The following is a 47,986-nucleotide window of genomic DNA, read 5'->3' as shown; positions in this document are numbered from 1 at the left end:
TGGCTAGATTCTCTCGACCTTGCCCACTGCGTGCAGAGTCTTCAGGTTGGAAGCCTTGCGCAGCTGCAGATCCCACTCGCTGGGGCGCGGGTAGGCCTTGTCGCCCGCAGCCTCGGCGAAGAATGCCACGGTAGCCGGCAGAGTTACCGGCTTGGCGAACTCCACGCTGAATCGCGCGGCGGACGGCAGCACGCCTTCCAGGCCGCGCAACATCGTGGCAGCGGACCACATGCCGTGCGCGATGACAGCCGGGAAGCCGAACGCCTTCGCCCCAATGCCGGAGACGTGGATCGGATTCTTGTCGCCCGAAGCCTGCGCATACTCCTGAATATCCGCCGGGGTTACGCGGTATTTCGCGGTCGGGGTTGCGTTGTACTCATCGAACTCAACCGGCTCTAGAATGCGGCCATCGGTCGGCTGCTTGTCCTTGTAGGGCGAGGAGCTGGAAAGCTTCGCACCCTTAGATAGGAATCCGCTGGTCTGCTTCCACACGTCCTCGCCGTCGACGGAGACGACGGTGACGACATCCAACAGCACGCCCTTGGTGTGCGGGCGCAGGTTCTCCGCGTGCACGCGGATGTCCAGCACATCGTCCACAGTCAGGTCGCGGGTCTGTTCGATGCGGTTGGTCAGGTGTACCAGGCCCACGGCGTTCACGGGGGAGTCCGAGGCAGTCAGGATCTTCATGACGATCGGGAAGCTCAGCACGTACGGGTACGTGATCGGCAGCTCGTTGCGCAGCCGCAGGCCCGTTGCCGCGTTGTAGGCAGCTAGTTCTGGCACCTTGATCTTGACGCCCTCAACCTTGAACGCAGTTGTCGGATTCTCCTTGGCGCTGCGGGGGCTACCCACGCCCGGAACAACATCCTTCACAGCGTTGCGGTACTCGTCCATCAGCACTGGGATGGAATCCAGCTTCTTGTAGTCAACCACTGGTTGTGGCTCCTTTCTCTACAGCTCGCTCGAAGAGGTCCGTCTTAAGCGCCCAGCATGGCCTGGCCACAGACGCGGACAACGTTGCCGGTGACAGCCTGGGAAGCCGGGGAAGCGAAGTAAGCGATGGTCTCGGCGACGTCCACGGTCTCGCCACCCTGCTGCAGGGAGGAAAGCAGACGGCCACCGACGCGGGTGCCGAACGGGATGGCGGCGGTCATTTGGGTCTCGATGAAGCCCGGAGCCACAGCGTTGACGGTGATGCCACGGTCAGCCAGCTTCTCGGAGAAGGAATCCACAAAGCCGATCACGCCAGCCTTGGTGGCGCCGTAGTTGGTCTGGCCACGGTTACCGGCGATGCCGGCGATGGAGGCCACACCGATGACGCGACCGTTGTCGGCCAGGCCGCCGTTGTCCAGCAGCTTCTCGGTGATGCGAACCGGGGCGACCAGGTTCACAGCAATGACGGAATCCCAGCGGCCCTCGTCCATGTTGGCCAGCAGCTTATCGCGGGTGATGCCGGCGTTGTGGACGATGATGTCGATCGGGCCGCCGTGGCGAGCCTCAGCGTGCTCCTTCAGCTTCTCGGCAGCATCATCAGCGGTGACGTCCAGCGGCAGGGCGGTGCCGCCAACCTTGTTGGCGGTCTCGGTCAGGCCCTCGCCAGCCTGCGGGATGTCCACGCAGATGACCTTCGCGCCGTCGCGAGCCAGCACCTCTGCGATGGTGGCGCCGATGCCGCGGGCAGCACCGGTGACGACTGCGACCTTGCCCTCAGACGGCTTGTCCCAGTTTGCCGGGGCGGTCGCGGACTGGGCGTCAACACGAATAACCTGTGCATCCACGAAGGCCGACTTAGCAGACAGCACGAAGCGCAGGGTGGACTCCAGACCAGCCAGATCAGCGGACGCATCCGGGGCGGTGTAGACCAGCTGGACGGTAGCGCCGCGGAGCAGCTCCTTACCGACGGAGCGGGTGAAGCCCTCCAGGGCGCGCTGTGCGATGCGCTCGTCAGCGTCATCGATCAGCTCCGGGGTGGTGCCGATGACCAGCAGGCGGGCGCAGGGCTGCAGCTGACGCATGACCGGGTGGAAGAAGTCGTACAGCTGGCGGAGGTCTTCCGGCTTGGTGATGCCGGTGGCGTCGAATACCAGACCGGCGTACTTGTTATCGCCAGCGGAGGTAGAGACCTTGTAGTCGTCGGCGAGCAGCTCCTCGATGCGGCCGACCAGGCGACCGGAACCGCCCAGCAGGACACGGCCGTCCAGGGCGGGCTCGCCCTCCTTGTAGCGACGCAGCTTCGTCGGTACCGGCAGGCCAGCCTGCTTGGAGATCTTCTTGCCGAGGTCCGAGTTGATGAACTTCAGGTATGCATCCTGGTTTTCAGGCACTTGCTTTAACTCCTCAAATTGATAACTACTTACTCGCCCCTACTGTGCCTTATACCTGGCATGGTGCGGGGAAGTGAGCGGGAAATATACGAGTCTTGTTGGCAATACGTACACGTGCGTTGCCGAGACAATGTATGTTCTCATGTATAACCATACGGTGTGATCGAGCACACCGTGTAGGAAAACGTTCTTTCAATTCACATTCTTCGATGGAGTGACACAAAAACTATGACTAACGGAGCACCCCGCAAGGTCGCCATTCTGGGCGGCAACCGCATCCCGTTCGCCCGTTCCAACAAGGAATACGCGAATGCGTCGAACCAGGACATGCTGACCGCTGCCATCGATGGTCTGGTGGCTCGCTACGGCCTGCAGGGCGAAGAACTGGGCGAGGTCGTCGCCGGTGCCGTCCTGAAGCACTCCCGCGACTTCAACCTGACCCGCGAGACCGTTATCGGTTCCGCACTGTCCTCCACCACCCCGGCTTTTGACCTGCAGATGGCCTGCGGCACCGGCCTGGCTGCCCTGGTGCAGGTTGCAGACGCTATCGCCCTGGGGCGCATCGAGTCCGGCATCGGCGGCGGTGTAGACACCACCTCCGACGCACCGCTGGCCGTTAACGATCAGCTGCGCAAGACCCTGATCAAGCTGAACAATGCAAAGACCACCACCGACCGCCTGAAGCTGGTCGGCCAGATCCGCCCGTCCCAGTTGGCCCCGGAGCAGCCGAGCAACGGCGAGCCCCGCACCGGCCTGTCAATGGGCGACCACGCGGCCATCACCGCCCGCGAGTTCGGCCTGAGCCGCGAGGAGCAGGACCAGCTGGCAGCCGAGTCTCACCAGAAGCTGGCCAAGGCCTACGACGAGGGCTTCTTTGAGGATCTCATCACCCCGTTCCTGGGCGTGCAGCGCGATACCAACCTGCGCCCGGACTCCAACGTGGAGAAGCTGGCCAAGCTGAAGCCGGTCTTCGGCAAGAAGGATGCCGAGCAGCACGGCACCAAGGCCACCATGACCGCCGGTAACTCCACCCCGCTGACCGACGGTGCTTCCGCCGTCCTGATCTCCTCTGAGGAGTGGGCGGCAGAGCACAACATCCCGGTTAAGGCTTACCTGGTCGACTCTGAGGTCGCTTCCGTGGACTTCATCAACGGTCGCGACGGCATGACCCCGGACGGCCTGCTGATGTCCCCGACCTACGCGGTCGCCCGCCTGTTGAAGCGCAACAACCTCACCCTGCAGGACTTTGACTTCTACGAGATCCACGAGGCCTTCGCTTCCCAGACCTGCGCCACCCTGAAGGCTTGGGAGTCCGACGAGTACTGCCGCGAGCGCCTAGGCCTGGACGGCGCCCTGGGTGCCATCGATCGCGAGAAGCTGAACGTCAAGGGCTCCTCCCTGGCAGCTGGCCACCCGTTCGCCGCCACCGGCGGTCGCATCATCGCCACCGCTGCGAAGGTGCTGGAGGAAAACGGCGGCGGTCGCACCCTGGTTTCCATCTGCGCTGCAGGTGGTCAGGGTATCGTCGCCATCATCGAGCGCTAGTTCGCTCGCAGCGCTAGAAAACCTTCGCCAGATCAGTCTTGTACACCACAGCGTTGTAGCTGTGCCATGAGGTAGCCACCCAGTATAGGTTCCCATCGGTCTGGTGTGGGTACATAAAACCGCCGTAGATATCCGGCACCTGGGCCCTGGAGATCAGCGTTTTCGCGCTGCTCCAGGGTCCTTCTGGTTTATCCGCCTGGCGCAGCACCATGCCCTGCGTGGTTTCGTACAGAGCCAGCCACTTACCTAGGTGCTTGTTGTACTGCACCGATAGCTCGGAAACGCGCCCGTCCAACACCGGCTTGGCGGAGTCCATACGGGAGCTCCATCCACTGCCATCCCAGTACTCCGCGGAGCTAAAGTCCGGGAACGAAGCTTCGCTGATGCGCGCCAAGCGGGCCTGCCCGGAACGGCCGGACGGGGTGCCGTAGACATAGACGTAGCCATCCTCTGCACCTTCTGGTGCCTTAGCAAAGGCCGTCATCTGGAAGTTATCCGCGCCCGGTCGGTGGGCAGGGAAGTCCGGAAGACGCCCGTCACCGGAGGCCGCCGAGCTCGTGCGGTAGGAGCCCGGCACCACAGAGAACGTCTTTCCGCCGTCGGTGGACTTCGCCGTTGCGGCGTAGTTCGTACGCCACTGGCCGGGCTTGCCCCAATCGCGGACCGACATGAAGTCCACGTACTGTGCACCGCCGACCTCGATGCCGGCGGTGGGGATGACCGTCATTTCCACCCCGCTGATCTTCAAGGACGCGGGCAGGAACTCCTCCGAGCGCGCACCGGTTGCCGGCCCGCCCAGGTGGATACCGTTGGAGGGATCCATGTCATCGGTTTCGTACAAAGCGTTGGAGTGCCAGCCGTTGTCACCCGCACCGCAGCGGAAGGAATCACCAAACGCCGCCAGCACACGCCCGTCCCCGGAATCCCACATGATGCCCAGGTCGGTGGAGCTCAAGCCTGTCTTGTCGGTGCGATCTGGGGCGAATCGCCCGGTCAGCATGTGCACCGCCTCGGTGTTGCCGGTGACCTTCGGCATGCCCTCGGGCTTGCCGGTGAGCCACTGCGGCTGGCCGAGGCTGCCCGCCAGCGATCCGCTGCTGCTGGCTGCGAGCCCATCGCTCAGGGTGGGGCTGTAGGTCCAGCACGGGTCCGCGGCGGCCTGGCCTGTTGCCAGGGCGGACACTGCGGTGGCGGTCGCCAGTATGGTTCCGGCGGTCAAAGTGGAGGCGAGGGTACGGCGAGAGGCGGAAATCTTGTGCATGTCGACCATAGTCGCACACGCTGGCCTGCATTGCCCGCTATGCTTCGCTATATTTTCGACTATGGCTAACTTTTCTCGCATTGCTTCCATCGCTGCCGCTACATGCTTGAGCCTTTCGTGCGCGGTGGGCATCGCCAGTGCTGCGGATGCTGACTCTGCCCCCGAGACCCTGCAGCCTCTGCCGGAGGTCGAGGCTCCGGCCACGGGTAGCACGGGTAGCTCCTCGCGGGTGCCCAAGGCGTGCCAGAAGCTGGATCAGCAGATTGAGCAGATCCGTAAGCAGTGGGATGCCGCTGTCGCCGAGCAGGATATCCACAAGGCCAATGGCCTGCGCGTGGATTTCGGCAACCTCGCCGCCAGCTACTACCAGTGCCGTCTGGCCGGAAACACTCTGGCCGGCTCGCTGTAGGCACTAGCATGGCCTCATGATCACAATTGGACTGACTGGTGGCATCGGCTCCGGCAAGTCGACCGTATCTTCGCGGTTGTCGGAGCACGGTGCTTTTATTGTGGACGCCGACCTGGTGGCGCGCGAGATCGTCGAACCCGGCCAGCCAGCTTTGGCCGAGCTGGCAGATGCTTTTGATGGGGTGCTAAACCCCGACGGAACGTTGAACCGTGCAGAGCTGGCGCGCCAAGCCTTCGCCACCCCGGAGGCGACGGAAAAGCTGAACGCGATTACCCATCCGCGCATCCGCGCCCGCACCGAGGAGCTGTTTCGGCAGGGGAGGGAGTCCGGCGCGCAAGCGCTGGTCTACGACATGCCACTGCTCATCGAGAATGGCGAGGTGGACAAGGTCGACCACGTGCTGGTGGTGGATGCTCCCGACGAGCTGCGCATCGAGCGGCTCGTGCAGCACCGTGGTCTAGATGAGGATGATGCTCGCCGCCGCATTGCCGCCCAGATCGATCGGGAAACCCGCCTGGCCGCGGCCGACACGGTGCTGGATAACTCCGGAACCGTAGAACAGCTACTCGAGCAGGTCGACGGCTTCTGGGCCGGGCTCTAGAGGCTTACCAGAACCGGGGGATTCCCGCGCCGAAGATCGGCGGCAGACCGTCGGCCACGATCGTCTCCGGGAAGATGAATAGCCCCACCGCGTCGCGGTAGCGGGAGGTGCGCTCCTTTTTCAGGTTGCGCTGTTGCACGGGATCGGACTTGGAGGCCAGGCCGTAGACGGTGGTGCGCGGGCCGAAGGCAATGCGATAGTCGCTCACTCCACGGTGCAGGTGGCTATCAGTCGTGGCAATCACCAGCTCGCGCGGTAGCTTCCTGCCGCGGATGTTTTTGTTGATGCTGTTGAAAAGGCGGGCACTGTGCCACGCATTGCTAATAGTGGACCAGGAGTTGCCCTCCACGTGGATGCGCTTCGGGGAGATCCCGGCGCGGACGAGCCACCTCTTCATCGCCTCGGCCTCCACGTGGCCGTGCTCGGTCTTGCCACCGGAGGTGATGATGGGGCTAGCCGGGTGCTTGCGGGCGTAATCGCGGGCAACCTCCAGGCGACGCTGAAGGTTGGGGTGCACGGAACCATCCGGGTTCAGGCCATTGCCCAAGACGACCACGGTTGCGCGCGGATTGGTGGCCTTGCCAGGAGCCTTCACAGGAGCTTCCAAGACCTTGAGGATGTGGCTAACCTCGGCGCGCCGGGCAGGGGAGAGCCGATCCAGCGCCGGGCGCGGATCCTTGTGCAGATACTGGGCGGCAATGGCGGCTGCGGAGTAGGCGTCATCAACAGTGCGAGCAGTACGCGCACCGCTGGGACCGACCGGCAACAGTTCGCCCGGAATAACGACGGTGTTGGGGCCGATCGGCGCGGGACCGACAACGATCGGTGGAACGGCGGGCACAGCCGGCGCTGGCGCGGCAACGACAGAGGGAGTAACCAAGAGCGAAAGAGCGATGACAGGGGCAATAGCGGCACGACCGCGGGAGAAGAGCTTCATGTGATTAACCTTAAACCGGGAGCGTGGCCAGCGCTGGGCAGCGGGACGGCAGAGGCTGTCCGGGGCGACACGTAGACTTGGCCACATGGCCTTTGCAGCAGAACGTCCCGAATTGTCGTACTCCGAGTTCCGCCCCGTGGGGGAGGTCGAACGCTCGAATGCGAAGTTCGAGGTCATTAGCGATTACAAACCCGCCGGCGACCAACCGAAGGCGATCGAAGAACTGCACCAGCGCCTCAACCGAGGCGAGCGCGACGTGGTGCTGATGGGCGCCACCGGTACGGGTAAGTCCGCGACGGCCGCCTGGCTGATCGAAAAGGAGCAGCGCCCCACCCTGGTCATGGCGCCGAATAAAACCCTGGCCGCCCAGTTGGCCAACGAGCTGCGTAGCCTGCTGCCGAACAACGCGGTGGAATACTTCGTCTCCTATTACGACTACTACCAACCGGAGGCGTATATCGCGCAGACGGATACGTACATCGAGAAGGACTCGTCCATTAACGAGGACGTGGAGCGCCTGCGCCACTCTGCGACCTCCGCGCTGCTGTCGCGCCGGGACGTGGTGGTTGTGTCCTCGGTCTCCTGCATTTACGGCCTCGGCACCCCGCAGTCCTACCTGGACCGCTCGGTGGTCTTGAAGGTCGACGAGGAGGTCGAGCGCGACCAATTCCTGCGCCTGCTGGTGGATATCCAGTACTCCCGTAACGACGTCGCCTTCACTCGCGGCACGTTCCGCGTAAAGGGCGACACGGTGGACATCATCCCCGCCTACGAGGAGCTGGCGGTGCGCGTGGAGTTCTTCGGCGATGATATCGATGCGCTGTACTACATCCACCCGCTCACCGGAGACGTGATTCGCCAGGTCGACGAGCTGCGCATCTTCCCCGCGACCCACTACGTGGCAGGCCCGGAACGCATGGAAAAGGCCATGCAGGCCATCAAGGAGGAACTGGCGCAGCGCCTGGACGAGCTGGAAAACCGCGGCAAGCTGCTGGAGGCCCAGCGCCTGCGCATGCGCACCGAATACGACCTGGAGATGATCCAGCAAGTGGGCTTCACCAGCGGCATCGAGAACTACTCCCGCCACATCGACGGCCGCGCCGCCGGTTCCGCGCCCGCCACCCTGATCGACTACTTCCCCGAGGACTTCCTCACCATCATCGACGAGTCCCACGTGACCGTTCCACAGATCGGCGGCATGTTCGAAGGCGACATGTCCCGCAAACGCAACCTGGTGGAGCATGGTTTCCGTCTGCCCAGCGCGCTGGACAACCGCCCACTGACGTGGGAGGAGTTCGACGATCGAAAAGGCCAGTGCGTCTACATGTCCGCCACCCCCGGCGATTACGAGATCGCTGCCGCTCAGGGCGAGTACGTAGAGCAGGTCATTCGCCCGACTGGTCTGGTGGATCCGAAGGTGGAGGTGCGTCCGACCGAGGGCCAGATCGACGACCTGATCGAACAGATCCGCCAGCGGACAGAGAAGAACGAGCGCGTGCTGGTGACCACCCTGACCAAGCGCATGGCCGAGGATCTCACCGATTACCTGCTGGAACACGGCGTGAAGGTCCGCTACATGCACTCCGACATCGATACCCTCAAGCGCGTGGAGCTGCTCCGCCAGCTGCGCCTCGGTGAGTTTGATGTGCTGGTGGGCATCAACCTGCTGCGTGAGGGGCTCGACCTGCCGGAGGTCTCGCTGGTCGCGATCCTGGATGCGGACAAGGAAGGCTTCCTGCGGTCCGAACGCTCGCTGATCCAGACCATCGGTCGCGCTGCCCGTAACGTCTCGGGCGAGGTCATCATGTACGCCGACAAGGTCACAGACTCCATGCAGTACGCCATCGACGAGACCGAACGCCGCCGCGCCAAGCAGATCGCCTACAACGAGGAACACGGCATTGACCCGCAGCCGCTGCGCAAGAAGATCGCCGATATCTTGGACCAGGTTGCGGAGCTCGAAGCGGAGTCTGGTGGGGACGCCGCAGGCGGCACCGGCGCCGATTCCAGCGCCGGCGGGCGAGGCGAATCGCCGGAGGCCGACTGGGCGCTGGTGCGTGGCTCCAGTGACGAGCCGATGGCACGCCCGCAGCTGGAGAAGCTGATCCAGGAGATGACGGAACAGATGAAGTCGGCGGCGAAGGAGCTGAAGTTCGAACTCGCGGGTAGGCTGCGCGATGAAATTGCAGACCTAAAAAAGGAACTTCGGGGCATGATCGAGGCTGGGTTGTAAGATCAGAGTTATGTACAGCACAGTCGTCGTCGGAACCGATGGGTCAGAATCTTCCTTTTTAGCAGTGCGGCGTGCCGCGGGTGTGGCTGCGGCCATGGATGCCGATCTTGTGTTGGCCAGCGCCTACGTGGGGGAGCACGCGGACAACGCGGCCCAGAATTCCACTGCTGTGGAAGGTGAGATGTCGGCGGCGGAGGTGTTGGCGTCCGCAAGAAAAGAGGCCGAAGGGGAGGGCGCGAAGAAGGTTCGCGCGGTGCTGAAGGAAGGCGACCCGGTAGAGGCCCTGATGAGCATCGTGAAGAGCGAAGAGGCAGACCTGCTGGTGGTGGGTAACCGCGGCATTAACTCGCTGACGGGACGTCTGCTGGGCAGCGTTCCCGCCGACGCTGCGCGCCAGGCCGAGTGCGACGTGATGATCGTCCACACCGTCGGCACAAGGGACTAATTCCAGGGCAACTCGCGGGCGTGGACGACCGTTAGCCCCTGCGTGGCGCGGGTCATGGCCACGTAAAGATCGTTGAGCCCCTGCGGCGAGGCCTCCACGATGTCCGCGGGCTCGACCAGCACAACCTCGTCGAATTCCAGACCCTTCGCCGCGGCCGTGTCGACGAATACAACCTCCGCGCCGGAGGTATCCGTGGACTCGGACAACGCCGCCTGCAGCGGCTCCGGGCGGGTGGCGATCACGCCGATAAGGCCTTCTTCACCCGTGAGTTCCCGAGCCTGCTCAACCGCGGCCTGAACCTTCGAGCCGAGCTCGGCACCCTCAACCGGCATATAGCGCACTCCGGTGCCCGATTCGCGCAGGGCCAGCGGTACGGACTGGGTCGGGTCGATCTCTTGCAGCAGCGGCGCGGCCAAGTCCGCGATGTCTTTCGGCGTGCGGTAGTTCACCGTCAACTGGTGCAGCTGCCAGCGATCCGCAACAAAGGGGGATAGAGCCTCCGCCCAACTATCAACCCCGCCGGGATTGCCGGTCTGCGCGGGATCGCCTACCAACGTCATCCACCGGTTCGGCGAGCGCCGGAACACCATCCGCCAAGCCATGGGGCTGAGCTCCTGGGCTTCGTCGACAATCACGTGGCCGAACGCCCAGCGGCTATCCGCGGCGGCGCGTTCGGCGGTGGTGCGCTCGTCGCGCACTTGCTGGCGGGCGGCCAGCGTTTCCGCGTCGATAACGTCGTAGGCCATCAGCACTTCGGGCGCGAAGCCATCGTCCAGATCCTGGCTGGCCGAACCCGTCAAAATGTCCAGTGCCTCTTGCGCCTCCGTGATTTTCTCCAGCCACTGTTCGCGTTCTTCGGCGGCGGTTTCCTCGTCGGAGACATATCCCAACATGTCGATCAATTCATCGATAAGTGGCGCGTCGGCATCCGTCCATTCGCCGCTGGGGTGGGTGGCCAGGCCGCGCCACGTGTCCTCGTCGTAGTCCACGGCGATGGCAGCCGGATCCGCATAGAGCCGTTCCAAAACCTGGGTGGGGCGCAGCTCGGGCCAGAACTGCCCAAGGACATCCACGACCGTCGGGTCCGCTCCGAGTTCTTCGCGCAATGTGGCGATGTCGCCTTTGCTCAGCAGGTTCGCCCCACCCAGTGGGTCTGCGCCGATGTTCTTGCCTAGCGCGTCCGCCAGCGCGTTCAGCCCATGGTCCAGGAAGGCCGCCCGCGCGTGGTTGTGCGGTTTGCGGGATCGTCGCGCGCGTGCCCGGGCTGCCCGCACCATGGTCGGAGTGAGCTGCACGTTGAGCCCGGCGATGGTGATGTCGATGTTGTCTTCCGGCACGGTCTGATACGACTTGATCGCATCCGACAGGATCGTCAGCATTTCCTCGGATCCCTTGACTTCGCGCGCCAGCAGGTTCGTTTCGGGCACTGTGTGCAGGTTCGGCAGCAGCGTGCCGGGGGTCGCCAGCACCACGCCGGTCTCACCCAGCGAGGGCAGCACCTGGGAAATATAGGAAAGGAAGCGGTCGTTCGGCCCGATGATCAGAACGCCTGTGTTGTCTAGCTGTTCACGCCACGTGTATAGCAGGTAAGCAGCGCGGTGCAGCGCCACGGCTGTTTTGCCTGTTCCGGGTGCTCCCTGGACAACAGTTACGCCGCGGTGTTCGGCGCGGATGATTGTGTCCTGCTCCGCCGCGATGGTCTCGACGATGTCCTGCATATAGGCGGTGCGTGCCCTGTTGACGGCATCGAGTAGGGCTTCTTCTTTGGCGACGCCACCTCGCGCCCCAGCGCCCACAGACTCAGATGGGGCTGCCGCGGTGGACAGCTGTTCGTCTGCCACGCTGCGCACCGTGCGTCCACGGGTAGTGATGTGGCGCCGGGAATGAACTCCGTCGGGGTGCAGGGTGGTGGCCAGGTAGAAGGGGCGAGCTAGGGGAGCGCGCCAGTCCATCAGAAGGGTGCGCATCTGTTCATCGTCGTCGTGCAGTCCGATGCGCCCGATATAGCGGCGATCCAGTTTCTCGTTTCCCGCGACAGGATTTTCCGCTTCCTCGTCCTCGACGTCGATGCGGCCGAACATGAGGCCAACTTCCGCAGCGGAGTAGGAATCCAGGCGCTGAGCAATGTCGCGAGCCTCGCGGTCGCGCACCATCAGACCCTGCGGGTCGTCGATGTCGGCCTCCAGTCGGACAGCCTTTAGCCGCTGTTCCAGCTTCTCGCGGGCGTGGTCTACCCGGGATAGGAGGTCGTCGAGATAGCTTTGCTCGGCGGCGATGTCGTTGTTGGGCGCCAAGGTGGGTGCGGGGTCCCTTCTGTGTGGGGGTGTTAAGGATAGAGCACGCTATCCTACTCCCTTCGGTCGATACTTGTGGATGTCCAGGGTTTTCCGTTCGGGGGGGATAACGGTGGGAATATATAGGGCATATAAGTAAGAGCGTATAAAATCGTAAGTTGAATGCTTGTCAGCCCAAGCGGCTACTCATTCTCTTCTACCTACCCTGTTGATCCGCACGGATCCTTTGGCTTGGATGAAAGGAACTCCTATAGCCATGAAACCCGCAAAGAAGCTCACTGCAGCCGTTGCCGCTTTGGCGGTAAGCTCCTCCATCTTCACCGGAGTTGCCAACGCAGAACCGGATCCCGCCACCAGGGTGGAACTAAACGTTCCGCTGAGCCGAACTGTCACCCTTGACGTCATTTCCAACCAGGGAGCAGACGTACAGAAGGCGCTCTACGACATTCGTGGAGAAATGTGGGACAAGAATGTGCCCTTTGAAGGAACCACCCTCCGCGAAGCAGCCAATAAGGCTGGCTACGCCAACAAGGATGCTTACGTTAAGGCAGCCCGGGTCGACTCCAACATGTCCTTCATTGCGGTTCAGCGCGCAGCTGAAACGCTGGTCTGGCCAAGCCTTGCTCACAAGCGCCCGACAAATGATTCCTGCGAAATCTCAGATTGCGCTTCTGTGTGGAGTGCGAAGCGCAACGGTGAGCAGTCCTGGGGAGAGAACCTTTCGTCCAGCGCGAACCTGCGCCACTCGATCATGCAGCTGTGGGGGCGGGGAGAAGAATCGGCTTTGAGAGCGGCCAAGGGGCGCCCAAACGCTCAAAACGGCCACCTTTGGCTGATGATCAATCCCAAGTACACCGCTTACGGCGCTGCTAATGCGTACTCCCATGTGAACGGCGGGCTAAAAGAAGCATCTTCGATGCAGGCCTCCTATATGCGGAAGGGCGACGGCCAATACCTGGAAAATACCCGCACCCAACTCAAGGTCGCTGACAACGGAAGCATTCGCCCTGGCAAGTTCCCGGAAAATCAGGATCCTGGTCAGATGCAATCGAACGGTAATAGCGGCATCGACATCAACGGCCTGCTAGGCAGTCTCGGCAATGGAGAAGCAGGCAAGATCTTCGGCATCATCGCTGGAGTTCTGGGAGTGATCGGTGCACTGGGAGTTATCGCTAACTTCCTGATGCAGAACTTCGGCCCGCGCTAACCCAACCAACGCAAAAGAACCCCTGGTTCACCAGGGGTTCTTTTCTGTTCTACCAGCTCTTACTTGAAGCGCTTTTGTGCCTGCTTCTGAGCCTTCTTTGCTCGCTTCTGAGCCTGCTTCTGTGCCTTCTGGGCGCGCTTGCGGGACTTTTTGGTTGCCTTTTTGACGTCCTTCTTCAGTTCTTCGGCGTCGAAGTCCTCCCATGCACCCTGCGCTTTAGCCGCAGCGGACTGTGCGTAGTCGGAAGCCTGGTCGCCGAACTCTGCTGCGCGCTCGCGCAGGTTCTCGGCGGTTTCCTTCCACTCATCCTGGTGCTCGTCGACGTAATCAGCGACCTTCTCCTGAACCTGGCCAGCGACCTCCTTGGTCTTGGCAAAGAAACCCTGAGCCTGGTCGGAGGCGCTGGCGGCGAACGCCTTGGACTGCGTCTGCGCGTTCTCGATCATCTTCTGCTGCTCGGACTTACCCGGCAGTGCCTGCTGGGCGCGCCACTTCAGGCCCGGCTTGCCGGCCGTGTCAGCGGAGGTGATGACCAGGCCACCCAGCAGAGCCAGATCGGTAACCAGGCCGCGGATCTCCTCCTTGCGCTCAGCGCCGTTGGAGGCATTCCAGAAAGCGTGGCGGGACAGCGCAGTCGGGATCTGCACGGCGGCCAAGGTAGCGGCAGCCAGACGCGGAGCCTTGCCCGTAGCTAGCAGGGCAGAGGCAATGACCTTGGTGGTGCCTACGACGCGCACGGTGGTCTCCGCATCGTCGGGGATCAGCCCGGCCTTGTCCTGTGGCAGTACGGAACGTAGCGTGCCGTTGATGGCCTTAGCGTCCTCTGCGTATTCGTTGCTGTTCAGCAGCATCTGTGCACCGTCGACAGCGAAAGCGGAGGCCAGCAGCGGGCGAGCAAGGGTACGGAACATTTGGGTCTACACACTCCTCATTAGTTGGTGGCACGACCCTTGACTACATTTTAGTCGTGCTCGAACAATCTCCCAGGCTACCCGAATTAGTGATGCGCCGAGCGGATGCTAACACTCCGACTCTTGGTCTTTACCAGCCTCGAGCGGCCCACTCATCGACCTTGTCCTTTTCCTCCCCAACGGACGTGGAATCCCCGTGACCAGGGTGGATTCGGGTTTCGTCGGGCAGGGTGAAGATCCTATCGGTGACGTCGCCGAGGAGCTGTTGGAATTGCTCGGGGCTATTTGTTTTTCCGACGCCGCCGGGGAAAACGCTGTCGCCCACCCACGCTCGTGGCACGCGCCCGGCGGCCAGATCCAGCACTGCCAAGCCGCCCGGGGTGTGGCCCCGTAGCTCGATTACTTGCAGACCCAGCCCTGGCAGCTGTGCGCCGGCCAGATCCAACGCTTCCCGCGCCCCGTCGTCGTTTCCATATACCCGATCCGGCGCCACGGGCAGCGCCTCGGCATCCAGGCGCGGCCCGTGATGGCGGGCGCCTGTCGCCTCCAGCACGTCTGCCAGTGCGCGAGTGTGGTCTGCATGCTGGTGGGTGGTCAGCACATCGGTGATGCGCACACCCAGCTGTTCGGCCAACCCCAGCAGGTGTTCCGCGTCATCCGCGGCATCCACCAGCAGCGCTTCACCGCCCCGGCACAGCAACCAACAATTGTTGTCCATAGAACCCACGGTCGTCACTGCGTACGTGTGGGCGTCAGTACGAAGAACCTGCACGTCGCGCGGTGCGGAAAGATGGCTAAACTCAGTGACTTGCTGCATGGCACCACATTAACGTTGTTGCGGGTTTGGCGTAGACTGACAGGGTTGATAAATCAACTACAAGGAGTGAAAGTGGCCGATCAACTGATTGTCCGTGGAGCCAGCGAACACAACCTCAAGGGCGTGGATATCGACCTGCCCCGCGACAAGATGATTGTGTTCACAGGGCTATCCGGCTCGGGTAAATCCTCCCTGGCTTTCGATACGATTTTCGCGGAAGGCCAGCGCCGATACGTCGAATCTTTGAGCTCCTACGCGCGCATGTTCCTGGGGCGGATGGACAAGCCGGATGTGGAACTGATCGAAGGGCTGTCCCCGGCGGTGTCCATCGATCAGAAGTCCACGAACCGCAACCCGCGCTCGACCGTCGGCACGGTGACGGAGATCTTCGACTACCTGCGCCTGCTGTATGCGCGCACCGGCATTCCGCACTGTCCGGAATGCGGCGGCGTGATCCAACGGCAAACTCCGCAGGAGATCGTCGACCAGATTCTGGCGATGGAGCAGGGGCTGAAGTTTCAGGTGCTCGCGCCGGTGGTGCGCACCCGCAAGGGCGAGTTCGTGGATCTTTTCGAGGATCTGGCCGCCCAGGGCTACTCCCGTGTGCAGGTCGACGGGGCGGTGTACCAGCTGTCCGATCCGCCGACGCTGGAAAAGCAGGTCAAGCACGATATCGACGTGGTGGTCGACCGTCTGCAGGTGAAGGATTCGCAGAAGCAGCGCCTGACCGATTCCATCGAGACCGCCCTGCAGCTGGCCGATGGCATCGTGGTGCTGGACTTCGTGGGCTTGCCGGACGACGATCCGAACCGCACGCGGCGATTTTCTGAGAAGATGGCCTGCCCGAACGGTCACGCGATTCAGCTGGATGAGCTGGAGCCGCGCACGTTCTCCTTCAACTCTCCCTACGGCGCCTGCCCAGCCTGCGACGGCCTGGGCACGCGCCTGGAGGTCGACGAGAAGCTGGTGATCCCGGACGAGGACGCGCCCGTAGCCGACGCAATCGCCCCGTGGGTCTCCAGTCCGAACAGCAAGTACTTCACCAAGCTGGTCAACGCGCTCGGCGAGGCCATGGGCTTCGACCCGAAAGCCCCGTGGAAGGATCTGAAGGCGACCCACCGCAAGGCGATCCTGAACGGCCACAAGACCCAAATCAAGGTCAGCTACCGCAACCGCTACGGCCGTTCCCGCAACTACAACGCGCCTTTCGAGGGCGTGATGCCCTTCCTGAAGCGCAAGCTCGACCAGACCGATTCCGACTGGTCCAAGGATCGTTACCGCAGCTACATGCGCGAAGTCGCCTGCCCGACGTGTAACGGCACGCGCCTGAAGCCGGAGGTCCTCGCCGTAACCATCGCCTCGGGCGATCGGGAACTGTCTATCGCCGAGGTTTCTGATCTTTCTATTGCGGACGCCAGCAGCTTCCTCGACAACCTATCTCTAACCAAGCGGGAGGAGATGATTGCCGGGGCGGTTCTGCGGGAGATTCAGGCGCGCCTGAAATTCCTTCTGGACGTCGGGCTGAACTATTTGTCGATGTCCCGCTCCGCGGGCACACTCTCCGGCGGTGAGGCCCAGCGCATCCGCCTGGCCACGCAGATTGGTTCCGGCCTGGCGGGCGTGCTGTACGTGCTAGATGAGCCGTCGATCGGCCTGCACCAGCGCGACAACGAGCGCCTTATCCGCACCCTGCAGCACCTGCGGGATCTGGGCAACACCCTGATTGTGGTGGAGCACGACGAGGACACGATTCGTACCGCCGACTGGCTGGTGGATATCGGACCGCGCGCCGGCGAGTACGGTGGCGAGATCGTCTATCAAGGCGAGCCGGAAGGCATCTTCAAGGTCGAAGAATCGTTGACCGGCCAATACCTTTCCGGCCAGCGAGTACTGGCAGTGCCGGATAAGCGCCGCCCGATCGATAAGGACCGGGTGCTGACGGTACACGGAGCACAGGAAAACAACTTGAAGAACGTGGACGTCACGCTGCCGCTGGGCGTATTGACCTGTGTGACTGGCGTATCTGGATCGGGCAAGTCCTCCCTGATCAACGGCATCGTTGCGAAGTCCCTGGGCAATACCCTGAACAAGGCACGCCAGGTGCCGGGGCACCACAAGAAGATCACTGGAATGGAGCACCTGGACAAGCTGGTGCAGGTAGACCAGAGTCCGATCGGCCGCACTCCGCGGTCGAACCCCGCGACGTACACGGGTGTGTTTGACAAGATCCGCAAGCTCTTCGCCGAGACCACGGAGGCGAAGGTGCGTGGCTACACCGCGGGGCGCTTCTCGTTCAACGTTAAGGGCGGGCGCTGTGAGGCCTGCCATGGCGATGGCACCCTGAAGATCGAGATGAACTTCCTGCCCGACGTGTACGTGCCCTGCGAGGTCTGCAACGGCGCTCGCTACAACCGCGAGACCCTGGAGGTTCACTACAAGGGCAAGTCCATCGCCGAAGTGCTGGATATGCCGATCTCGGAGGCTGCGGAGTTCTTCGAGCCGGTGACCTCCATTTCTCGCTATCTGAACACTCTGGTCGACGTCGGCCTGGGGTATGTGCGCCTGGGCCAGGCGGCGACCACTCTATCGGGTGGCGAGGCTCAGCGCGTGAAGCTGGCTGCCGAGCTGCAGAAGCGTTCCAACGGCCGGACGGTGTACATCCTGGACGAGCCGACCACGGGTCTACACTTCGAGGACATCCGCAAACTCATGCTGGTGATCCAGGGACTGGTGGACAAGGGCAACAGCGTGTTCATTATTGAGCACAACCTGGATGTCATTAAGGCCGCCGACTGGATCGTGGACATGGGCCCGGAGGGCGGCTCCGGCGGTGGCACCGTCGTGGCTGAGGGCACCCCGGAGCAGGTTGCGGAGGTGGAGGCCTCCCACACTGGCCGTTACTTGCGGTCGATGCTCTGATTCTGCGGCGGCTGCGGCTGTACCGATTGCTGCTGTGGGTTCGGCGGACCGACAGCGGTGCTCTTGTTCGGCTTCTCACGTGTGACGGCGGCGACCAGCAGCACCATGCCACAGATCAGGAACGCCAGTGCTTGGACAAGGCCGCCCAGGACGGATAGGTCGTAGAAAACTAGCTTCGCAGTTGCAGTGATGGCCAGCAGCAATCCGGGCTTGGAGTTGTTGCGGTGCAGTAGGTACACCGCGCCCAGCATCCAGCTGACGGAGATCAGCACGTGCGCCACCATGAACGAAAGCTTCGTGGCGGATATCGCCATGGCTACGGCCGGGATTGCAGAGGAAGCGAGCACGAGAGTCACAATGCCGATAAGCAGCTTCGCAACCTCCGTATTGGCCTGGTTGCCGGGAACTTCGCGGCCGGCAATCCCCCTGATTTCAGTATCGAACAGGTGTTGGTGGCGGTATGCCAACGCCACGGAAAGCAGAAGGCTCATCACTAGCACGATCGCGGAATCAGGGATTTCCATAGCCCTCGAGTTAACCCAGCTGAACGGGGCATAGGTGAACACAGCAAGGAAAGAGCAGATGAGGGAAATCCAGGCAACGGACCGTGGCATTTTCGGCAGGCCCCACACAATGGCAGCAGTGAAGGCCAGCAACGCCACCGCGATGCCAATGCTCCAGTATCCGAAGTAGGGGAAGTTATCGAGGTGCTTTTGTACCTCTCCATCGAGGGCATGCCAGCGGAAGAACCGGATGATAAAGATGATGGGCAACGTTCCTGCGGAGATCGTGAACGTGAAGGCGCTGGCCACACGTGGAGGTAGCGGAGCATTCCCATCCACCTGGAAGTCCACCTTGTACATGCCACCGTTGGCCCGGGCGATAAAGTAGGAGCCGGCAGTCGCCAGGGCGATAAACGCCGGGCTCACCCAGGAATCGTGGACACACAGCAGCGCGGCAGGAACGACCACTACCGCTAGGACACTGCCGACGTGCAGCTGACGCGATGCCCATGGCGGGACGAAGCTGAGGATAGCCAGGATCGCGAAGCCCACCACGCCCATCAAGAAGGTGGATACCGCGAAGGGGGAGGCCATGAGCATTGCAATGATGTAGGTAACAGTGGCGGTGACCTGCAGTTTGAACCAGGGGCGACCCCAGCGGGCCGCGAAGCCACAGATCGCGGCTGCTAGCAGGCTGCCGGCGAAGTAGCCAGTGTGGATTTCCCTTTGCACCGGGTTGTCGGAGGGGAACATCGACAGGAAACTTGCTGCTACAGGAACGATGAACAGGGGTGCAAACGCAGTGACAATGGAAGCGAGGATCTCCTTCTTCCACGCGTAGGCCAAGCCCAACGATCCGGCACAAATGACCACCGTCAGTACACTGCCCACTGCCTCGCCGAACCAGCCCATCTTGAATACCGCGACCCACAGGTCCGCGAGCCCGCCTAACGTGGCAACTATCAGAAGTGCTGCGGCACTCACGCCATTCGGCTGGCGCTTGTTTACGACTGTGGCCGTGACTGCCAAACCACCACACAGCACTGCTGCGAGGATGACGGCGCCCGTCGGGCTCAGGAACCCAGACGCATAAGCCAGTAGCGCCAGGAAGGTCAGACCCACGACGGTAATGGAACCGCCAATGATCGCCAGCAGGCGCGTAACCAGGTCTTCCTTGTCCCACCATTGCTGGAGCTTGTTCGGAGTAGCTGGCTTCGACTGCGCTGTTTGTTGACGCTGCGCTGCGGGGAATCTAGGCAGCGGCGATTGTCGCTGCTGTGGCTGCTTCTGTGGTTCCTGATTCTGATGACGGGGCGGCTGAACGGGCGCCACGGGTGGACGTTGCACCGCAGCGGGTTGGCGCTGTGCCGCAGCGGGTTGTGACTGCTGCGTTTGCGGCACCTGAGGCCGCTGTGGCTGAGTAGGTTGCGCCTGTGGTCGCGCTGGCTGCTGGGGCTGGGCGGGCTGTGACGGGGGAGCCTTAACCTCCTGGCTGGAGCGTGGGGGAGGTGAGGCTGGGGGCGTCACTACCGAAGAAGCCCTGGGTTGCTGCGCCAAAGAGAGCTTTTGTTGATTAACAGCGACCTCGCGAAGAATACTAAACATCTGCGACTGGGCTTGCATCTGTGAACGAGCAAGATCATCAATGCGCTTGATCAGATCGTTAGTGGGCTCAGCGGATCCGTTAAGAGGCTTATTCATAAGGCAAAAGTTTATTCTTGTTCGGTCTTGGAGAAACGGCGTTAGCCATATTTGGATATCGCCTGGACACTTGTTATACTTCCAACCACTACCGTCTCGTTCCATCCAATAAGGTTTTGGCCTTATGAAATGGAAACGGGCTGCAAGTGGAGATTCCTTCTCCCACCTAGAGACCGCCAACACGGTTGGACTCGGGTCGTGGCCAAGACGCAGATGGGGTGCAAGAATCCGACAGTGCAATGCACAGTGATCGGTGAATGTTCCCGCCTGTGCGCTATGGCTGTGATTGTGGGGGAATAGGGGGATCTTCAGTACTGCAGGGTTCGGTAAGACATTAACCAAACTGCTACTGAGGAGTTCACATTAGCGCAGAAGCTCGCATCAACGACCGTATTCGAGTCCCTGAGGTCCGACTCGTCGGTCCAGGCGGCGAACAGGTCGGTATCGTCAAGACGGACGATGCGCGAAAGCTGGCCTATGAAGCTGACCTCGACCTTGTAGAGGTTGCACCGAACGCCAAGCCACCCGTGGCAAAGATCATGGACTTCGGCAAGTTCAAGTACGAGCAGGCCCAGAAGGCTCGCGAAGCTCGTAAGAACCAGCAGCAGACCGTGGTGAAGGAACAGAAGTTCCGTCCGAAGATCGACGACCACGACTACGAGACCAAGAAGGGCAACGTCATTCGTTTCCTGGAAAAGGGCTCCAAGGTCAAGGTCACGATCATGTTCCGCGGGCGTGAGCAGTCCCGACCGGAGCTCGGGTTCCGACTGCTTGAGCGACTGGCTAACGACGTTGAGGAGTACGGCGTAGTTGAGACCCGCGCCAAGCAGGACGGCCGCAACATGACCATGGTGCTGGGCCCGATCCGCAAGGGCAAGAAGTAGTAACAGAACTAGTTGTTAGAGGTTTTTCACCAATGAAGCAGAAGACTCACAAGGGTGCCGCAAAGCGCATCAAGATCACCGGTTCCGGCAAGCTGCGTCGCGAGCAGGCTAACCGCCGTCACCTGCTGGAGGGCAAGCCCTCCAAGCGCACCCGTCGCCTGAAGGGCACCGAGGACGTCGCTCCGGCCGATGTCAAGCGCATGAAGCGTCTGCTGGGCAAGGCATAACAAAAGCCCACCTTTCCACCCCTATTCACCTAACCGCGTCATCGAGTAATTCCAGCACCTACAGAAGGTGCCCATCTGAGGCGCGCACACTTAAAGAAAAGGAAGTATCACCGTGGCACGTGTCAAGCGCTCAGTGAACGCCAAGAAGAAGCGTCGCGAAGTACTGAAGTCCGCCAAGGGCTACCGTGGTCAGCGCTCCCGCCTGTACCGCAAGGCAAAGGAGCAGATGCTCCACTCCAAGACCTACGAGTTCCGCGACCGCAAGGCCCGCAAGAACGAGTTCCGCAAGCTGTGGATCCAGCGCATCAACGCTGGTGCACGCCAGAACGGCATGACCTACAACCGCCTGATCCAGGGCCTGCGTCTGGCTGAGATCGAGGTCGACCGTAAGAACCTGGCCGAGCTGGCCGTCAACGACTTCGACGCATTCACCGCTCTGTGCGAGGCTGCCAAGACTGCCCTGCCGGAGGACGTTAACGCACCGGCTGCTTCCTAAAGCTAGCTTTGTAGCGCGTAACGCAAACCCCATCCGGGGAACCTGAACTGAAAGGTTTCCCGGATGGGGTTCTTTGTGCTTTGAGGGCTGCTAGGTTGAATGAAAGCTAGCCAGCCTTTTCCGAGGAGAGACCGCAATGAAGGATTACACCCGCCGGGCAGTGACACTACTGTTGGCCTTTTCGCTCACCGGTACCTTGGCCGCCTGCAATATGAGCACAAACGAAGACGCCGAAAAGACTATGCAGGAAGCCTCGACTTCCGAAACGAAGGCCGACGAGGATTTTTCTTACGCCGATATGTCGGAGGAAGACTTCGCCGAAAAGGCGGCGAAAACCGTCGAGGATTTCTTTAATGCCGTCTTTGACACGTCCTTGGTAGATACCATCGATAAGCTGCCTGACGAAGAGAAGCGCCTGCTCAAGCGCGTCAATTCCGTCGACAGCTTCAATGACTTAAGTGACGAAGAAAAAGACACCGCCATCGAAGCGGCCGATAAGGCCTATGGCTTCCGGGATCGCGTCGCCGGTGCTGATGACATGTCTAAGGAAGATACCGGTGCCTTGATCGTTGGCATTAACACGACGCTCGACGTGCTGTGGCGTTTCACCGATGGGCAAGGTGCAATGACAGCCAAGCCAGACCCCAAGAAGGCCGAGGTCGATAGTGGACGCACGAAGGTCACGTTCCCGGTCGGGTCGGTTTCCATTCGCTTGGCGATGCTGCCCGGTAACCAGGAAGAACCGATCACTGTGCGGGTAGATGGCGGACAGCTCCGGGTAGATGGGCAGTTCCTCATTGAGGTTGGCAAGGAAGGCGGTGGCGGCACCATGACCCGTACCCGCACCGAGAACGGCGTGACCACGACGGAAGAGGAGCAAGTGAGTCTGTTCGAAAAGTAGGTCAATTATGCTGTGGGTTATGAGCCCGCAGGATGCACAAGACCTTTTCACCGAAAGAACCCCCCGCGTCGTCAACGCCGCCAAACTTCACCGGGCGGCTGCGCGCAAGAAGGCGGGGGTTTTCCTCGTGGAGGGGGAAAACAGCGTCGAGGCCGCTATCGCCACCGGCAGCGCCACGGACGTCTTCGTCACGCCGGCAGCCGCAGAACGCTTCGAGCCGATCATCCGCACAGCCGGCTACCTCAACGTCTTCGTCCACTACATCAACGACAGAGCCGCCAAACACCTTTCTGATACCGCCACGACCACAGGCTTGTTCGCCGTATGCAAGCCTGTCCTGTGGTCTGTCGGTAAGGCATTGACGCCGCAGCCCCAGCTAGTGAGCGTCCCAGTGGAAACCAACGACCCCGGCAATGCAGGCACCCTTATTCGTGTTGCCGATGCGATGGGCGCCGATGCCGTGGTATTCGCTGGCGAGACCGCGGATCCGCAATCGTGCAAGGCCGCACGTGCTTCTGCGGGGTCGCTGTTCCACGTGCCGGTGGCGCGTTCCACCAACGTGAAGGACGTGCTGGGGCAGCTACGCGCGCAGGGGCTGCAGATCGTCGCCACCGCAGCCGACGGTGAGGTCAGCTTGGATGACGCGGGGGAGATCCTTACGAAGCCGACCGCATGGCTGTTCGGCAACGAGGCCCACGGACTGGGGGAGGAGCTGCTCGCCGAGGCAGATCTGCGGGTTTCCATCCCCATCCGCGGGCGCGCGGAATCACTCAACCTTGCGACCGCCGCATCCATCTGTATGTATGAATCGGCGCGTGCCCAGGCAGCGGCGCGCGGCGCTACCGAAGACGGGTCAGCCGGGGACTGATATCCCCCGACTCGGCGCACCATGATCCCCGCCGGGTATTATTGACCAGGTTAAGCCGTGCACGTAGATAGAGGAGCGCACACAAGTGACGGATTCCGCGGATACTCCCCAGGTAGAGCTTTCGGAGCAGGGGCTGAGCGCAGCCGCTGACGCAGCTGAGAAAGCCTTCGCCGAAGCTGCAAATCTGGAGGAACTGGCAGTCGCCCGCCGCGAACACCTCGGCGACGATGCCCCCATCCCGGCCGCCCGCCGCAGCCTGGGCAGCCTGCCCAAGGAGCAGCGCAAGGACGCTGGTCGCCTGGTGAACATGGCACGGGGCCGCGTCGAGAAGCGCTTCGCCCAGGTCAAGGCCGAACTCGAGCGTAAGCGCAATGAGGAGGTCCTGCGCGCAGAGCGCATCGACGTCACCGAGCCGACCACCCGCGGGCAGCGTGGCGCCCAGCACCCGATCACCATTCTGTCCGAGCAGATCGCTGACATTTTCGTCGGCATGGGCTGGGAGATTGCGGACGGCCCGGAGGTCGAGGCCGAATACTTCAACTTCGACTCCCTGAACTTCATCCCGGACCACCCCGCGCGCACGCTGCAGGATACCTTCCACATCGCTCCGGAGGGGTCCGGCCAGGTGCTGCGCACCCACACTTCCCCGGTGCAGATGCGCACGATGCTTTCCCGCGACCTGCCGATCTATATTGCTTGCCCTGGCCGTGTGTTCCGCACCGATGAGCTGGACGCCACCCACACTCCGGTGTTCCACCAGGTCGAAGGCCTGGCTGTGGATAAGGGTCTGACGATGGCTCACCTGAAGGGCACGCTGGATCACCTGGCCAAGACCCTGTTTGGCGAGGAAGCCAAGACCCGCATCCGCCCGAACTACTTCCCATTCACCGAGCCCTCCGCCGAGGTCGATGTTTGGTTCGCAGACAAGAAGGGCGGCGCAGGCTGGATCGAGTGGGGCGGCTGCGGCATGGTCAACCCCAACGTCCTGATCGCCGCGGGCGTGGATCCGGAGGTTTACTCCGGTTTTGCCTTCGGCATGGGCATCGAACGCACCCTGCAGTTCCGCAATGGCCTGCCCGACATGCGCGACATGGTGGAGGGCGACGTTCGCTTCACCCTGCCGTTCGGCGTACGCGGTTAGAACTTAGACAACCCCAAAGGATCTTTCGAAAAACATGCTTATTTCCCAGTCGTGGCTGACCCGAATCCTGCAGACCTCTAACCCGCAGTGGAGCGTGAGCGCCGAGGAGTTCGACGCTGGCTTCGTCCGCGTCGGTTTCGAGACCGAGGGCTACGAGGCGATCCCCGAGACCACCGGCCCACTGGTGATCGGTCGTGTCGAAAAGATCGAGGAACTCACCGAGTTTAAGAAGCCGATCCGTTACTGCGACGTCAACGTCGGCCAGGCCAACGGCACCGGCGAGCTGCAGCACATCATCTGCGGCGCGCGGAACTTCTCCGAGGGCGACAACGTGGTCATCGCCCTGCCCGGCACAGTGCTGCCCGGCCCGTTCGAGATCTCTGCGCGGAAGACTTACGGCAAGATCTCCGAAGGCATGATCTGTTCTGCGATGGAGGTGGGCCTTGCCTCCCAGCAGAATGCGGGGATCATGACTATTTCTGACGCCGATTTGGCCAGCGCTAACCTTCAGCCAGGTGACGACGCGCGCGGGCTGTTGGGTTTGCAGGACACGATCTTCGAGGTAAACATCACCCCGGATCGCGGCTACGCGCTGTCTGCCAGGGGGCTCGCCCGCGAGTTGGCGTCCAGCTTTAACCTGCAGTACCGCGACCCAGCGCAGGATCCGGCGGCAGCGGCGATGCGCAACGACCTGTTCGCCGGCCTGCCCGGCACGGACGGCGAGGTACAGGCGCTGAAAGTCGATGAGGACACGAAGTGCTCGAAGTTCGGCATGCGGAAGGTCAACGGAATCGACCCGAAGGCGGAGTCTCCGCTGTGGCTGCAGCGCGAGCTGATGCTATGTGGCCAGCGCCCCGTGAACCCCGCGACGGACGTGACGAACTATGTGATGTTCCTGTTGGGCCAGCCGATGCACGCCTTCGACGCGGATAAGGTCAATGGCGAGCTGCACGTCCGCCGGGCGCAGAAGGGGGAGAAGCTGACCACGCTGGATGACGTGGAGCGCACCTTGGATGCCGAAGATGTGGTGATCTGCGACGAGTCCGGCATTCAGTCGCTGGCCGGCGTGATGGGCGGGTCGACCTCCGAGATCACCCACGAGACCACAAATGTGCTGTTCGAGGCCGCACACTGGGATCAGATCACCGTGGCGCGGACGTGCCGCCGCCACAAGCTATCCTCCGAGGCTTCCCGCCGCTTCGAGCGTGGCACGGATGCGGCGATCATTGAGGATGCCCTGGACTTTGCCGTTGCCCTGCTGGTGAACATCGCCGGTGGCGAGGTGGAGGAGGGCCGCACCCTGTTCGGTGCAGTGCCGGAGATGCCGATGATCACCATGCACACCTCCCGCCCGGGCAAGACGGCGGGCAAGATCTACCCGGACGGCACCACTATCTCCCGTCTGCGTGAGGTCGGTTGCGAGGTGCGCGAGACCGGCTCCCGCGACGATAACGGTGCCCGCGAGATCGAGGTCACCCCGCCGAGCTGGCGCCCTGACCTGACCATGCCCGCGGACTTGGTAGAGGAGGTTCTGCGACTGGAGGGGCTGGAGGACATCCCATCGATCGTTCCCACCGCCCCGGCCGGCCGCGGCTACACCCCACGCCAGCGGATGCGCCGCAACGTTGGCCAGGCGCTGGCCTGGGCTGGTTACGCGGAGATCCTGCCGACCCCGTTCATCGCCAATGACGTGTTCGACGTGTGGGAGCTGCCCGCCGACGATCCGCGTCGCCTGACTGTGAAGGTGCAGAATCCGCTGGAGAGCGACTACGCTTCCATCGGCACCACTTTGCTGCCGTCGATGATCGAGTCGCTGCGCCGGAACGTCACCCGTGGCCAGCGCGATGTGGCTCTGTACGGTGTGGAGCAGGTTTCCGTGCCGAAGTCGGCCAAGCCGTTTTCACCGATGCCTTCCGTAAAGCAGCGACCGGGTAAGGAAGAGCTGGCCGAGCTGCTAGCTTCGCTGCCGGATCAGCCGCTGCACGTCGCCGTTGTTGCTACGGGTAACCGTCAGCTGCAGGGTACGTGGGGTGCCCCGGAGTCCTTCACGGCTGCGGACGCCATCGAGTCCGCCCGTGTCGTCGCCCGTGCCGCAGGCGTGGAAATCGCCGTGCGAAATGCCGAGTACCTGCCGTGGCACCCGGGCCGTTGCGCGGAGATTTTGGTGGGCGACACGGTCGTTGGCCACGCCGGTGAGCTGCACCCGCAGGTCTGCGAGCGAGCGGAGCTGCCGCCGCGCACCGTCGCAATGGAGATGAACCTGGACGCACTGCCGCTGGAGGAGACCTTCCCGCGCCCCGTGCTGTCCGCTTTCCCGGCCGTGCTGCAGGACATTGCCGTGGTCGTCGACGAGACCACCCCGGCTCAGGACGTCGAGAATGCACTGCGCGACGGCGCGGGAGAACTGCTCGAGGAGATTCGCCTGTTCGACGTGTACCGTTCGGATTCCCTGGGCGAGGGTAAGCGCTCGCTGACCTTCAGCCTGCGTTTCCGCGCCGCCGACCGGACACTGACGGAAGAGGAAGCCAGCGAGTCCCGCGAGGCCGCCCTGCAGTCCGCCACCGAGCGGGTGGGGGCGCAGCTCCGCGGATGACTGCATAATTCCCACAATGTTGAATAATTTGCATTGTGGGGGAATGTAGGGCAGAATCGTCCTATGTTGAAAATTGCAGTGGCAGGCGCCAGTGGGTACGCGGGAGGCGAAGCTCTTCGCCTCCTATTGAACCACCCTGGCTACGGCGTGGACTTCGAAATCGGCTCGCTTACCGGCGGCTCCAACGCCGGCACGCGCTTCGGCGACCTCAACCCGGGTCTTCCCGCCCTGGCGGATCGTGAGCTCGAAGAAACGACCGAGGAAATCCTCGGCACGAACGACGCTGCCATCCTCGCACTTCCGCACGGCGTTTCCGCCGCCCTCAACTTGCCCGAGTCCATGAAGATCGTGGACTGCGGCGCGGACTATCGCCTGAAGAACGCCAACCATTGGGCACGTTTCTACGGCACCCCGCACGCGGGTACTCGCACTTATGGCATCCCGGAGATGCCTGGTCACAGGGAAGAAATCGCCGCCGCCAACTATGTTGCCGCCCCGGGTTGCTTCCCGACCGGCGCCACGCTGGCGCTGATGCCTGCCATTGCCAGCGGGCTCATGGCCCCGCAGGTCAGTGTCGTCTCCGTCACCGGCACCACGGGTGCTGGCAAGAAAGCCGCCGTAAACCTCCTGGGTTCGGAAACGATGGGCAACCTGCGTGCCTACGGCGTGGGCACGCACCGCCATGCGCCGGAGATCAAGCAGAGTGTGGAGGAGCTGCTGGCTCCCGGCTACTCCTCGGACGACGTACACGTCACCTTCACCCCGGTGCTTGCACCGCTGACCCGTGGCATCCTCACCACCGTCACCGCTGCCGCCCGTGGCCAGGCGGGTGACATTCGTCGCGCCTACGAGGACTTCTGTGCAGGCGAACCCTTCCTGCACCTGCTGCCGGAAGGCCAGCAGCCAGAGGTCAAGAGCGTTGTCGGCTCCAACATGGTGCACATCCAGGTGGAGGTCGCCGATGGCATGATTATCGCCACCAGCGCCATCGATAACCTCACCAAGGGCACCGCCGGTGCCGCTATCCAGTGTCTCAACCTCATGTTCGGTTGGGAAGAAACCGCGGGCCTCCCGCAGACGGGACTCTGATTCATAAGCTATGACTAGCGCAGACAAGAACAATCCGGATACCAGCACAGCCCAGAATTCCTCCGCGGATCTGGGTGTGACCGTTCCCAAGGGCTTCAGCGCCGCTGCGGTGACCGCGGGCATCAAGCCCTCCGGCAAGTCGGACATGGCTTTGATCCGCAACGACGGCCCGGATGCCATCGCCGCGGCGATGTTCACCCGCAACCAGGTCACCGCCGCGCCGGTGCGTTACACCCAGGCGCATAACGACGGGACCTTCCGCGCGGTCGTCGTGAACTCTGGCAACGCCAACGCCTGCAACGGCGCGCAGGGCGACAAGGATGCCAAGGCCACCGCGGAAAGGGTAGCCGAGGCTCTGGGCTGCCAGCCCGGCGACGTTGCGGTGTGCTCCACCGGGCTTATCGGCGACGTCCTGCCGATGGATAAGGTCCTCGCCGGTGTCGACGAGCTTGCCGGTAACCTCGACCAGTCCATCGCCGCTGGCAACGCTGCCGCCCGCGCCATCATGACCACCGACCTCGTATCTAAGGAAGCCGTCTACCACGGTGACGGCTGGTCCATCGGCGCCATGGGCAAAGGCGTAGGCATGATGGCCCCGTCGCTGGCGACGATGCTTGTGTTTATTACTACGGACGCCCACCTGCCCAGCTCCGCCATGGCCCACCAGGCTCTGGCGAGTGCGACCCCCACAACCTTCGACTGCATTGACATCGACGGGGCAACCTCCACCAACGATACTGTGCTGCTGATGGCCTCCGGTGCTTCCGGCGTGACCCCTGATGCAGAGGAGTTCAACGCTGCGATCCACCAGGTGTGCCTCGATATTGGAATGCAGTTACAGGCGGACGCTGAGGGCGTCACAAAGAGAGTCTCCATCACCGTCGGCGGCGCAGAAACAGACGAGGCCGCACAGACCGCCGCGCGCGTGATCGGCCGCGACAACCTGTTTAAGTGCGCGATGTTCGGCTCCGACCCGAACTGGGGCCGCGTGCTGGCGGCCGTGGGCATGGCGCCGGTGAAGATGAACCCGGCAGGCATCAGCGTGTCCTTCAACGGCCACCCAGTGTGCATCAATTCCACGGGCGCTCCCGGTGCCCGCACGGTGGACCTATCGGGCGCAGACATTGCCGTAGAGGTGGACCTGGGCGTGGGCGAGGGACGCGCGACGGTGTGGACGACCGACCTGTCGTACTCCTACGTGGAGATCAACTCCGAGTACTCGACCTAAACCGCGCCCCAAGCTGTGGCTTAAACCGCGACCAACAACACGTTTCTACCAGGAAATACGCCAATGACCCCCAAACACAATCCCATCGATACCACCGGGCTGACCCCCGAGATGCGCAGCCACGTGCTGGCCGAGGCTCTGCCGTGGCTGCTGCATTACCGCGACAAGATCGTGGTGGTCAAGTACGGCGGTAACGCGATGATCGACGAAGAACTGAAGCGCGCCTTCGCCGCCGACATGGTATTCCTCCGCGCCATCGGTGCCCGCCCGGTCGTGGTCCACGGTGGCGGTCCGCAGATCAACGAGATGCTGAAGACCGTCGGCCTGGAAGGCGAGTTCAAGGGCGGCTTCCGCGTCACCACCCCGGAGGTCATGGAGTACGTCCGCATGGTGCTTTTCGGAAAGGTCGGCCGCGAGCTAGTAGGGCTGATCAACGAACACGGCCCCTACGCCGTCGGTGCCTCGGGCGAGGATGCAGGTCTGTTCACCGCCTCCAAGCGCACCATCACCATCGATGGGGAAGACGTCGACCTGGGACGTGTGGGCCAGATCGAGCACGTCAACGCTGAAAGCTTGATCGACCTTATCGACGCGGGCCGTATCCCCGTGGTCTCCACAGTCGCACCGGATGACCAGGGCCGGATCTACAACATCAACGCGGACACGGCCGCCGGAGCGCTGGCCGGTGCTTTGGGCGCGGAGAGGCTCGTGATGCTCACGAACGTTAAGGGCCTGTACACTGACTGGCCCAACAAGGACTCCTTGGTTTCCAGCCTGACCCCCGACCAGCTGTCGGAGCTGCTACCTACCCTGGATTCCGGCATGGTGCCGAAGATGGAGGCCTGCCTGGATGCGCTGCGCACCGGCGTGCAGGCCGCGCACGTCATCGACGGCCGCATCCCGCACTCCGTAATCTTGGAGCTGATGACCACCGGCGGTATCGGCACCATGATCTGCCCCGCGGACTGGGAAGACGTAACCACCGCCGCCATCAACTACCGGGAGGACTAGCCATGACAAGCAGCAAAAGCACTGACTGGCAAAGCCACTGGAACGCCGCGATCTTCGAGACCTACGGCACCCCGCCGCGCGAGCTCGTGTCTGGCCGCGGCGCCATCGTCACCGACGTCGACGGCAACGATTACCTGGACTTGCTGTCCGGTATTGCCGTTAACGCTCTGGGGCACGCTCACCCAGCCATTATTGACGCCGTAACGAGTCAGATCGCCACGCTCAGCCACACGTCGAACCTTTTCGCCCACCCGCAGGTGATCAAGCTCGCTGAGCGGCTTAAAGGCCTGCTGGCGGAGCAGAGTGGGGAGGCCGCCGAGGCGGTGGCCGGCGCCCGCGTGTTCTTCTCCAACTCCGGCGCAGAAGCCAACGAAGCGGCCTTCAAGATCGCCCGCGCGACCGGCAAGACCAAGATCCTTGCCGCTGAGCGTGGCTTCCACGGCCGCACCATGGGAGCCCTGGCTCTGACCGGCCAGCCCGACAAGCAGGAGCCCTTCAAGCCGCTGCCCGGTGGCGTGGAGTACTACCCCTACGGCGACATCGACGCGCTGCGGGACATGGCGGACGACGACACGGCCGCAATCTTCCTGGAACCCATCCAGGGCGAAACCGGCGTGATTCCCGCCCCGGACGGCTTCCTGGCCGCCGTCCGGGAACTATGTGACCAGCACGGGATCCTCATGGTTGTCGACGAGGTACAGGCCGGCATGGGCCGTACCGGCCAGTGGTTCGGCTTCCAGCACGAACCCGGCGTACTGCCTGACGTGATCACCATGGCCAAGGGACTGGGCGGAGGCTTGCCGATCGGCGCCACTCTCGCTTTGCCGAAGGCGCAGCTGCTGCCCAAGGGCATGCACGGCACCACCTTCGGCGGCAACCCCGTGGTCTGTGCGGCCGCCAACGCGGTAATCGACACGATCCAGGAAGAGGACCTGCTGGCCAACGTCGCAACCCAGTCCGCAGCCATCCGCGAAGGCCTGACCGACCACCCGAGCATTAAGTCCATCCGTGGGCGCGGCCTGATGCTGGGAATTGTCCTGGACACGCCCCTGACTCTTGATCCGCTGGACTACGGGCTGATCGTCAACAAGCCCCAGCCCGACGTAATTCGCCTGGTCCCCCCGCTGAACATCACGGCGGATGAGGTGCAGGGTGGCGTCACAAAGATTAGGCAGATGCTGGACGACAACCGCAAGCAGAACCAGTAACACAACAAAGGAACCCCACATGACGAATACCCCGAACCGCGCCCCGCTGCGCCACGTGCTGGCCGACGACGATCTTTCCCCGGCGGAGCAGGCCGAAGTGCTGGCGCTGGCCGAGGAGCTGAAGGACAACCGCTACGGCAACGGCTACCGCAATCTGTTGGAGCGCCGCTCTGTCGCCGTGCTGTTCGACAAGACCTCTACGCGCACGCGCTTTTCTTTTGACGCCGGCATCACCGAGCTAGGTGGTAATGCCATCGTCGTAGACAGTGGAAGCTCGCAGATGGGAAAGGGAGAGACCTTCCAAGACACAGGCGCGGTGCTTTCCCGCTACGTCTCCGCGATCGTGTGGCGCACCGGCGCGCACGACAACCTGCACCAGATGGCAGAAACCGCGGGCGTGCCGATCATCAACTCCCTGTCCGACGACTTCCACCCCTGCCAGATCCTGGCGGACCTAGTGACCATCAAGGAGCACAAGGACGAGCTGAAGGGCCTGAACGCCGTGTACTTCGGCGACGGTGCGAACAACATGGCCAACAGCTACATGCTGGGCTTCGCCACCGCGGGCGTGAACATCACCATCGCCGCACCCGAGGGCTTCCAGCCGGCCGCAGAGTTCGTCGAGCGTGCGCGGCAGCGCGCCGAGCAGACCGGTGCGACCGTGACCGTGACCGACAAGGTGGACGCCACCGGCGCGGACGTGGTGATCACCGATACCTGGCTGTCGATGGGGCAGGATGCCTCCGAGGACCGCAGTGCGCTGAAGGCCTACCAGGTCGACGCGGAACTGATGGGCACCGCCAAGGATGACGCAATTTTCATGCACTGCTTGCCTGCCTACCGGGGCAGCGAGGTCACCGCGGAGGTTATCGACGGGCCACAGTCCGTGGTATTCGATGAGGCAGAAAACCGCTTGCACGCACAAAAGGCGCTGATGGTATGGCTTCTTCGCTAACCCGCACCGCGCGACAGGACATGATCGGGCGCATCATCGGCGCCGAGAAGGTAGGCAGCCAGCGCCAGCTGCTGGGCATCCTGGTCAACCGCGGCATCGACGTCACCCAGGCGACCTTGTCGCGCGACCTGGTGGATCTGGGAGCCAAGAAGGTGCGCGTGGGCGGGGAGGTGTACTACTCCCTGTCCGACGACGTGCGTGTCGATGGCCCGGATAAGCTGCGCCGCGTATTGGGGGAGCTGCTGGTCGACCACGATCACTCCGGCAACATCGCGGTGCTGCGTACCCCACCCGGTGCCGCGCAGTACCTGGCCAGCATCCTCGACCGCTCGGACGTCAACCGCGTGGTGGCTACGATCGCTGGCGACGATACGGTGTTCGTCCTGGCACGGGAGCCCCTCAGCGGTAAGGAGCTGGGGGAGTACTTCTACCACCTGGCGCAAAGCTAGAATGAATTAACTGATACTAGAGCAAGACCGCAAAAGACTGCATAAGACTTTCGAAGGGAAGCGTAAAGAAGAATGAAGGATCGCGTAGTACTCGCATACTCCGGCGGGCTGGATACCACCGTTGCCATCAGCTGGATCGCCAAGGAGCGCAACGCAGAGGTCGTGTGCGTCTCCATCGACCTGGGCCAGGGCGGCGAGGACATGGAGACCGTCCGCCAGCGCGCACTGGGCGCCGGCGCCGTGGAATCCATCGTCGTGGACGCTCGCGATGAGTTCGCCAACGATTACTGCCTGCCGACTATCAAGGCCAACGGCATGTACATGAAGGAATACCCGCTGGTCTCCGCTATCTCCCGCCCGCTGATCGTGAAGCACCTGTCCGAGGCCGCTGCCGAGCACGGCGGAACCGCCGTTGCCCACGGCTGCACCGGTAAGGGCAATGACCAGGTTCGCTTCGAGGTCGGCTTTGCCAATACCGCCCCCGACCTGGAGATCATTGCCCCGGTTCGCGACTACGCCTGGACTCGCGAGAAGGCCATCGCCTTCGCCGAGGAAAACGGCATCCCGATCGAGCAGTCCAAGAAGTCCCCGTTCTCCATTGATCAGAACGTTTGGGGTCGTGCCGTTGAGACCGGCTTCCTGGAGGATCTGTGGAACGCCCCGACCAAGGACGTTTACGCCTACACCGAGGATCCGGGCCTGGGCCAGGCTCCGGATGAGGTCATCATCTCCTTCGAAGGCGGCAAGCCCGTCGCCATCGACGGCAAGAAGGTCACCGTGCTGGAGGCTATCGAAGAACTGAACCGCCGCGCCGGCGCCCAGGGTGTGGGCCGCCTGGACATGGTTGAGGACCGCCTGGTGGGCATCAAGTCCCGCGAGATCTACGAGGCTCCGGGTGCTATGACCCTGATCCGCGCACACGAGGCTTTGGAGGCAGTCACCGTCGAGCGCGAGCTGGCCCGCTTCAAGCGCGGCATCGACGCTGAGTGGTCCAACCAGGTTTACGACGGCCTGTGGTTCAGCCCGCTGAAGCGCTCCCTGGATGCGTTTATTGAGTCCACCCAGACCCACGTCACTGGCGACATCCGCCTGGTGCTGCACGCGGGCTCCATCACCGTCAACGGCCGCCGCTCCGGCAAGTCCCTGTACGACTTCAACCTGGCTACCTACGACGAGGGCGATTCCTTCGACCAGTCCATGGCTCGCGGTTTCGTGGAGCTGCATGGCCTGTCCTCCAAGATCGCGGCGAAGCGCGACCTGGCTAATTAGCGGCGAATCCCACCAGAGGCTCACCAGAGGCTAACGAGAGCAGAAAGGCACTGAACCCAACCATGACCACCGAGGCACACGGCACGAATGAGGGCGCCCTGTGGGGCGGCCGATTCTCCGGCGGCCCGACTGAGGCGATGGCTGCCCTGTCGAAGTCCACGCACTTCGACTGGGTCCTGGCCCCCTATGACGTGCTGGCCTCGCAGGCTCATGCACGGGTGCTACACAAGGCCAACCTGCTCAGCGACGAGGATTTCGATACCCTCATCGCTGGCTTGCAGAAGCTGGGGAAGGACGTCGCCGATGGTTCCTTCGGCCCCGAACCCAGCGACGAGGACGTCCACGGCGCGATGGAACGCGGCCTGATTGATCGGGTCGGCCCGGAGGCCGGCGGTCGCCTGCGTGCGGGTCGTTCCCGCAATGACCAGGTCGCCACCCTGTTCCGCATGTGGCTGCGCGACGCGATCCGCGACATCACCGCGGGCGTACTGGACGTCGTCGACGCTCTGGTCGCCCAGTGTGATCGCCACCCGGAGGCCATCATGCCGGGCAAGACGCACTTCCAGGCCGCCCAGCCGGTGCTGCTGGCCCACCAGCTGCTGGCGCACGCGCAGCCGCTGCTGCGCGACGTGCAGCGCTTCCAGGATCTGGATAAGCGCCTCGCTGTGTCCCCGTATGGTTCTGGTGCGCTCGCGGGTTCCTCCCTGGCGCTCGACCCGGAGGCCATCGCGGAGGAGCTCGGCTTTGACTCTGCTGCGGATAACTCTATTGACGCCACTAGTTCCCGCGACTTCGCCTCTGAGGCAGCCTTCGTGTTTGCCCAGGTTGCAGTGGATCTTTCCCGTCTGGCAGAGGAAGTCATCGCCTGGTCCACCCCGGAGTTCGGTTACGTCACGCTGGCCGATGAGTGGTCCACCGGCTCGTCGATCATGCCGCAGAAGAAGAACCCGGACGTCGCAGAGCTCATGCGCGGCAAGACCGGCCGCCTGATCGGCAACGCCACCGGTCTGCTGGCCACCCTGAAGGCTATGCCGCTGGCCTACAACCGTGATTTGCAGGAGGACAAGGAGCCCATCGCGGATTCCGTGGCTCAGCTGAACCTGCTGCTCCCGGCGATGGCTGGCCTGGTCGATACGCTGACTTTCCACCCGGAGCGCCTGCGTGAGCTCGCCCCGGCGGGTTTCACGCTGGCCACCGACCTGGCGGAGTGGATGGTGCGCCAGGGCGTGCCTTTCCGCGTCGCCCACGAGGCCTCCGGCTCTTGTGTCCGCATCGCGGAATCCCGCGGAGTGGATCTGGTGGACCTCACCGACGAGGAACTGGCGGGTGTGCACACGGCTCTGACTCCGGAGGTTCGCGAGGTGCTGACCATCGACGGTGCCGTGGCCTCCCGCGCTACCCGCGGTGGCACCGCTGGCGTGCGCGTGGCGGAGCAGAAGGAGCGCGTGCGCGAAGCCTCCTCTACCGACCGCAAGTGGGCTGAGAAGACCCGCCTGGTCTAAGCGCCCAGGGAACCTAGGTTCAATCGGGTCTAGATCCCGACCCCGTGTTCATTCGCCCCGCCGGGCAGGTTGTGCAGACGCACGCCCTGCCCGGCGGCGTGCTTTGCGAAGCGTTCGACGAAGTTTGCCGAGCGCTTGCCGGACGCGCAGTAGACCACGACATCCACCGTGTCCTCCGCAGCGCCGTGTGCGCTGCTCATGCTCTCAAGCAGCTGCTCCGCCAGTTCCGGCTGCTCGCTCCACACGCTGGTGGGCAGGTGGTAGCCGGGGTACTCGGAGAACGTCGGCAGGTCCTTGATGGCCTTTTCTCCCGGCTCGCGCACGTCAATCGCTATCGCTGCCCCGTCGGCTAGGGCACGCAGTAGGCAGGCGGCTGTATCTTCCCCAGCCGCTGCAGGCCTACTATCCTGAGCTGCGTCAGCCTCGCAGCTCGATGTTTCCTCCGCCACGATCTCGGTGACCGGCTTCCGCTGTGGATCGGCGGTGACGTTGAAGTGCTGGATGTTGGCGCTAAGGGCGTCATAAATATGCAACCGCCCAACTTGCTGTGCGCGAGAGTCAGGATCGCGCAGGAACTTAATGGTCTCCGTGGCCATGAGGCCCGCAACTACCGCGGTCGTTACGCCCAGCACTCCGGCGGTGGCGCAGTCCGGCACGCTGTCCGGATCCGGTTGGGAGGGGTAGAGGTCGCGCATGCCGACGCCCCGGGCGGACTCCTCGGCGCTTATGTCAGCGCCCGGGCCGGACCACCAAACCGCCACGTCGCCACGGTAGCGCAGCACAGAACCCCAGACCAAGGGAGTGCCGGTGGCCTCGGCAGCATCAGCGGCCAGGAACTTCGTGGCGAAAGTATCCGAGCCGTCGATCAGCACGTCCACGTCCTCCAGCAGCTCGGCGGCGTTGTCGGCGGTGAAGCGGCCGTGGATGCCGTGGAAGCGCAGACCGGGCTGTAGCTCCCGCAGGCGCTCGCCGGCGACGTCCACCTTGGGACGGCCGACGTCGCTGGCACCGAAGAGGATTTGGCGGTGGATGTTCGTGATGTCCACCGTGTCGTCGTCGATAACGGAAATCTCGCCGACCCCCGCTGCAGCCAGCGACTGCATCAAGGGGCAGCCGAGGCCGCCCGCGCCGATCACCAGCACATGTGCCTCGTGCAGGCGCTCCTGTTCTCGCAGGCCGTGTCCCGGAAGGATCGTCTGCCGCGCCACCCGCTTCAGTTCATCGGCGGGCAGCGAAGTGTATTCGCTGAACATCACAGCACCTCGTCTGCCCAGCCATCCCAGCTGGCCAAACCGTCGAAGCTAGAGGACGCCAACGCACCCTGGGCATGTGTGCGCTGGGGAATGCGCCCAGCCCCGCGTGCCAATCGGCCGGCTTCCACGGCCGCTTTCATGGCCTGCGCCATCGCCACCGGATCCTGGCAGCGGTTTACCGCGCTGGCTAGTAGCACACCGGAACAGCCCAGCTCCATCGCCAGCGCCGCGTCGGAGGCCGTGCCCACGCCCGCGTCCAGCAGCACCGGCACTTGGGCACGTGAGCAGATCAGCTCGATGTTGTGCGGGTTCAGGATCCCCAGCCCCGTTCCGATCGGCGAACCCAGCGGCATGACGGCATGCACGCCCACGTCCTCCAGCCGGCGGGCGACCACCGGGTCGTCGCTGGTGTAGGCAAGCACCACGAAGCCTTCGGCCACCAGCATCTCGCATGCATCCACCAGCTCCACCACGTCGGGCAGCAGCGTGTGGTCGTCGGCGATGACCTCTACCTTCACCCAGTTCGTCCCTAGTGCCTCGCGCGCCAGCTGGGCCGTCAGCATTGCATCGCGCGCCGTCTGGCATCCCGCGGTGTTCGGCAACACGTCAATGCCCAGGCGGTTCAGTAGCTCGAAGACGCTCTCACCGCCGCCGGTAGTTTGTGCGCTGTGGCGGCGCATCGCCACCGTGGTCAGCTGGGTGCCGCTGGCCACCAGCGCATCCTCCAGCAGTGCCTGGCTGCTGGCTCCGCCGGTTCCCATGATCAGGTGGGAATCGAATTCCTTATCCGCAATCTTCAGCATCGCCGGTTACTCCTAGCCGCCCTGGACGGCGATCAGGATGTCCACCGCGTCGCCGTCGTCCAGGGTGCGCCCCCAGTCGCTAGCCGGAACGACCGCGCGGTTCACTGCCACTGCGACCCCCTTCGCGCCCTCCGCAGCAGAGGCCTCGCGGCCCGTTTCCGCAGCCACGACTTCCGCCACACTCGGCGCGTTTTCCGCCGACCGCGGTTCGTCATTCACCGTGTAGTTCATGAAAACTCCTTAGCTTTACGGCTTTACCTTGCAAACTCTTCTGTGCAGCGCCCGCGCACGCCCCTCTAGGCGTGGCGCAGTGGCGCGCAACTGGCCAGATCGATCTCCGGTTCCAACGTGTGTACCGGCTGGCCCATTCCCAGTGCTGCCCCCACTGTAGCCCCCAACGCGGACAGCAGAATTCCGTGCCGGAAGTAGCCAGTGGAAATCACCAGCTTCTCGCCGATTTTCCCCAGGTACGGCAGGTCGTCTGGCGTGCCCGGCCGTTCGCCGGTGATCGCTTCAATGAATTCGCACTCCTGGATGCCCGGCACAATTCGGATGGCGTCGCGCAGCAGTGTGTACACCCCGTCCACCGCGGGGCCACGGCGGGCGTCTTCGCGGCTGGTCGCACCGACCGCGATTGTGCCGTCGGTCCGCGGGATGATGTACACCGGCCGGTCCTCCACGAATCCCCGGATCACGCGCCCCACGGGCGGCTCCATTCCCTCGGGCACCCGCAGCCGCAGCATATCGCCGCGCACCGGGCGCAGCTTCAGTGGCGACTTCTCGCCCTCGTACCAGCCCTTTACCTGCCCGGCGCCTAGCCCGTTGCACAGGTACACCATGTCGGCCGTGTGCGTCGCGGCGTCTGTGGCGACCGCACCGTCCTCGATGCTGTCTACCCGCTCGCCGAGGATCGCCACGCCCATGTTCCGCAGCGCATCCAGCAGCGCCGCGCAGTACATACGCGGGTTCACTTGGTGGTCGCCGGGGATCTCGACCACACCTGATAACTGCGGGCTGAGCCCCCACTCGGCCTTGCGGGCCTGGCGCAGCGGCAGTCGCTGCACCTCCATGCCGTGGCCGTGCTGGTGTTCGGTCAGCTCGGTGAGGTGCCGCGCGTCCGCCCGATCCGCCCCCACCACGAAGGTTGATTCTGTTCTGTGGCCGGTGCTTAGGGAGGTCTTTTCGCCCAGCCGTTGCAGCAGGTCGTCGTACAAGTTTTTGGACGCCACCATCAGCGGGTACAACGGCTCCTGCTTATACTGCACTTCTGCGACCGGGGCCAGCATGCCGCCAGCGACGAAGGAGGCCCCGCTTACTGGCGCGGGGTCGATCACCGCCACGCTAGAGGGGTCCGCCCCGAGGTCCACTAGCTTGAAAGCTGTGGATAGGCCGATGATGCCTGCGCCCACCACAATGTGGGCATAGTGCTGGGAGCCGCCAGGACTGGAATTAGTCACTTCTATTCACTTCCTCTTGTGCGGGTTGCAAGCGGTGGGCGTCACGAAGAAAAACCAGTGAGCACCTGCCGGGCCGTAGCGCGCGGGTCGGGCGAGTTCATGAACCCGCGAACGATCGCGACTCCGGCAACACCCGTGGCGGCCAGGTCGGCAGCGTCCTCCGCGCGCACGTCGCCGATGGCTACCACCGGAACGCGGGAGGCCTCTACTAGTGCGGGATAGCCCTCCAGCCCCAGCGGCTCGCGGCCGGAATCCTTGGTAGGGGTTGGGCGGAAAGGCCCTGCGCCGATGTAGTCGATCACGTTGGCATACTCATTGGCCTGCTGAACCAGGGGCAGGGTGCCGGTGGTCAGCCCGATGATGGCATCCTTGCCCAGCAACTGGCGAGCCAAGCGTGGGTCCAGGTCGTCCTGGCCGATGTGTACGCCGTGGATGTTGTGCTCCGGCATGAGGGCAGCCGCAACATCCACGCGGTCGTCAATCAACACCCGTGTAGCCGGGTTGGCCTTCTGCACCGCGGCGGCGACCTCGATGGCCAGAGCCGTCAGGTCACGCACACTAATGGGTTTGCTGCGCACCTGCACCACGCCCGCACCTCCGGCGGCCGCCGCGGCGGCGACGTCGACGACTCTCTCGTGCGGCGTGCCGGTAACCAGGTAGCAGCGCAGATCGACGTTAGCGCTCACCGTGCGCTGCCGCCTCCTTCTGCAGATCCTCGGCAACTTCCTTAGCCTCGTCGCGGTTTAGGTACAGCTGGGAGCCCGCACGGCGGAACTCCTCCGCCATCTCCTCCTCGCCCGCAGCGCTGGCTTTGGCATCCGTAGCGTCCACGCCGTCTACGCTCTGGCGGCCGAAGCCCGGCAGGCCCAGATCCTTGACGAGCGACTGCTTCTGATCGGTGGCCAGTGCCTCGTCGATCTCGTCGCCGAAAGCATCGCGGATGTCTTGGCTAATGCGCATGGAGCAGAACTTCGGGCCACACATGGAGCAGAAGTGCGCGGTCTTCGCCGGCTCCGCAGGCAGGGTCTCGTCGTGGTACGCCTGCGCGGTGTCCGGGTCCAGGGAAAGGGCGAACTGGTCGTGCCAGCGGAACTCGAAGCGGGCCTTACTCATGGCGTCATCCCACTCGTGGGCGCCCGGGTGGCCCTTAGCAACGTCGGCGGCGTGGGCGGACACCTTGTAGGTGATCACACCGGTCTTCACGTCATCCTTGTTCGGCAGACCCAAGTGCTCCTTCGGGGTGACGTAGCACAGCATCGCGGTGCCACCCATGGCGATGTTTGCCGCACCGATGGCGGAGGTGATGTGGTCGTACCCCGGAGCGATATCCGTAACCAGCGGCCCCAGGGTGTAGAACGGTGCGCCGCCGCACCATTCTTGCTCCTTTTCGTTGTTGACCTGCACCATGTTCAGTGGCACGTGGCCCGGGCCTTCGACCATGACCTGGACGTCGTACTCCCAGGCGCGGTGGGTCAGCTCGCCGATGGTCTTCAGCTCTGCGAACTGGGCTGCGTCGTTGGCGTCCGCGATGGAGCCGGGGCGCAGGCCGTCGCCTAGAGAGAAGGCGACGTCGTACTTAGCGAAGATCTCGCACAGTTCGTCGAAGTTTTCGTAGAGGAAGGATTCCTTGTGGTGTGCCAGGCACCAGCCCGCCATGATGGAACCACCGCGAGACACGATGCCGGTAACGCGCTTGGTGGTCAGCGGCACGAACGGAAGGCGCACGCCAGCGTGGATGGTCATGTAGTCCACGCCCTGCTCGCACTGCTCGATGACGGTATCGCGGAAGATCTCCCAGGTCAGATCCTCGGCCACGCCGTCGACCTTCTCCAGGGCTTGGTAGATCGGCACGGTGCCGATGGGTACAGGGGAGTTGCGCAGGATCCATTCGCGGGTGGTGTGAATGTCGTTACCGGTGGACAGATCCATCACGGTGTCCGCACCCCAGCGGGTGGCCCAACGCAGCTTGTCGACCTCTTCGCGGATGGAGGAAGTGACGGCGGAGTTACCGATGTTGGCGTTGATCTTCGTGGTGAAGGCGTTGCCGATGATCATCGGCTCGGATTCCGGGTGGTTAACGTTGTTCGGGATGATGGCCTTGCCGGAGGCAACCTGCTCGCGGACCTTCTCTACGTCGCAGTGCTCGCGCAGCGCCACGTACTCCATCTCCGGGGTGATGATGCCCTGGCGGGCGTAGTGCATCTGGGTAACGCGCTTGCCGTCCTTGGCGCGCAGGGTGGGGCGGGTGGAACCCTTCCATTCCTCGCTGGCCTCGCCGCGCTTGACTGCACGGTTGCCGTCATCCAGCAGGTTGCGGCGGCGCCCCTCGTAGGGCTCCACGTCGCCACGAGCTTCGATCCATTCGCTGCGCAGCCCTTCCAGTCCCTTGGTCGGCTCGGCCCACGGTCCGCGGGTCCGGTAGATCCTCACTGGCGCGTTGGGGCCGGTCGGTGAGTCGTCCAGCTGAATCTCCGTCTCCGGAACCTGCAGCTTGAAGGTCTTGCCGAAGGATTCCACGGTCTTCTCGATGGGGGAGAAGCTGTGCTTCGGGTGGATCTCCGCGCCGTACTCGTCGGTGGGGGTGGCAGCGGTGTTCTGGGTAGACGTGTCCGTCATTAAAGACTCTCCTGACTCTTCCTTCGCTGGTTCTAACCAGACAGGTTCTAGCGGTACCCGCGCGGGATGTAGCGCGGTCTCAGCTCGATACCTCGAGCGCCCGTGTTCGGTTGTGCTTTCCACTGTAACGCACCTCTCACAAGCGTGTAGTTTCGCCCTGTCAGCTTGATCGGTTTGACCTGAAAAGTAGCTGCGTGTGAAATAAGATCAGGCCTATGACGAGCCCATACCCCAGCAGCTTGAACGCCAATAACGGCAAAAAGAGCAGTTCAAAGTTTTTCCTTGTAGTTGTGTTGCTGCTGATAGCAGCGGTTGCTTATGTGGTTGGCTCGGGGAACTTCCCCGGCAGTCTTACCGGATCTGGCGGGAAGTCTTATGACACCAGCAAGCCTTTGAAAATTGTCGCTGCTACAGAGCTGTCGGATATGGAACCGTTTATCCAACAGGCTTCCTCGGACTTGGGGTTCGAGATTGAAATGGAGTACGACAGTGGCACTCTCGTCAACACTCGTAACCTGGTGGATGGTGATTATGGGGATAAGTATGACGCCACCTGGTTTGCAACCAACGCTTTTGCCAGAGCGGAGGGCTCATCCCAGCAGTCCGAAGATCACAGCATTGCCCGTTCGCCGGTAGCTCTGGGGCTCAAACAGGATGCGGTCAATCGCCTGGGATGGCGCAATAAGGACGTCAAGTGGTCGGATATCGCTGAGGCCGTAAAGCGCGGTGATCTGACGTTCGGCATGACAGATCCGCAGGAATCCAACTCCGGTTTCCTTACTCTTCTTTCGGTCGCGGCGGCACTGAGCAACTCTCCGCAGGGGCAGAAGTTCGATCTTTCGACGGCGTTTCTCGACAAGCCACGTATGAAGGACTTCTTCTCCGGCCAGACGATCACTTCCGGATCTTCCGGTTGGTTGCGCGATACCTTCGTAAAGAACCCTGGCAAGGCGGACGGCATCTTCAACTATCAATCCGTTCTGCAATCGATGAAGGAAAACGACGGGGTAGATATCGAAGTAATCGTCCCCGGGGATGCCGCGGGCGCTGCCGATTACCCCCTTTCGGCGCTCACGAAGCCCGGCGAAACGGGGCCTGAGGCGGACACCGTAGCGAAGGTCGAAGCCCTAGCCGATTGGTTTAAAGAGCACAGCGAAGAGGTAGGGGAGCGAACCCACCTGATCGTTTCGGGCAAGGACGCGGAAAACAAGGACACCCAGAACTACTACGAGTATCCGACGTCGAAGGATCACATTCGTTCTCTTGTCAGCCTGTATCGGGATGACCTTCGCCGCCCCGCTGACAGCAACTTCCTGCTCGACACGTCCGGCTCGATGCGGGGCAACCGACTGGCAGATCTGAAGGGCATCCTGAACAGGCTTATCGACGGCACCGCAGGCGAAGCCGGTAATCCGAAGGGATTCGGCCGCCGCGAAACGATCACCCTTATGCCTTTCAGTAGCAAGGTTGCCGATGGATACACCCAGGAGCACTACGACCCGGACAGTGCGGAGCAGAGTCGAGGCCTGCGGGATTACGTCAATGGTCTGCAGCCCCGTGGTGAAACCGCGATTTATGACGCCGTGTTGCGCGCCTACGACCGTGTGGGCGAAGGCGGCGGTTCCCTGAATTCGATTGTGCTGATGACCGACGGTGAGTCGAACTCCGGCACGAATCGCCAGGAGTTCATCACCAAGATGAAGCGCAAGATGGCCGAGACTGACCGCAAGATCCCGGTGTTCGTCATCCTCTACGGGGAGGCCAGCGAGGAGGAGATGAACTTCCTGGCGGACTTCACCGGTGGCAAGGTTTTCAACGCTCGTAGCGGTGATCTGTCTAAGGCGTTCGAAGAGATCCGCAGTTACCAGTAGGCCGCAATCAGTAGGCCGCAATCAGTAGGACAGGGTAGGAAAGAAACCATGAACTCCAAGTACTTTCCGAAAATCGTTGCTGGACTTGTCGTTTTCGTCGCGATCGTGGGCTTGCATGCTGCGGTGGATCTAGGATCTCTGTGGATCGTCGTGGCGGGAGCCCTCGCCGGTGCTGCGGGGATGCTCATGCCGGAAGGACAGGAACAAAAGTCGCTAGAGGGGAAGCCAGTCCAGGATGGGAAGCACTCTCTGGAAAAGAAACGGCACGAACCTTTTAGTAAACCAGCTCCCGCGTTCTATGAGGTTCCTACCGAGTCCCTACAGGGCATCCGCACCCACTCTAAGCATCTCAAAGAATCCGTGCGCGTCTCCGGCCAGCAGCGCCAAGAGTTCTACGCGGATCTCGATCATTTCTACAGCACGTGCAAGGACGTTGTGCACGAGTGGGATCACTTGGCTGCGGATCCGCCGCAAGAGAACAAGGTTCGCCGCATTTTGGACGTCTATTTCCCAGAGACCTGCCGAATTCTTGATGACATGCCGACTGCAACGCATAACCAGGCCGTTGAGGATTTCCGTGCTTCGCTGGCAGTTTTGCAATCGGAAATGGACAAAGTCCACCAAGCGATCATGCAAGATAACCTCCAAGAGCTGAAGGACAATCGCACATTCCTAGAACTAGAATTCGGCGTGCTACGGAAGCCCGAGGAATGAGTATAAATCAATTAGGTTTCAAGATAATGCATCGGTTTGCGCACAAATAGAGTTGAAGAAATGACTAATGCTTTCTCCAAAAAGACCGCCAGTATTCTCCTCGTATTTATCCTTGTTGTGTTTTTTGTGGCTGTGGGGACTGTAGCCAAGAAACGTGATGGAGGAGAAGATGAGCGCCCGCTGCGGATAGTGATGGCGAATGACATTCCATTCAGTCCGTTCCTGTGGGTAGAAGCGAAGCGTGACTACGGAATGCAAGTCGAGATTGACCTCGGGGGAGACACAGTTGAGCTTTCCCGGAAGATTGCTAATGGGGAGCTAGGGGATGAGTACGATGCAGTCTGGTTGGCGACTAACTCCTATGTGAACCTGCAAAACAATGAGGCGCTCGGAGAGAGCTACGGGTTGGCTTCGGATACGTTGGGGCTCGCATTAAGGAGCAAAGACCTGGATCGTTTGGGATGGCAGAAGAAGCAAGTTACGTGGAACGATGTCCGGGAAGCGGTCACAAGGGGAGACCTAACTTTTGGTATGGCAGATCCGGGCAAATCCAACCTGGGGATGCAGTCTCTGATCGGCATACTATACAAGATCGGGGGCTTGCAATCAGATGACTTAGCAGAAGAGGTTGCAGGTAAAGTTCATCCTCAATTGAAGAAGTTTTTCGGCGCTCAGGTGCTTTTAAGCGATACTTCTGATGAATTGTATGACAGATTCTCTGCTACAGATGATGTTGCTCAAGCAGTTTTCGCGTTTTCTTCTGATGAGAAACTTTTAAGGGATAACGGAGAAATTACCTTTGTTATCCCCGCTGACAGGATCGGGTTTAACGACTTTCCGATTTCGGTGATCAAGAATCCAGATGACGAAGAAGCTGAGGCTTCTGCTCATGCTAAGACGAAAGCCTTCGCTGATTGGGTCACTCAACATGGCAACGAACTCCGGCATAAAATACGAGTTGAATTGGGCGACTCACCTGGGCAACGCCGTGCTGATACAACCGCTCATAAGCTCCCCGGTTCCAAGCAGGAGTTCGAAAACACATTGCGCTTTTATCGGGAGGAGCTGCTTCGCCCCAGAGACATCAACCTGCTAGTCGACGTTTCCGCTTCCATGCAAGGGGAAAAATTCAGGGAAGCAAAGAAAGACATACTCGATTTGCTTGGTGAACAAGCGGGGGTCAATGGCAGAGCGGTAAATATCACAACATCCAGTACATCCTCGAGCAAAGCGTTCACCCAAAAGGACTATTCCCCAGATGATCCAAAGCATGCACGCACTCTAAAGGATTACGTAGACCGTATGGCGGCCCGCCAAGAGGCCAATATCTATTACCAGCTGTACAGGGAATACCTGCGAATTCCGCAAAGAGGAAACTTGATTCAAGGACAGTCAATAGTCTTGCTGACCAGTGGAACACCTGCCAAAGGTGTGGACTATGCGGAATGGTCGCACGAACTGAGGTACAGGGAGCGCAAGGAGGGGGTAATTTTCCCCGTATACATCGTCCATTACGGCAATGAAAACGCAGAGGACATGCAGCGTCTTGCTGAAGAGACCGGCGGTGAAGTCTTTAAGGCCAAAGAGGGCGGCCTGGCCACTGCCCTGGACAGGGCCAGTAAGTATTGGGCTACGTAGGGGGCGTCACTAAGGAAGGAGCCCAAGCCACCAGCTAGACTGGGCAACATGATTGACCAGAAGCTCCTAGAGATCCTCGCGTGCCCCATCGACAAGCAGCCGCTGGAGGATCACGGTGACTATTTGGTGAACCCCCGCCTGAATAAGGCCTATCCGGTGCAGGATGGTATCCCGGTGCTGCTGGTCGAAGAAGCTCAAGACTGGCCGGTCAAGTAACCCCGTCAAGTAGCAACGCATAAAAGAGGAACGAGAACGAATACGCATGAGTGACAACAAGAACATCATTGACGAGTTGCAGTGGCGCGGCCTGATTAATCAGTCCACGGACCTGGAGGCGCTGAAGGAGGCCACGCAGGATCCCATCACGCTGTACTGCGGTTTCGACCCGACGGGTAGCTCCCTGCACGCGGGCCACCTGGTGCCGCTGATTATGTTGAAGCGCTTCCAGCAGTTCGGCCACCGCCCGATCACCCTGGCTGGTGGCGCGACCGGCATGATCGGCGACCCGCGCGATGTGGGCGAACGCTCCATGCTTTCCGAAGAGCAGATCGGTGAGAACATGGTGGCCATCAAGAAGCAGCTGGAGGCATTCGTCGATTTCACCGGCGAAAGCGACGTGGACAGCCCGGCCGTGATGGTGAACAACGCTGACTGGATCAGCCAGATGAACGTCATTGAGTACCTGCGCGATGTCGGCAAGAACTTCTCGCTGAACACCATGCTGGACCGCGATACCGTGAAGCGCCGCTTGGAATCGGATGGCATTTCCTACACTGAGTTTTCCTACATGCTGCTGCAGGCTAACGACTACGTGCACCTGCACAACGAGTACGACTGCGTGCTGCAGATCGGCGGTGGCGACCAGTGGGGCAACATCGTTTCTGGTGTGGATCTGAACCGCCGCGTGAACGGCGCCAAGGTGCATGGCCTGACCGTGCCACTGGTCACCGACGCGGAGGGCAACAAGTTCGGCAAGTCCACCGGCGGTGGCAAGCTGTGGCTGGATCCGCAGCTGACCAGTCCGTACTCCTGGTACCAGTACTTCATCAACGCAGGCGATACCGTAGTGATCGATTACCTGCGCTGGTTTACCTTCCTTTCCCAGGAGGAGATCGCGGAGCTGGAGCGCAAGGTCGCCGAGGAGCCCTTCAAGCGCGAGGCGCAGCGTGTTCTGGCCCGCGAGATGACCACTCTGGTGCACGGCGCTGCTGCTACTGAGGCTGTGGAGCTGGCCGCCCAGGCGTTGTTCGGCAAGGCGGAGCTGCAGGATCTGGACGAGGCCACCCTGTCTTCCGCCCTGCAGGAAACCGAGGTTGCTGAGGTCGGTCCCGATGCCACCATCCTGGACCTCCTCGTCGAGTCCGGTCTGGAGAAGTCCAAGGGTGCCGCTCGCCGTACCGTCGGGGAGGGTGGCGCTTACGTGAACAACCAGCGCATCGAGGACATCGAATGGTCGCCGTCCGCCGACGATCTGCTGCATGGTTCGTGGCTGGTGCTGCGGAAGGGCAAGAAGCGTTTCGCCGGTGCGCGTGTAGGTGTTTCTTCTTAGTGACGCCACCCCGCGCGGCCTGTATGCGTTAAACAGATCCCTTGGTAGTTGCATTTCCCGCTTCTACCAGGGGATTTGTGTGTTTCTTCGGGGTGGGTGTACATTAAATCAAGTCGCCGAGAGCGAGTGGGGAACACAAACCTTACTGGTGCGGTCG

Annotated in this window: 41 protein-coding genes; 27 read left to right on the top strand and 14 right to left on the bottom strand. The window is 62.3% G+C overall.

Annotated elements, in window-relative coordinates; all coding sequences use genetic code 11:
• Window positions 1-3: 3 nt before the first annotated feature.
• Together L8U58_RS09290 and L8U58_RS09285 are read right to left on the bottom strand one after the other, a co-directional pair.
• On the bottom strand, window positions 4-933 hold the full coding sequence (locus L8U58_RS09290) for a MaoC family dehydratase (protein ID WP_269955203.1): 930 nt from the start codon (window positions 931-933) through the stop codon (window positions 4-6).
• 44 nt (window positions 934-977) lie between these two features.
• A complete protein-coding gene (locus L8U58_RS09285; protein ID WP_269955202.1) occupies window positions 978-2,324 on the bottom strand; it encodes a 3-oxoacyl-ACP reductase in 1,347 nt (448 codons plus the stop codon).
• 228 nt (window positions 2,325-2,552) lie between these two features.
• On the opposite strand from L8U58_RS09285, the gene L8U58_RS09280 reads away from it, so the two are divergent.
• Window positions 2,553-3,869 (top strand): acetyl-CoA C-acetyltransferase, encoded by a 1,317-nt coding sequence (locus L8U58_RS09280; protein WP_034966024.1) that lies wholly within the window; start codon window positions 2,553-2,555, stop codon window positions 3,867-3,869.
• A 13-nt stretch (window positions 3,870-3,882) separates the two neighbouring features.
• On the opposite strand, the gene L8U58_RS09275 is transcribed toward L8U58_RS09280, so the two are convergent.
• A complete protein-coding gene (locus L8U58_RS09275) occupies window positions 3,883-5,130 on the bottom strand; it encodes a DUF4185 domain-containing protein (RefSeq protein ID WP_269955201.1) in 1,248 nt (415 codons plus the stop codon).
• A gap of 61 nt (window positions 5,131-5,191) precedes the next feature.
• On the opposite strand from L8U58_RS09275, the gene L8U58_RS09270 reads away from it, so the two are divergent.
• Window positions 5,192-5,539, top strand: coding sequence for a hypothetical protein (locus L8U58_RS09270; RefSeq protein ID WP_034975800.1), 348 nt, complete (start codon window positions 5,192-5,194; stop codon window positions 5,537-5,539).
• Between the two features lie 16 nt (window positions 5,540-5,555).
• The gene (coaE, locus tag L8U58_RS09265) at window positions 5,556-6,140 is read left to right on the top strand and encodes a dephospho-CoA kinase (RefSeq protein WP_034971573.1); all 585 of its coding nucleotides are present in this window, start codon (window positions 5,556-5,558) and stop codon (window positions 6,138-6,140) included.
• 4 nt (window positions 6,141-6,144) lie between these two features.
• Here coaE and L8U58_RS09260 read toward each other — a convergent pair whose 3' ends face one another.
• The gene (locus L8U58_RS09260; RefSeq protein WP_269955200.1) at window positions 6,145-7,077 is read right to left on the bottom strand and encodes a YdcF family protein; all 933 of its coding nucleotides are present in this window, start codon (window positions 7,075-7,077) and stop codon (window positions 6,145-6,147) included.
• An 85-nt stretch (window positions 7,078-7,162) separates the two neighbouring features.
• Here L8U58_RS09260 and uvrB point away from each other — a divergent pair, with 85 nt between their 5' ends.
• Both uvrB and L8U58_RS09250 read left to right on the top strand, forming a co-directional pair.
• Window positions 7,163-9,310 carry an excinuclease ABC subunit UvrB gene (gene uvrB, locus L8U58_RS09255; protein ID WP_269955199.1) on the top strand — a complete coding sequence of 716 codons (2,148 nt, stop codon included), beginning with the start codon at window positions 7,163-7,165 and terminating at the stop codon, window positions 9,308-9,310.
• A gap of 10 nt (window positions 9,311-9,320) precedes the next feature.
• Window positions 9,321-9,755: a universal stress protein gene (locus L8U58_RS09250; RefSeq protein ID WP_034966036.1), complete on the top strand. Its 435-nt coding sequence runs from the start codon at window positions 9,321-9,323 to the stop codon at window positions 9,753-9,755.
• Here the strand turns inward: L8U58_RS09250 and L8U58_RS09245 are convergent.
• Complete coding sequence (locus tag L8U58_RS09245) at window positions 9,752-12,049, bottom strand: HelD family protein (RefSeq protein WP_269955198.1); 2,298 nt, start codon at window positions 12,047-12,049, stop codon at window positions 9,752-9,754. The two genes, L8U58_RS09250 and L8U58_RS09245, sit on opposite strands and share 4 nt — an antisense overlap.
• A 256-nt stretch (window positions 12,050-12,305) precedes the next feature.
• On the opposite strand from L8U58_RS09245, the gene L8U58_RS09240 reads away from it, so the two are divergent.
• Complete coding sequence (locus tag L8U58_RS09240) at window positions 12,306-13,256, top strand: hypothetical protein (protein WP_269955197.1); 951 nt, start codon at window positions 12,306-12,308, stop codon at window positions 13,254-13,256.
• Between the two features lie 59 nt (window positions 13,257-13,315).
• Here L8U58_RS09240 and L8U58_RS09235 read toward each other — a convergent pair whose 3' ends face one another.
• Together L8U58_RS09235 and L8U58_RS09230 are read right to left on the bottom strand one after the other, a co-directional pair.
• Window positions 13,316-14,167 carry a DoxX family protein gene (locus L8U58_RS09235; RefSeq protein WP_035002542.1) on the bottom strand — a complete coding sequence of 284 codons (852 nt, stop codon included), beginning with the start codon at window positions 14,165-14,167 and terminating at the stop codon, window positions 13,316-13,318.
• A gap of 130 nt (window positions 14,168-14,297) precedes the next feature.
• Window positions 14,298-14,984, bottom strand: a complete 687-nt coding sequence (locus tag L8U58_RS09230; protein WP_269955196.1) for an MBL fold metallo-hydrolase — start codon at window positions 14,982-14,984, stop codon at window positions 14,298-14,300.
• Between the two features lie 72 nt (window positions 14,985-15,056).
• On the opposite strand from L8U58_RS09230, the gene uvrA reads away from it, so the two are divergent.
• Entirely contained in the window at window positions 15,057-17,903 is a 2,847-nt protein-coding gene (gene uvrA / locus L8U58_RS09225; protein ID WP_269955195.1) for an excinuclease ABC subunit UvrA, read from the top strand.
• Here the strand turns inward: uvrA and L8U58_RS09220 are convergent.
• On the bottom strand, window positions 17,882-19,738 hold the full coding sequence (locus L8U58_RS09220) for a DUF2339 domain-containing protein (protein WP_269955194.1): 1,857 nt from the start codon (window positions 19,736-19,738) through the stop codon (window positions 17,882-17,884). The genes uvrA and L8U58_RS09220 overlap by 22 nt on opposite strands.
• Window positions 19,739-20,469: 731 nt before the next feature.
• On the opposite strand from L8U58_RS09220, the gene infC reads away from it, so the two are divergent.
• From infC to argH, 15 genes are all read left to right on the top strand, one after another.
• Window positions 20,470-20,991 (top strand): translation initiation factor IF-3, encoded by a 522-nt coding sequence (infC, locus tag L8U58_RS09215; RefSeq protein WP_080716109.1) that lies wholly within the window; start codon window positions 20,470-20,472, stop codon window positions 20,989-20,991.
• A 32-nt stretch (window positions 20,992-21,023) separates the two neighbouring features.
• Complete coding sequence (rpmI, locus tag L8U58_RS09210; protein WP_269955193.1) at window positions 21,024-21,218, top strand: 50S ribosomal protein L35; 195 nt, start codon at window positions 21,024-21,026, stop codon at window positions 21,216-21,218.
• A 112-nt stretch (window positions 21,219-21,330) separates the two neighbouring features.
• Window positions 21,331-21,714, top strand: coding sequence for a 50S ribosomal protein L20 (rplT, locus tag L8U58_RS09205; protein WP_269955192.1), 384 nt, complete (start codon window positions 21,331-21,333; stop codon window positions 21,712-21,714).
• 136 nt (window positions 21,715-21,850) lie between these two features.
• Window positions 21,851-22,615, top strand: a complete 765-nt coding sequence (locus L8U58_RS09200) for a hypothetical protein (RefSeq protein WP_269955191.1) — start codon at window positions 21,851-21,853, stop codon at window positions 22,613-22,615.
• A 7-nt stretch (window positions 22,616-22,622) separates the two neighbouring features.
• A complete protein-coding gene (locus L8U58_RS09195; RefSeq protein ID WP_034993402.1) occupies window positions 22,623-23,483 on the top strand; it encodes a TrmH family RNA methyltransferase in 861 nt (286 codons plus the stop codon).
• 85 nt (window positions 23,484-23,568) lie between these two features.
• Complete coding sequence (gene pheS, locus L8U58_RS09190; RefSeq protein ID WP_034973556.1) at window positions 23,569-24,624, top strand: phenylalanine--tRNA ligase subunit alpha; 1,056 nt, start codon at window positions 23,569-23,571, stop codon at window positions 24,622-24,624.
• Window positions 24,625-24,658: 34 nt separating this feature from the next.
• Window positions 24,659-27,217: a phenylalanine--tRNA ligase subunit beta gene (gene pheT, locus L8U58_RS09185; RefSeq protein ID WP_269955190.1), complete on the top strand. Its 2,559-nt coding sequence runs from the start codon at window positions 24,659-24,661 to the stop codon at window positions 27,215-27,217.
• 63 nt (window positions 27,218-27,280) lie between these two features.
• The gene (gene argC / locus L8U58_RS09180) at window positions 27,281-28,306 is read left to right on the top strand and encodes an N-acetyl-gamma-glutamyl-phosphate reductase (protein WP_269955189.1); all 1,026 of its coding nucleotides are present in this window, start codon (window positions 27,281-27,283) and stop codon (window positions 28,304-28,306) included.
• A 10-nt stretch (window positions 28,307-28,316) separates the two neighbouring features.
• Window positions 28,317-29,534, top strand: coding sequence for a bifunctional glutamate N-acetyltransferase/amino-acid acetyltransferase ArgJ (gene argJ / locus L8U58_RS09175; protein WP_269955188.1), 1,218 nt, complete (start codon window positions 28,317-28,319; stop codon window positions 29,532-29,534).
• A 63-nt stretch (window positions 29,535-29,597) separates the two neighbouring features.
• On the top strand, window positions 29,598-30,545 hold the full coding sequence (gene argB / locus L8U58_RS09170; RefSeq protein ID WP_034973548.1) for an acetylglutamate kinase: 948 nt from the start codon (window positions 29,598-29,600) through the stop codon (window positions 30,543-30,545).
• Window positions 30,546-30,547: 2 nt separating this feature from the next.
• A complete protein-coding gene (locus L8U58_RS09165) occupies window positions 30,548-31,753 on the top strand; it encodes an acetylornithine transaminase (protein WP_034981485.1) in 1,206 nt (401 codons plus the stop codon).
• Between the two features lie 19 nt (window positions 31,754-31,772).
• Window positions 31,773-32,708: an ornithine carbamoyltransferase gene (gene argF, locus L8U58_RS09160; RefSeq protein WP_269955187.1), complete on the top strand. Its 936-nt coding sequence runs from the start codon at window positions 31,773-31,775 to the stop codon at window positions 32,706-32,708.
• Window positions 32,693-33,157 (top strand): arginine repressor, encoded by a 465-nt coding sequence (gene argR, locus L8U58_RS09155; protein ID WP_034966094.1) that lies wholly within the window; start codon window positions 32,693-32,695, stop codon window positions 33,155-33,157. Before argF ends, argR begins: the two co-directional genes overlap by 16 nt.
• Before the next feature lie 72 nt (window positions 33,158-33,229).
• Window positions 33,230-34,426, top strand: a complete 1,197-nt coding sequence (locus L8U58_RS09150) for an argininosuccinate synthase (protein ID WP_034975851.1) — start codon at window positions 33,230-33,232, stop codon at window positions 34,424-34,426.
• A 62-nt stretch (window positions 34,427-34,488) separates the two neighbouring features.
• Window positions 34,489-35,928, top strand: a complete 1,440-nt coding sequence (gene argH, locus L8U58_RS09145) for an argininosuccinate lyase (RefSeq protein WP_034966098.1) — start codon at window positions 34,489-34,491, stop codon at window positions 35,926-35,928.
• A 29-nt stretch (window positions 35,929-35,957) separates the two neighbouring features.
• Here the strand turns inward: argH and L8U58_RS09140 are convergent, their stop codons facing one another.
• From L8U58_RS09140 to thiC, 6 genes are all read right to left on the bottom strand, one after another.
• A complete protein-coding gene (locus L8U58_RS09140; RefSeq protein ID WP_269955186.1) occupies window positions 35,958-37,181 on the bottom strand; it encodes a ThiF family adenylyltransferase in 1,224 nt (407 codons plus the stop codon).
• On the bottom strand, window positions 37,181-37,984 hold the full coding sequence (locus L8U58_RS09135; protein WP_034973537.1) for a thiazole synthase: 804 nt from the start codon (window positions 37,982-37,984) through the stop codon (window positions 37,181-37,183). The genes L8U58_RS09140 and L8U58_RS09135 overlap by 1 nt, the downstream gene beginning before the upstream one ends.
• Before the next feature lie 12 nt (window positions 37,985-37,996).
• Window positions 37,997-38,215: a sulfur carrier protein ThiS gene (gene thiS, locus L8U58_RS09130; RefSeq protein WP_034993379.1), complete on the bottom strand. Its 219-nt coding sequence runs from the start codon at window positions 38,213-38,215 to the stop codon at window positions 37,997-37,999.
• Between the two features lie 65 nt (window positions 38,216-38,280).
• Window positions 38,281-39,441 carry a glycine oxidase ThiO gene (gene thiO / locus L8U58_RS09125; RefSeq protein ID WP_269955185.1) on the bottom strand — a complete coding sequence of 387 codons (1,161 nt, stop codon included), beginning with the start codon at window positions 39,439-39,441 and terminating at the stop codon, window positions 38,281-38,283.
• A 41-nt stretch (window positions 39,442-39,482) separates the two neighbouring features.
• On the bottom strand, window positions 39,483-40,127 hold the full coding sequence (locus tag L8U58_RS09120; RefSeq protein ID WP_269955184.1) for a thiamine phosphate synthase: 645 nt from the start codon (window positions 40,125-40,127) through the stop codon (window positions 39,483-39,485).
• Complete coding sequence (gene thiC / locus L8U58_RS09115; RefSeq protein ID WP_034966112.1) at window positions 40,117-42,057, bottom strand: phosphomethylpyrimidine synthase ThiC; 1,941 nt, start codon at window positions 42,055-42,057, stop codon at window positions 40,117-40,119. Before thiC ends, L8U58_RS09120 begins: the two co-directional genes overlap by 11 nt.
• Before the next feature lie 425 nt (window positions 42,058-42,482).
• Here thiC and L8U58_RS09110 point away from each other — a divergent pair, with 425 nt between their 5' ends.
• The 5 genes from L8U58_RS09110 to tyrS are packed head-to-tail and all read left to right on the top strand — an operon-like array spanning window position 42,483 to window position 47,829.
• Window positions 42,483-43,928 carry a vWA domain-containing protein gene (locus L8U58_RS09110; protein ID WP_269955183.1) on the top strand — a complete coding sequence of 482 codons (1,446 nt, stop codon included), beginning with the start codon at window positions 42,483-42,485 and terminating at the stop codon, window positions 43,926-43,928.
• A 48-nt stretch (window positions 43,929-43,976) separates the two neighbouring features.
• Complete coding sequence (locus tag L8U58_RS09105; RefSeq protein ID WP_005295687.1) at window positions 43,977-44,642, top strand: hypothetical protein; 666 nt, start codon at window positions 43,977-43,979, stop codon at window positions 44,640-44,642.
• Window positions 44,643-44,702: 60 nt separating this feature from the next.
• Window positions 44,703-46,280, top strand: coding sequence for a VWA domain-containing protein (locus tag L8U58_RS09100; protein WP_269955182.1), 1,578 nt, complete (start codon window positions 44,703-44,705; stop codon window positions 46,278-46,280).
• Between the two features lie 48 nt (window positions 46,281-46,328).
• Window positions 46,329-46,496: a Trm112 family protein gene (locus L8U58_RS09095; RefSeq protein WP_034966121.1), complete on the top strand. Its 168-nt coding sequence runs from the start codon at window positions 46,329-46,331 to the stop codon at window positions 46,494-46,496.
• Window positions 46,497-46,542: 46 nt separating this feature from the next.
• Complete coding sequence (gene tyrS / locus L8U58_RS09090; RefSeq protein ID WP_269955181.1) at window positions 46,543-47,829, top strand: tyrosine--tRNA ligase; 1,287 nt, start codon at window positions 46,543-46,545, stop codon at window positions 47,827-47,829.
• The last annotated feature ends 157 nt before the right edge of the window (window positions 47,830-47,986 follow it).

The organism is Corynebacterium macclintockiae, from assembly GCF_027570165.1.
GTDB classification, from domain to species: Bacteria; Actinomycetota; Actinomycetes; order Mycobacteriales; family Mycobacteriaceae; genus Corynebacterium; species Corynebacterium macclintockiae.
Note: the sequence above shows the minus strand (reverse complement) of the source record. Positions and strands in the feature narration are given on the sequence as shown.

What these genes read in the sequence shown, in the direction of transcription:
- L8U58_RS09280 (WP_034966024.1), top strand. Translation starts at nt 2,553, where the DNA reads ATGACTAACGGAGCACCCCGCAAGGTCGCCATTCTGGGCGGCAACCGC.
- L8U58_RS09275 (WP_269955201.1), bottom strand. Translation starts at nt 5,130, where the DNA reads ATGCACAAGATTTCCGCCTCTCGCCGTACCCTCGCCTCCACTTTGACC.
- L8U58_RS09270 (WP_034975800.1), top strand. Translation starts at nt 5,192, where the DNA reads ATGGCTAACTTTTCTCGCATTGCTTCCATCGCTGCCGCTACATGCTTG.
- coaE (WP_034971573.1), top strand. Translation starts at nt 5,556, where the DNA reads ATGATCACAATTGGACTGACTGGTGGCATCGGCTCCGGCAAGTCGACC.
- L8U58_RS09260 (WP_269955200.1), bottom strand. Translation starts at nt 7,077, where the DNA reads ATGAAGCTCTTCTCCCGCGGTCGTGCCGCTATTGCCCCTGTCATCGCT.
- uvrB (WP_269955199.1), top strand. Translation starts at nt 7,163, where the DNA reads ATGGCCTTTGCAGCAGAACGTCCCGAATTGTCGTACTCCGAGTTCCGC.
- L8U58_RS09250 (WP_034966036.1), top strand. Translation starts at nt 9,321, where the DNA reads ATGTACAGCACAGTCGTCGTCGGAACCGATGGGTCAGAATCTTCCTTT.
- L8U58_RS09240 (WP_269955197.1), top strand. Translation starts at nt 12,306, where the DNA reads ATGAAACCCGCAAAGAAGCTCACTGCAGCCGTTGCCGCTTTGGCGGTA.
- L8U58_RS09235 (WP_035002542.1), bottom strand. Translation starts at nt 14,167, where the DNA reads ATGTTCCGTACCCTTGCTCGCCCGCTGCTGGCCTCCGCTTTCGCTGTC.
- L8U58_RS09230 (WP_269955196.1), bottom strand. Translation starts at nt 14,984, where the DNA reads ATGCAGCAAGTCACTGAGTTTAGCCATCTTTCCGCACCGCGCGACGTG.
- rpmI (WP_269955193.1), top strand. Translation starts at nt 21,024, where the DNA reads ATGAAGCAGAAGACTCACAAGGGTGCCGCAAAGCGCATCAAGATCACC.
- L8U58_RS09200 (WP_269955191.1), top strand. Translation starts at nt 21,851, where the DNA reads ATGAAGGATTACACCCGCCGGGCAGTGACACTACTGTTGGCCTTTTCG.
- L8U58_RS09195 (WP_034993402.1), top strand. Translation starts at nt 22,623, where the DNA reads ATGCTGTGGGTTATGAGCCCGCAGGATGCACAAGACCTTTTCACCGAA.
- pheT (WP_269955190.1), top strand. Translation starts at nt 24,659, where the DNA reads ATGCTTATTTCCCAGTCGTGGCTGACCCGAATCCTGCAGACCTCTAAC.
- argC (WP_269955189.1), top strand. Translation starts at nt 27,281, where the DNA reads ATGTTGAAAATTGCAGTGGCAGGCGCCAGTGGGTACGCGGGAGGCGAA.
- argJ (WP_269955188.1), top strand. Translation starts at nt 28,317, where the DNA reads ATGACTAGCGCAGACAAGAACAATCCGGATACCAGCACAGCCCAGAAT.
- argB (WP_034973548.1), top strand. Translation starts at nt 29,598, where the DNA reads ATGACCCCCAAACACAATCCCATCGATACCACCGGGCTGACCCCCGAG.
- L8U58_RS09165 (WP_034981485.1), top strand. Translation starts at nt 30,548, where the DNA reads ATGACAAGCAGCAAAAGCACTGACTGGCAAAGCCACTGGAACGCCGCG.
- argF (WP_269955187.1), top strand. Translation starts at nt 31,773, where the DNA reads ATGACGAATACCCCGAACCGCGCCCCGCTGCGCCACGTGCTGGCCGAC.
- argR (WP_034966094.1), top strand. Translation starts at nt 32,693, where the DNA reads ATGGCTTCTTCGCTAACCCGCACCGCGCGACAGGACATGATCGGGCGC.
- L8U58_RS09150 (WP_034975851.1), top strand. Translation starts at nt 33,230, where the DNA reads ATGAAGGATCGCGTAGTACTCGCATACTCCGGCGGGCTGGATACCACC.
- argH (WP_034966098.1), top strand. Translation starts at nt 34,489, where the DNA reads ATGACCACCGAGGCACACGGCACGAATGAGGGCGCCCTGTGGGGCGGC.
- L8U58_RS09140 (WP_269955186.1), bottom strand. Translation starts at nt 37,181, where the DNA reads ATGTTCAGCGAATACACTTCGCTGCCCGCCGATGAACTGAAGCGGGTG.
- L8U58_RS09135 (WP_034973537.1), bottom strand. Translation starts at nt 37,984, where the DNA reads ATGCTGAAGATTGCGGATAAGGAATTCGATTCCCACCTGATCATGGGA.
- thiS (WP_034993379.1), bottom strand. Translation starts at nt 38,215, where the DNA reads ATGAACTACACGGTGAATGACGAACCGCGGTCGGCGGAAAACGCGCCG.
- thiC (WP_034966112.1), bottom strand. Translation starts at nt 42,057, where the DNA reads ATGACGGACACGTCTACCCAGAACACCGCTGCCACCCCCACCGACGAG.
- L8U58_RS09110 (WP_269955183.1), top strand. Translation starts at nt 42,483, where the DNA reads ATGGAACCGTTTATCCAACAGGCTTCCTCGGACTTGGGGTTCGAGATT.
- L8U58_RS09105 (WP_005295687.1), top strand. Translation starts at nt 43,977, where the DNA reads ATGAACTCCAAGTACTTTCCGAAAATCGTTGCTGGACTTGTCGTTTTC.
- L8U58_RS09100 (WP_269955182.1), top strand. Translation starts at nt 44,703, where the DNA reads ATGACTAATGCTTTCTCCAAAAAGACCGCCAGTATTCTCCTCGTATTT.
- L8U58_RS09095 (WP_034966121.1), top strand. Translation starts at nt 46,329, where the DNA reads ATGATTGACCAGAAGCTCCTAGAGATCCTCGCGTGCCCCATCGACAAG.
- tyrS (WP_269955181.1), top strand. Translation starts at nt 46,543, where the DNA reads ATGAGTGACAACAAGAACATCATTGACGAGTTGCAGTGGCGCGGCCTG.